This window comes from Pseudomonas sp. LBUM1679 (assembly GCF_059695565.1).
Window position 1 is genome coordinate 5968741 of the sequence record NZ_CP166774.1, and the last position, 57671, is coordinate 6026411.

A 57671-nucleotide genomic window follows, 5' to 3' on the forward strand; every position below is an offset into this window, starting at 1 on the left:
GCTGCTGCGACCTCTCGATGATGGAGACCCGTCTGACCGGTATTGTCTTGTTGGTGCCTGCCATCGACAGCCGCGCCATTGGCCGGCTGATTGCGTATGTCCCCCATGACCCGGAACATCCGCTCAAGGAATACGAATCGCCCGCCGCGTTCATGACCGAGCTGGCGCGCCAATTGCGCGAAAACAAGACCGACGCCTCGTCGAAGCAGACCTATCGACAATTCTTCAGCCAGTTCGTCGATCAGCAGCAAATCGGGCATTTCTTCGCTGATCTCGATCAACGTCTGGTTACCGTCAAGTGGCATGAGCACAGTGATCCGACGGATCAAACGGCAACGTGGCGCGAGGATCCCGTGTCTCCCCCTCACCTGCAGTTCCGGCACCTGCCCCTTTCCGGGGACTACTGGACCTACGCGTACCGGCAAAAGCTCAACAAGGTGCTCAACGACGCGCGTGACATCGCCGTGTCCACCGCCGACACGGATTCCAAGGCGCGCTGGGCCTGGTGGGACAACTTCAAGAAAATCGTCTCGGACATTTTCAACGTCGCCCTGTTGATCGCCACGCCGTTCGTGCCGGGGTTAGGCGAATTGATGATGGCCTATACCGTTTATCAACTGACCCATGATGTCATTGAAGGCCTCGTCGATCTGGCCGAAGGCCTCGGCCTTGAAGCCGCCGAACATGTGGTCGGCGTGGTGACGGATGTCATTCAACTGGCGGCGTTCGGTGCGGGTGCTGAAATAGGCAATGCGTTCAAGCTCAAACTGTCGGCCTTGGTCGAGGGCATGAAACCCGTCAAGTTGCCCGATGGCAAGCAAACGCTATGGCACCCGGACCTCGCCCCTTATGAACAAAAAGACCTGACCCTGTCGCCCGACTCGACCCCCGACGAACACGGCCTGCATCGCCACGCCAACCAGGACATCCTGCCGCTGGAAGACAAGCTCTACCTCGTCGAGAAAGCCTCGCCAGAGCCAACCTCCCGCACGCACCGGATCAAACATCCCTCTCGCCCCAATGCCTACAAGCCCAAGCTGGAGCACAACGGCCATGGCGCCTGGGTGCATGAGGCGGAGACTCCGGCAAACTGGGAAGGTGAAACATTGATGCGCCGCCTCGGCCACCGCGTTGACCGCTTTTCACCCACCGAGCGGGAGCAGATCCGCATCAGCAGCGGCACCGATGACACTGCGCTACGGCGCATGCATGTCGAAAACAACCCGACGCCACCGGTGCTCGCCGACACCATCAAGCGTTTCAGCGCGCATGACGAGGTAGGGATAGAGAGTGCGAACATCCGTAACGGACGCCCGATTGATCCGTCCTCGGTCTGGTTCGAGCCGATGGTGACCGGACTGCCAGGATGGCCTCCCGAGAGGGCGCTGACGGTGTTTGAAGGCGCTGACTTGACCGGCAGTTCGCGCACCTATGGCAACACCAACGCGGCGGACGGCGATACCTTGAGCATCAGTCTCGCCGATCTCACGGCCGGCAAGCTGCCCGAACGCGTCGTCGGCTTTCTGAATGAGACCGAGGTCACGGCCCTGCTCGGTCGCGACGTTCCGAGCGCCGAACGCACTCAGGCCTTGCGTAACCAACTGGCGGACGCCGTCGATGCCCGCAAAGGCGAGTTAGCCAGCCGCGTGTACCAGGCAGGAGAAAGGTCAGACAATGCACAAGTGCGCGTGATCAGGGACACGTTCCCGGACATGCCGCTCTCTCTCACTGACACCGTTTTGAAAGACGCCACGGCAGCCGAGCGGCAGCGAATGACCGATGAAAATCGCCTGCCGCTACGCGTCAAGACCCAGGCCCGGGAATTCAATTTCGAAGCCGATAACGCTCGCGCCTACGACGGTTTTTATCAGGACGAGCGGGTGGTGCCGGACACCGAGCGACTGGCGCTTAATACGCTCAAATTCCACACCGACAGCTTCGCCGATTTGCGCATCGAGGTGCGGGACGGCACCCACGACGGCACACTGCGTTGCAGCGCCGGGCCGGATGACGCCGCGACGGTTCGACGGCTGGTCAGGGATGAACATGGCCAGTACGAGGTGCTCGACCAGGACAACAAGACACTCCACGAAGCCGGCGACTTCTACGAAGCGATCTTGCGCGCCCTGCCAGAAGACAAGCGTGAGGCATTGGGTTATCAGCGAGGACAGGGCCGCCTGGTCAAACTATGGATCATGGAAAAATCCGCGTCCGCTGCCGATCGCCGAACGGTGATGGCAGAACCGCCGATTCGCCCGGTCGCCAGTATTGAAACCGAGAAACTGGTGCGTGGGTGGTCCTGGTTCTTTGGCGAGAAAACCCCGGAACAAAGGGTCAAAGAGCTGTATCCGGAGTTCAGCGAATTGGAAGTGGGTCGATTCATCGAAGCCTTGGGTAATCCCGAGCAGGACCTGGCACGGCTGGAAAATGAACGTGATGACTTTCGCACTGCACTCAACAGCTGGGAGGAAGCCCAACAGCCCTTCGTGGATTCGGACGTAGTGGGTTCTAACAACAATCTGCGTGACTTCCTGCGCAACGGCGGCCATTTTATCAAGGAGCGGCTCCTTCACTGTTTTGAACGCCGACGCGTGGCATACGAGCGACCCAGTAATCATCCCGAAAGTGGCTATACGCTGAATTTGTCTAGCGACTTCATGGGACCGCACCTCGATCGCTGGTGGAACAGTCTTCGTGAGCTCCCGAACATCAACACGTACCTTGATCAGGTCACCGTACTGACCATGGATAACGCGCGCTTTTCGCCCAACGCTCAAGGCTTGCTGAGCGATTTCCCCAATCTTCGTTCATTGCGAATCCTCAACAGCGAGCTGACCGAGGTGCCACCCTCTATCGCCAACATGCACGCGCTCGAATCCTTGAGCCTGACAGATTGCAATATTCGCCTGAGCGCTGACGCTGCCGAACCGTGGAAGGGCCTTAACCAGTTGGAAACCCTGAGGCTGGACGGCAACCCGTTAGGCCAGTCGCCGGATGTCGCGGATTTGCCCCGTTTGAAAGTGCTGCGCGTGGCCAATACCGGCATTAAGGAATGGCCGACAGGCATTTTCCAGGACCGCACTGGCAACAACCGTCCACGCAACTTTTATCTCGATATGCGCGATTGCCCCATAAACACCCTCCCGGCAGTTACTGAAGCCGATCACGTGTTTATCGTGGCAAGCACACGTTTCAACACCGCCGGGCTTTCCGAGATCGACCGAGTCCGACTGGGAGACTACCGCGAGACCATGGGCTTTGCCCGAATGCAAATTTACTCACCGGCCGCGGCAGACGAATTAAGGCACTGGCCACTGCAAGACGAAGACTCGTCGGTGTTCAGTCGCTCGGTAAATTACACAATGGGCCAGGAACAGCATTGGCACGATCTGGAGGCAGAGCCTGGTTCCGACGGGTTTTTCAGGGTCATCAGCCGGCAAAAATTTACCAAGGACTACAGTCATGTTGAATCGCGCAAACAACTGACCAACCGGGTCTGGCAGATGATCGAATCCGCCGCGCTGGATACGGAATTACGCGAAGAACTGTTTAAACAGGCCAAGCAACCCGAGACCTGCGCGGACGCCGGATCGCAACTGTTCAACCACATGGGGATAAAAGTTCTGGTATCCCTGGCGTACAGAGAATCGGCATCCGCTGCTGCGCTTGAAGCCAGACTGGTCAGTCTGGCTCGCAGTAATTCTCGCCTGGAACTCGTGGGCGATGTCGCAAGAGCCGAGATCAGCAGTCAACAGCAGAAGCACCTGATCGACCCTCGAAAAAACCTTGCGCCGGATGATGTCGAAGTGCATCTGGCGTACGAAACAGGTCTGGCGAAACGACTGGACTTGCCGTGGCGGTCCGAGGGCATGCTGTATGAAACGAGATCCGGCGTTGATAAGGCCAGGATCGACATTGCCTACGACACCATCATCCAGCGTGAGCAAGGTGACGGACTGGTCAACGGGATGATCGCTTCATTTGAGAATCCGTTTTGGGAGCAACATTTACGCAAAACCCGGCCCGAGCAATTCGATGAAAACGATCGCCTTTTCGAGATGAAACAGGGGCAGCTCGAAGAACTCCGCGAGACGCAAAACCAGTGGGCCAGTAACCAGGACGTGACGCAGATAAAGGACCTGCAGAAAAAAATGGAAGCTCTGGCCCGCGCACTCAATGCCTCAGAAACAGAAGTGTTCAGTGGTGAAGAAATGAGTACGGCGTTTTACAACCGGATCGTGCGTGACCTGGGTTATCGAAGAAGCCGTTGACCTCTCCCATTTTGCCGGTTTCTGGCTTGAAGCTCATATCCTGATCCTTGTTAACCAGATCAGGATTGGTAGGCACTACGTAGAAACCGTCGGTCGGCACGTGGGCAACGATGCTGATGGCGTGAGCAGCTTCACCTGCGGCAAATGCACCGGTGGAACCCAGCGCCAGAAGAGCCAGCGGAGCTGCGATTACGAATTTCTTGAACATTTTAAATACCTGTTTTCTAGATGGAATCGGTTCATTGAAAGTTAAAAAGTCGCTTCCCGATAACGGGTCGTTTGTTTGAACTTCCAACGCCGGTGCATCTTCGCCTTCCCGTTCCGGAAAGTAAGCAGGCAACTTCCGATGAGCACGTAGTAAAACCACCTTACAACCCGAAGGAAAAAGATACAAAAAATCAGAATGTAAAACAGTGACTGTAAGTTGCGGACTACATACAGATTTACTTAAAAAACCATACAGGGATTTCGCGTAATAGATACTAGACTTATAAGGACTTTAGAATAAAAGCTCAACTATTATTAGAGCAATTGCTTTAAGTCATTCAAAATCCTTGATTTCGAAAAAAATCACCGCCATGCAGAGGTACTTTCTGCGCCATTACACAGTTTCAATGCCCCCACCGCTCGTCGAGAGAGGCCCGCCGCTAGCAAAAAACGTCTTGCTCTTTCGCTAAGATATATCTTAAGTTGTATCTAAACACGACGAGAGCAAGCAAAAATGAGAGACCATCATTCCCAGCACCGTGACCATAACGATGGCCGCGACGGCTTCGAAAAACGCCCGGGACCCGGCCGCGAACGCGGAGGGCGCGGCCCGCGGGTCTTCGCCCCGGGCGATTTGAAATTGCTGCTGCTGGCGCTGATCGCCGAGCAGCCCTGCCACGGCTATGACCTGATCCGCCAGATTGAAAACATGTTCGACGGCGCCTACAGCCCCAGCCCCGGCGTGATCTACCCGACCCTGACCTTTCTGGAAGAAAGCGAAATGATTCAGGGCGACGCCGAGGGCGGGAAAAAACGCTACAGCGTGACCGACGCCGGTCGCGTGTCCTTGAGTGAGCAAGTGATTGCCCTGGACGGCGTGCGCATGCGCATCGAAGTCAGCAAGCGCTCGTTGCGCGGCCATGATCGCCCGGCGGAAATTCACGAAGCCGTGCACAACCTGCGCCATGCCTTGCAAATGCATCATGGTCGCTGGAGTCCGGAGGAAATCCTGCGAGTGCGCGACCTGCTCAACAACACCGCCAAAGCCATCGTCGACGGCCCCGCCGTTCAAGCCGCACAGGAGAAAGCCGAATGACCGATGTTGATACCCAAGCCATTCACCGCGTCATGCACGAAATCAAACGCCGTCGACTGGAAGTCCTGCGAGTGGTCGACCTGACCCCGCGGATGCGCCGGATTACCTTGGGCGGCCCTGAGCTGGCAGGCTTCGTCAGCCTCGGCACGGACGATCACGTCAAACTGCTTTTTCCCCAGAACGCAGCGGAACAAGCGACGCTGGAAACCCTGGTACTGGGTGCCGGCAAAGATAATGGCCCGATGCCAGCGATGCGCGACTACACCCCAAGGCGCTATGACCTCGACACGCTGGAACTGGACATCGACTTCGTGCTGCACGGTGACGGCCCGGCCGCGACTTGGGCCGAACAGGCCACACCCGGCCAGTTCCTGCACATCGGCGGGCCACGGGGTTCGATGATCGTGCCCGACATCTTCGACAGCTACCTGCTGATCGGCGACGAGACCGCCCTGCCCGCCATCGCTCGACGCCTGGAGGGCCTGGCAGCCAACCGCCGGGCGCTGGTAATCGTGGAAGTGGAGAACGGCGCCGAACAGCAAATGCTCGAAAGCCCGGCGCAGGTCAATGTGATCTGGGTATTGCGTGAAGGCGGCAGGAACAACCTGCTGACCACTGTGAAAGAATTGCAGGTGCCCAGTGGCAATCTGTACGCCTGGGTGGCGACCGAAAGCAAAGTGTCACGGCAGATTCGCCGGGTGTTGCTGGATGAGCATGGGCTGGACGAGCAGTTCGTCAAAGCGGTGGGCTATTGGCGGCTGGATGACAGTTCTGACGAATGACAGCCTCTAGGGCCCTATCGCGGGCAAGCCCGCTCCCACAGGTTATCACTGGAGTTCACAGATTCTGTGCACACCTAATAACCCTGTGGGAGCGGGCTTGCCCGCGAAGGCGATTTCAGCATCGCTACAGGTCTGCCCCCCTGCCAAGTCGCCCCTGCCATCGATCCAACGCGATCAACAACAATCCAATCCCCACAAACCCCACCAGCAACCCACCGGCATTGATAAACACCTGTGGATAACCCAGCTTCTCGACATTAACGAACGGATACGGATAAGCCGCCAGCAGATGCCCACGCAGCAGCGCATAAGCGAAGTACACCAGCGGATAGATCAACCACAACGCGATGTGCCGTAGACGCAAGGTGCCTTTGGGCACGCAGCACCACCACCAGCCCAGAAACAGCAGCGGCATCACATCATGCATCAACTCATCAGCCAGGAACTGCCAGCCTTCGGGGTGCCATAAATGGCGCAACAACAGGCTGTAGCCCAGGCCGACCAGGGCGATACTCACCGCAACTGCACTGCTCACCCCCGGCTGCAAAAACCAGCGTCGCGCCGCCGACTCGCGGGACGTCAGCTCACACGTCAGCACAGTGGCCACCAGCGTGTTGGTCAGTACGGTGAAATAGCTGAAGAAACTCACCAACCCGCCGAGCAGGCTGGCTTCGATACTCCAGCGCAGGTAAAGAATCAGGTACAGCTGAATGCTCAATCCCGCCCAGCCGAGGAAGGCAGCCACGGCCACAAAGCGACGCCGCGCGGCAGACGGGCTGACCATGTTCAGACCGGACGCTTGGTGCGCATCAACTTCACATACAATCGTTCGACTTTCTCCCGCGCCCACGGGGTTTTGCGCAGAAAGGTCAGGCTCGACTTAATGCTCGGGTCGCTCTTGAAGCAGCGGATATCGATGCGCTCGGCCAGCCCCGACCATTCGTAGTGCTCAACCAGGGCATTGAGGATCTGCTCGAGCGTCACGCCGTGCAGCGGGTTGTTGTTCTGTTCGGTCATGCCAGGCCTTCGAGCGAAGTAGGAATTGGAAGCCGCGCACCTTAGCCGAGGGCTTCATCCGGGGAAAGCGATCTGTGCGCTATCTCATAAATGTAGGCGAACCTGTAGGAGCTGGCTTGCCAGCGAAAGCGGTGTGTCAGTTGATATATGTGCTGGCTGACATGGCGCTTTCGCTGGCAAGCCAGCTCCTACAGGGTATCTTCGGTGGATATTGGATTTGTGTATCCGCCGACTGTTACCGAATCCGAAAGGATCCATGTCAGTAAAAGCCCTTTCTCTATTTGTAACAGGACATTATCCTTACACCCGCCAAGCTGGAACGCTTCTGCCGCCCGCTTCATCCCTGCTGCTTTCCGTTCATCCCAGAAAAAGATCAAGAATTCCTTCTCTATGCCTTATTTTCAATCTTCGCGAGACAGCGCTGTCTGCACGACTGTTGCCAGTCGAAAAGCCCTGAACATAATGGGCGGTTTCGCCATTTTAAGCCTCGCGACCTGCGTCCATGCGGCCCCGGCTTTCGACAGTGACTCGCCATGGATGCTCGGCGACTGGAATGGCACGCGCACCGAGCTATCGGCAAAAGGCTACGACTTCAAAGTCGATTACACCGGTGAAATGGGCAGCAATCTGCACGGCGGCTATGACCACGATCGCACCGCCCGCTACAGCGATCAGTTCGGCTTCGGCACCCACCTGGACCTGCAGAAGATCCTCGGTTGGGACGATGCCGAATTTCAGCTGACCATCACCGAGCGCAATGGCAACAACATCAGCAACGACCGGCTCAACGACCCACGGGTCGGCGGCTTCACCTCGGCCCAGGAAGTCTGGGGCCGTGGCCAGACCTGGCGCCTGACGCAGATGTGGTATCAGCAGAAATTCTTCGACCAGAAGCTCGACATCAAGGTTGGCCGCTTCGGCGAAGGCGAGGACTTCAACAGCTTTCCCTGCGATTTCCAGAACCTGGCGTTCTGCGGCTCCCAGGTCGGCAACTGGGTCGGGGGCATCTGGTACAACTGGCCGGTCAGCCAGTGGGCGATGCGGGTCAAATATCACCTGACACCGGAGCTCTACGCGCAAGTCGGCGCTTACGAGCAAAACCCGTCGAACCTGGATCGCGATAATGGTTTCAAGCTCAGTGGCAGTGGCACCCAGGGTGCGATCTTGCCCGTGGAGCTGGTGTGGTCGCCAAAGCTCAATGGCCTGCCGGGTGAATACCGCGCCGGTTATTACTACAGCAACGCCAACGCGACCGATGCCTACAAGGACAGCAATGGCCAGCCGGCTGCCCTGAGCGGCGAGGCTTACCGCAGCGCGTCAAGCAAGCATGGCGTGTGGCTCGGCGTGCAACAGCAACTGACCAGCCGCGCCAGCGACCACTCCCGCGGCTTGAGCGTGTTCGCCAACGGCACGATGCATGACAAGAAGACCAATGCCATCGACAACTATGTCCAGGCTGGTGTCGTCTACAAAGGCCTGTTCGATGCCCGCACCAGGGACGACATCGGTTTTGCCGTCGCTCGAGTTCACGTCAACCCGGCCTATCGCAAGAACGCCGAGGCGACCAATCAGGCTCGCGCGGTATCCGATTACGACGACCCGTCGTTCCTGCCGCCGCAAGACACCGAATACAGCGCCGAACTCTATTACGGCGTGCACGTCACGAACTGGCTGACCGTGCGCCCGAACCTGCAATACATCCGCCACCCCGGTGGCGTGGACCAGGTCGATGACGCGCTGATTGGCGGGATCAAGATCCAGTCGTCGTTCTAACCAACACCACCCCCCTGTAGGAGCTGGCTTGCCAGCGAAGGCGGCGTGTCAGCCAGCACAGATTTCAACTGACACACCGCAACCCTGTAGGAGCTGGCTTGCCAGCGAAGGCGGCGTGTCAGCCGGCGCAGATGTCAGCTGATACACCGCTTTCGCTGGCAAGCCAGCTCCTACAGGGGGCCCCATTCAACCGAACCATTTTCATATGAACCCTGCCCGCACAGGATCGTCATCTACAGTGAACTTGCGCGGGATTACTTAAAACGTCACGGAGAACCACACTATGAGCACTGATGGTGCTTTGAGTCGAAGCCGTCTGCTGCCGAGCCTGCTCGGCATCCTGCTTCTGCTAATGGGCCTGGCCATGCTGGCCGGGGGGATCAAGCTGAGCATGCTCGGCGGCTCGCTGTATTACCTGCTGGCCGGTATCGGCCTGGCACTGACCGGCGTGCTGCTGATTGCCGCGCGCCGCGCTGCCCTGGGCCTGTACGCACTGGTGCTGTTCGCCAGCACCCTGTGGGCCTTGTGGGAAGTCGGCCTCGACTGGTGGCAACTGGTGCCGCGCCTGGCCATGCTGTTTGCACTGGGCCTCGTCATGCTGCTGCCGTGGTTCCGTCGTCCGCTGTTGCGCACAGGCGCTGCGCCAATGGGCACCGGCGCGCTGAGCGTGGCCGTGGTGCTGGCGGGCGTTGCGGCACTGGCCAGCCAGTTCACCAACCCCGGTGAAATCAAAGGCCAACTGGACCGCGACAGCGTGCCGGGCATGACCAACACCGCCCCGGCCATGCCCGACGGTGACTGGAACTCCTATGGCCGCAGCGCCCACGGCGATCGTTACTCGCCACTGGCCCAGATCACCCCGCAGAACGTGAACAAACTGGTACCGGCCTGGACCTATCGTACCGGCGACCTGCCAGGGCCGAACGACCCGGGCGAAACCACTGCCGAAAACACCCCGCTGAAAGTCAACGGCATGCTCTACGTGTGCACGCCGCACAGCCAGGTGATCGCCCTGGACCCGGACACCGGCAAGGAAATCTGGCGTTTCGATCCGAAGCTCTCCACGCAAAACGCGCAGAACTTCAAGGGTTGGGCGCACATGACCTGCCGTGGCGTGACCTATCACGATGACGCCGTCTACGCCTCCGAGCAGAGCCCGACCGGCACGGCCAGCACGACGCCCGTCAGCACCGTCTGCCCACGTCGCATCTTCCTGCCAACCGCCGATACCCGCCTGATCGCCCTCGACGCCGACACCGGCAAGATGTGCGAAGACTTCGGCGACAAAGGCCAGGTCGATCTGCGCGCCAACATCGGCGGCTTCACCGCCGGCGGTTACTATTCCACCTCGCCGCCTGCGGTCACCAAGGATCTGGTGGTGATTGGCGGCCACGTCACCGACAACGTCTCCACCGACGAGCCCAGCGGCGTGATCCGCGCGTTCGACGTGCACACCGGCAAGCTGGTGTGGAATTGGGACAGCGGCAACCCGGACGACACCACGCCGATTGCCGCAGATGAGGTCTACACCCGCAACTCGCCGAACATGTGGTCCATGTTCGCCGTCGACGAAAAGCTCGGCATGCTCTACCTGCCGATGGGCAACCAGACCCCGGACCAGTTCGGTGGCGATCGTACGCCTGAATCGGAACTGCACGCCGCGGGCCTGACCGCCCTCGATATCGCGACCGGCCAGGTGCGCTGGCACATGCAGTTCACCCACCATGACCTGTGGGACATGGACGTCGGTGGCCAGCCAACCCTGATGGACCTGAAAACCGCCGAGGGCGTGAAGCCGGCAGTACTGGCGTCCACCAAGCAAGGCAGCATCTACGTGCTGGACCGCAGCACCGGCAAGGCCATCGTGCCGATCAACGAAGTACCGGTGCCACAAGGTGCTGTCGAGGGTGACCATACCTCGCCGACCCAGCCGAAGTCCGAGCTGAACCTGATGCCGCCACCGCTGCAAGAGCGCGACATGTGGGGCGTCACCCCGTTCGACCAACTGATCTGCCGGATCGACTTCAAATCCATGCGCTACGACGGCCCGTTCACCCCGCCATCGCTGCAGGGTTCGATCGTTTACCCAGGCAACTTCGGCGTGTTCGACTGGGGCGGTATCTCGGTTGACCCGGTACGTCAGATCGCCTTTGTGAACCCTAGCTACATGGCGTTCAAATCGACCATGATCCCGGCGACTGAAATCGCCGCCCAAGGCCCGCGTAAAAGCGAAACCGAAGGCGTGCAGCCGAACAAAGGCGCGCCGTATGGCGTGGTCCTGGAAGCACTGCTGTCGCCCATGGGCCTGCCGTGCCAGGCACCGGCCTGGGGTTACGTAGCCGCGATCGACCTGACCACCAGCAAAACCATCTGGAAGCACAAGAACGGCACCGTGCGCGACAGCGCGCCGGTTCCGATCCCCCTGAGCATGGGCGTCCCAAGCCTGGGCGGGACCTTCACCACCGCCGGTGGCGTGGGCTTCCTCAGCGGTACGCTTGACCAGTACCTGCGTGCTTACGACGTGAAAAACGGCAAGCAACTGTGGGAAGGCCGCCTGCCCGCCGGCGCGCAAACCACGCCGATGACCTACACCGGCAAGGACGGCAAGCAATATGTGCTTGTGGTTGCCGGCGGTCACGGGTCGCTGGGCACCAAGCAGGGTGACTATGTGATTGCGTACAAACTGTCCGAGTAAGTTTTAGCGGCAGTCAAATCAAAGGCGACTCCCGTGAGGGGGTCGCCTTTTTTGTGTCTGATGCAATCCCCGCCACACCCCCAAGTCCCTGTGGGAGCGAGCTTGCTCGCGATGACAATCTAACATTCAACAATGATGTCGACTGATACACCGCTATCGCGAGCAAGCTCGCTCCCACATTTTGATCGAGTCGGCCTGAAAAAATTTGCGTACGTCCTACAGAATTAGCGGATGCCAGAGAGGATTCCGACATGCCCTATCGGTTGTCGTGTCGGAAGTCGGGAGGATAGGCTTTGGAAGTCGCTGCACATCAGCGATCGGGCGTCGCGGCCCGAATTAGCTTACTTGGTGCATAATCACCCGCCCCAACCGACAATCCTTCAATGCTTGTCGTTTGGCCTTATGGTGGCTGTGCGTGGGATACCTTCGGGTATGCCGGGTTTTCCAAGTGGCTCGGTCCGCGAACCTGCGCACAGCTGCCACCTTTGATTGCGTCGCGGCGATCAGTGGCAGCTCCATTACCTACTTGGAGTTTCACCATGTTCAAACAAACCGCGAATCCCCCCGAAACCGACGCCGTTTCCCCCTGCGAATCCGCCGACTCAAACAAACCCAACGATGCCGCCGAACACGCCCTCGATGTCCATTTCCCGTCTATGGCCGACATCAAAGCCACCCCGCGCACGCCCAGCACCCTGTTCACAGTGGACCCAGCGGCCACGACCGAAACCCTCGTGGTTTATCTGGTCGAGACGCTGGCCTCGGTCGATGTGATGGTCCATCACCTGGTGGACCACCTGGACGGTGGGTCGCGTAATGCCCTGCTGGGTATTTCAAACAGCATCATGCTCGCGGAGATCACGGCGAACCGCGTTCTCGATCAAATCGATCCTCCCCGGTAAACACCGTGGTCTGTGGCGAGGGAGCTTGCTCCCGCTGGGTTGCGAAGCGACCCAAAAAAACGGGACGGCTACGCCGTCCAGCGGGAGCAAGCTCCCTCGCCACAATTAAGCGCTGCGTATTGCGCAATAATCGGACGCGTCCTGCACACTCCAATACCTTGAATTAACTGCGACCATTGAAACCACCCCCCACCTGCCCCATCTAAGACCCATAGTCCATTGCGCAGGTGCCCCATGAGCGACCAGCAAGAATTCCCTGAAAACCCCAGCGAATACGCCGACCCGGAGAACGTTGAACATCATTCCACCGGCAAAGGCCTCGCCCTGCCAGGGCAGAATCTGCCGGACAAGGTCTACATCATCCCGATCCACAACCGCCCGTTCTTCCCGGCCCAGGTACTGCCGGTCATCGTCAATGAGGAACCCTGGGCTGAAACCCTGGATCTGGTGAGCAAATCCGACCACCACTGCCTGGCCCTGTTCTACATGGACACGCCCCAGGAAGACCCGCGTCACTTCGACACCTCGGCCTTGCCGCTCTACGGCACGCTGGTCAAGGTGCACCACGCCAGCCGCGAAAACGGCAAACTGCAATTCGTCGCCCAGGGCCTGACGCGCGTACGTCTCAAGACCTGGCTCAAGCACCATCGCCCGCCGTACCTGGTGGAAGTCGAATACCCGCACCAGCCCACCGAGCCGACCGACGAGGTCAAGGCCTACGGCATGGCGCTGATCAACGCGATCAAGGAGCTGCTGCCGCTCAACCCGCTGTACAGCGAAGAGCTGAAGAACTACCTCAATCGCTTCAGCCCCAACGACCCGTCGCCGCTGACCGACTTCGCCGCCGCCCTGACCTCGGCCACCGGCAGCGAGCTGCAAGAAGTGCTCGACTGCGTGCCGATGCTCAAGCGCATGGAAAAAGTCCTGCCGATGCTGCGCAAGGAAGTCGAAGTCGCACGCCTGCAGAAAGAGATTTCCGCCGAGGTTAACCGCAAGATCGGCGAACATCAGCGTGAGTTCTTCCTCAAGGAACAGTTGAAGGTCATTCAGCAAGAGCTGGGCCTGACCAAGGACGATCGCAGTGCCGACGTCGAACAGTTCGAGCAACGTCTGGAAGGCAAAGTGTTGCCGGCCCAGGCGCAGAAACGCATCGACGAGGAAATGAACAAGCTGTCGATCCTCGAGACCGGTTCGCCCGAGTATGCCGTCACCCGCAACTACCTCGACTGGGCGACCTCAGTGCCGTGGGGCGTGTACGGCGAAGACAAACTCGACCTCAAGCACGCGCGCAAGGTGCTGGACAAACACCACGCCGGCCTCGACGACATCAAGGATCGCATCCTCGAATTCCTCGCAGTCGGTGCCTATAAGGGCGAGATCAGCGGTTCCATCGTGCTGCTGGTGGGTCCGCCTGGCGTGGGCAAGACCAGCGTCGGCAAATCCATCGCCGAATCCCTGGGCCGGCCGTTCTACCGCTTCAGCCTCGGCGGCATGCGCGACGAGGCCGAAATCAAGGGCCATCGCCGCACCTACATCGGCGCGCAGCCGGGCAAACTCGTCCATGCGTTGAAAGACGTCGAAGTGATGAACCCGGTGATCATGCTCGACGAGATCGACAAGATGGGCCAGAGCTACCAAGGCGACCCGGCCTCGGCACTCCTGGAAACCCTCGACCCGGAACAGAACGTCGAATTCCTCGACCACTACCTGGACCTGCGTCTGGACCTGTCGAAAGTGCTGTTCATCTGCACCGCCAACACCTTGGACTCGATCCCCGGCCCGTTGCTGGACCGGATGGAAGTGATCCGCCTGTCGGGCTATATCACCGAAGAAAAGATCGCCATCGCCAAGCGTCACCTGTGGCCCAAGCAGCTTGAGAAAGCCGGTGTGTCCAAAGGCAGCCTGGCCATCAGCGACAGCGCGTTGAAAGCCTTGATCGACGGCTACGCCCGTGAAGCCGGGGTGCGCCAGTTGGAAAAGCAACTGGGCAAACTGGTGCGCAAGGCGGTAGTGAAGTTGATCGACGAGCCGAAAGCGGTGATCAAAATTGCTCCCAAGGACCTCGAAGCCTCCCTCGGCCATCCGGTGTTCCGCAACGAGCAGGTGCTGTCAGGCACCGGCGTTATCACGGGCCTGGCCTGGACCAGCATGGGCGGCGCGACCTTGCCGATTGAAGCCACGCGCATTCACACGCTCAACCGTGGCTTCAAGCTCACCGGGCAACTGGGCGACGTGATGAAAGAGTCGGCGGAAATCGCCTATAGCTACGTCAGCTCCAACCTGAAGTCGTTTGGCGGTGATCCGAAGTTCTTCGACGAGGCCTTCGTCCACCTGCACGTTCCGGAAGGCGCTACGCCCAAAGATGGCCCGAGTGCCGGCGTGACCATGGCCAGTGCCCTGCTGTCCCTGGCCCGTAATCAACCGCCGAAGAAAGGCGTGGCCATGACCGGCGAGTTGACGCTGACCGGGCATGTCCTGCCGATTGGCGGGGTGCGCGAGAAAGTGATTGCGGCGCGGCGCCAGAAGATTTTTGAGCTGATCCTGCCGGAGCCGAATCGTGGCAGCTTTGAAGAACTGCCGGACTATCTGAAGGAAGGGATTACCGTGCATTTCGCCAAGCGTTTTGCGGATGTGGCGAAGATTCTGTTCTGACAGAGATGTAGCGCCTATACGATCGCCATCGCGGGCAAGCCCGCTCCCACAGGGATCTATGAGAGCCCTTTGGAGCGGGTTTGAACGCAAAACTGTCGCATAATAAAGTGCATGACTCATATGTGCCTATAGAACAGATTTTTTATCGCGACTTCGTATAAAAACCTGACAGAAATGACAGTATGAAAACAGCCGCACCTTTCGTTACAGTCTCATTTCGAGAAATTTTCTATCGTAAGGTGAAACAATATGCCGCCTCGCAACCAAACAAAGTCCGTCGGTTATTTCTTGGCAAAACGCAACAACATCGTAATATTCAACAGCACCCAGGTTATTGCGAAACACGACGGCCGCCACCTGCACTTCGAAAGCATTGTAAACCTAGGACAGCCGGACCAAGAGGTTTTTTACTTGCTTATTGAAAAAACCACTTCGAGTGGAGAAAAACAGTTTAAGCCTGGCGGAGAATTATTCAGCGTTAATTACTTGATGAGCAAAGGAGATATGTCCGCCTATAGCGGAACGTTCAATGCCGACCTCGACCAATCGACTGAAAACTACCGATTAAGTTTCGACTTGAAGTTTGTCGACGACACCGAGAACAGCATTGAAGGGAAATTTCATATTACAGGCACCCACTCAACTCTAAAACACACCCTTCAACAAATGAATCATCTCTCACGACCCTCTATAAAAAAGCCAACATAAAACAACCGTACACACTGGAAATTCCGTTAATTATTGAAGGTGATATCCACTTCACCAGCTAAACGATGTCTATCTTACTACCAGAGCCTCAGACGCCCACACAAGTCGTCTCCAGAGCTCTGGTCACAATTTGTCTCATCTTCAGCTATGCTCGCCGTTCGTCGTGAATGCTGGAGCCGCTGCCCTATGTCCCCCACCCGCCTGTTGGTCCCCCTCGCCCTCGCCTTGCTGACCGCTTGCGCCACGCAACCTGCAAAAAACGTGACCGTGGAAAAACAAGGCGCATGCCCGGCGAAACTGCACAACGGGCAGACCCTGATTCTAAGCCTGCCCAGCAACCCGACCACGGGTTATCGCTGGGCAATCCAGGACTCCGCCGGTGGCGTGTTGCGTGCACTGGGCCCTGAGGTTTACAGCAATCCGGAAGATGCCGGCGTCGTCGGCGCTGCCGGGGTCTCGACCTGGCGCTTCCAGGCCTTTGCCAACGGTACCGGACGCCTGCGCCTGACCTCACAGCAGCCTTGGGCACCGGAAGTGTTGCCGGTGGAAACCTTCGATTGCGCCATCTCGGTTAACTGACCGTGGGCTGGCTGATTCTGGCGCTGATGGGGGCGGTGACCTTCCTCTACGGCCTCAGCGTGCACGCCGCCTTGCTGTGCCTGCTGGTGAAGCCGTTGCCGGTATTGGCTTTGCTCGGCTGGCTGCACGACGCTGTGCCCAGCGAGTATCGACGCTGGATCAGCCTTGGATTGATGTTCTCCCTGCTCGGCGATGTGCTGCTGGCGTGGCCGGGGGATTTGTTTGTGTTCGGTCTCGGGGCGTTTCTGCTGGCCCACCTGACTTATCTGAAAGCTTACTTGAGCGATTGCCGGCGGTTGGCGGCAGTGCCGCTGATCCTGGCCCTGATCGTCGGTGCAGCACTGCTGGGGGTGCTGATTGCTCACGGGCTGGGGGCATTGCTGATCCCGGTGATCATCTATGGCTTGGCCATCACTGCAATGCTCTGGAGGGCGCTGGCTCGACTCGGCAGCGACGTGCCCAAACGCTCGGCGCTGCTGGCGGCGGCGGGCGCGGTAGCGTTTGTGTTCTCGGACAGCGTGATTGGCATCGATCGTTTTGTCGCGCCGTTCCATGCCGCGCCATACGTCATTATCCTCAGCTATTGGCTGGGGCAATGGGCAATCACAGCCTCGGCGTTCACTCACAAACCGCGTTCAACCGTTTAAAAGATCGCAGCCTTCGGCAGCTCCTACAGGGATCAGGTACATCCGCATAATTGTGGTTGTACCCGCAGTGTAGGAGCTGCCGCAGGCTGCGATCTTTTGATTTTGCGGTTTATCAGACAACCCGCGCATCCCCCCGTCAATTTGGCTAAAATGCCGGCCTTTTCCACCCAAGCCGCTGGAACCGCCGTGAGTAAAGACCCCGATCGCCTTTTCGCCCAGCCTTTGGCCCAGGTGCCTGACTTCGCCTTCAATGAGGACGTGGTGCGGGTGTTCCCGGACATGATCAAGCGCTCGGTGCCGGGTTATCCGACCATCGTTGAAAACCTCGGCGTGCTGGCCGCGCAGTTCGCACAGCCCAACAGCGTGCTCTACGACCTGGGCTCGTCCCTCGGTGCCGTGACCCAGGCCTTGCGCCGCCATGTGCGCACCGACGGTTGCCGGGTGATCGCTGTGGATAACTCCGCGGCGATGGTCGAACGCTGCCGCGAGTATCTCAACGGCCAGGACTCGATGTTCCAAGAGCTGCTGCCCGTCGAAGTGATCGAAGGCGACATCCTCGCCCTGCAATTCCAGCCAGCCTCGGTGGTGGCGCTGAATTTCACCCTGCAATTCATCGCCCCGGAGCAGCGCAGCGCGTTGCTGTCGCGCATCCGCCAGGCGCTGCTGCCCGGCGGCGCGCTGATCCTTTCGGAAAAGCTGCGTTTCAACGATCCCGAAGAACACGCGCTGCTCACCGACCTGCATGTGGCCTTCAAACGCGCCAACGGCTACAGCGAACTGGAAATCGCCCAGAAGCGCAGCGCCATCGAAAACGTCATGAAGCCCGACAGCCTCGAAGAACACCGCGAGCGCCTGCTGGCGGCCGGGTTCTCGAAAGTCGTGCCATGGTTCCAGTGTCTTAACTTTGCCTCGTTGATTGCCTTGCCATGATCGATCTGTCCCCCCTCGCCCGCCGACTGGCCGGTACCCCGCTGGCTGACTGGGCCAACACCCTGCAGGCGCAACTCGACAAGAAAATGGAAAAGGGTCATGGCGACCTGGAGCGTTGGCAGAGTGCGCTGGACGCCTTGCCGAAGATCCAGCCGAGCGAAGTCGACTTGTTGAACGGCTTGAAGCTGGACACCGATTGCGACGTTGAGACCCGCGTGCAGATGCGCACTGCGTTGATGGGGTTGTCGCCGTGGCGCAAAGGGCCGTTCGATCTGTTTGGCGTGCACGTCGACACCGAATGGCGTTCGGACTGGAAATGGTCGCGGGTTGCACCACACCTGGACTTGAAGGGCAAACGCATCCTCGATGTCGGCTGCGGCAACGGTTATTACATGTGGCGCATGCTCGGCGCCGGTGCCGCCAGCGTGATTGGCGTCGACCCCAACTGGCTGTTCTTCTGCCAGTTCCAGGCGGTGCAGCGTTACTTGGCCGAGCCGAATGCGTGGCACTTGCCGTTCCCGTTCGAAGATCTGCCGCCGAATCTTGAAGGGTTCGACACGGTGTTTTCCATGGGTGTGTTCTATCACCGCCGCTCGCCGATCGAACACTTGCTGGCGTTGAAGGATTGCCTGGTCAAAGGCGGTGAACTGGTACTGGAGACGCTGGTGATCGAGGGCGATCGGCAGCAGGTGCTGGTACCGGAAGACCGGTACGCGCAGATGCGTAATGTGTGGTTCCTGCCGTCGGTGCCGGCGCTGGAGTTGTGGTTGCGGCGTGCAGGGTTCAGCGATGTTCGCTGTGTGGACGTCAGCACAACCAGCGTTGAGGAACAGCGTGGGACGCAATGGATGAAGTATCAGTCGCTGAGCGACTTCCTGGATCCGCAAGACCACAGCAAGACGATTGAAGGCTTGCCGGCGCCGATGCGGGCTGTAATCGTCGCCCGCAAGTAAAACCCAATTTCCGCCCCACTGGAGATCCCCTGTAGGAGCGAGCTTGCTCGCGATGAACTTGAAGGTGGCGCGGTAAACCAGACAGGACGCGTCATCGTTCACGTCCATCGCGAGCAAGCTCGCTCCTACAAGGGCTCGGTGTTAGTCTGCTGGTTTGGCTCTTCGGGCCTTGAAGAACTCGCTTAGGGCCGCCCCGCACTCCTCCGCCAACACCCCGCCTTCAAACAGAACCCGGTGATTCAAAAAGCCCTGGGTAAAAAACTGCCCCTGGCTCTGCACAATTCCGGCTTTCGGCTCTAAAGCGCCATACACCACCCGTGCAATCCGCGAATGCACGATCAGACCGGCGCACATGCTGCACGGTTCAAGCGTCACGTAGAGCGTGCTGCCCGGCAAACGGTAGTTGCTCGCGGCCTGGGCGGCGGCGCGGATCGCGACCATCTCGGCGTGGGCGCTGGGGTCGTTGCCGCTGATCGGGCAGTTGAAACCGCGACCGATGATCTCGCCGTCCTGTACCAGCACCGCGCCCACCGGCACTTCGCCCAGCGCTGCGCCTTGGGCGGCGAGCGCCAGGGCTTCACGCATAAAATCACGATCACGGCTGCGATCAATGATCGCCACGGGACGAATCTGACGCATCACGCCACCTCTATGGCGGCCATCAGGCCGGTTTCCATATGATCGATCACATGGCAATGGAACATCCACACCCCCGGATTATCCGCCACCAGCGCCACCTGGGCGCGTTCGTTCTTGCCCAGCAGGTAGGTGTCGGTGAAGTACGGAATCACCTTGTGCCGGTTCGAGGCGATGACCTTGAAGCTCATGCCGTGCAGGTGAATCGGATGTTGATACTGAGTCATGTTCTTCAATTCGAAAATGTAGCTCTTGCCCTTTTCAAGCGTGGCAATCGGGCGATCGGCGCAGGTCTTGTCCGTAATGTCCCAGGCCTTGCCGTTGATCTGCCACAGGCTCGGCGGCCTGCCATTGTCGACGTTCACCGACACCGAACCCACCCATTCGAAATTGAAGTTGAGTTTCTCGGCATTGGCCAGGTCCGGCTCGGCCACCGGGTTGGCGGGCAGCGCCGGTGGCCACGCGGTCGGTGCATCGATGTTCGCCACCGAGCGCAACGTGCCCAGGCGTACCGGGCCGTTGCGCAGGGAAAGCTCCTCACCGGCTGGCGGTGCCTTGATCGCCAGGCAAATGCGCATGCCGGGGCCGAGCCAGTATTCCTTGCCCAGTGGCCGCGGCTCGATGGGATTACCGTCCAGCGCGTAGATCTGCGCTTCGACGCCCGGGATGTTGAGGCGGTAAGTCAGGGTGTTATCGAGATTGAGCAGGCGTACCCGGGTGATCTGCCCGGCAGGCAAATCGATCACCGCTTGCGACACGCCATTGATCGTCGACAGGCGCCCTGCCGTGCCGCCACGGGCCGCTTCACGAGGAATGCTGAACGCAACAAAGGCGCCCTCTTCATCGACATGCCAGCTCTTGAGGCTCAAGGTCTTTTCGTATTTGAATCCGGTGGGCTCGCGCTCTTCGATAATCAGTGGGCCGACCAGGCCGCGACCGAGTTCTTCACTGCTGTTCACATGCGGGTGATACCAGTAGCTGCCGGCGTCGGGCACGCGGAATTTATAGTCGAAGTATTCACCCGGCAACACTGGAAGCTGCGACACGTAGGGCACGCCGTCCATTTCCAGCGGCAGGCGGATGCCGTGCCAGTGGATGGTGGTCGCGACCGGCAGGTGGTTGATGAAACGCACCCGCAGCCATTCACCCTGACGCACGCGCAACTCGGTGCCCGGCGCCGACGGACCGAATGCCCAGGCTTGGGTTGTGTGCCCGGCCACCAGCTCGACGTCCAGCGGTGCCGCGATCAGCTCATAGTCGTGGCCCGCGTCGGCGTCGGCCATTTTGCCCAGCCAGTACCGCGACGCGCCCCCCGCTCCGACGCCAACGACAACAAGACCGGCCAGGCCACCGAGGATTTGGCGACGGGTAAAGGACATGAACTCAACTACCTCACGTATCAGCGACAGGCGCGGGGCCTGTAAAAGGCGAATACGATACACCTGCAGATGAGAAACAGTAAGGGTGACCAAGGGCCGCACATCACCCTGTGGCGAGGGAGCTTGCTCCCGCTCGGCTGCGTAGCAGTCGTAAAACGATCCAGCGCGGTGTGTCAGATGGAATGTAGTAGTAGTTTTAGGGCCGCTTCGCGACCCAGCGGGAGCAAGCTCCCTCGCCACAGGAGATTGGTTATGGCTTGAGGCCGGTGATCAGATGCACAACACCGCCGTCCAGCGTCATCAGCCCCGGTATCCCCGCCGCCGTCAAAGCCTGCCGATCCAGCCGCCCCACATCCCGCAATTCCACCCGAACCCGGGTCAGCGCCACGGCCTTCTGCGACTTGAGGTTATCCACTCCGCCCAACGCCGCCACCACGTTTGCCGCCAACCCGGCAACCGGCGGCGCAACCACCTTCGGCTCATCCACCACCAGGTCCGGGGTCAACGCCTTCCAGAACGCCCGCTGCATTTTCTCAAACATTTCCGTTCTCCAGAACCCGTGAAATATCGACCGTCGCCTCGTGGTACAACCGCAGTGCCTCGCGCACCTGCTCGGCGCTGTCCAGTCCCAGCACCTGCTGGGCGATGGCCTGGCAATCCATCAGGTCCACTTCGCGAACCGCGGCCTTGATCGCCGGAATCAACGGCACGCTCACCGACAGTTCATCCACCCCAAGGCCCAGCAATAACGGCACCGCCAGGGTCTCGGACGCCATGGCCCCGCACACACCGACCCATTTGCCGTGGGCATGGGCGGCCTTGACGGTACTGGCGATCAGGCGCAGCACCGACGGATGGAAGCTATCGGCCTGAGCGGCCAGGCGTGGGTGATCGCGGTCCATGGCCAGCGTGTATTGGGTCAGATCATTGGTACCGATCGAGAAGAAGTCCACCTGCGGCGCAAACAGGTCGGCCATCAGTGCCGCAGCCGGCACTTCGATCATGATCCCCAGTTTCGGCAGTTCGTCGAGACCCAATGCCAGTGCCTCTTCCTCCAGCAGCTTGCGGGCCAGTCGTAGCTCCGACAGCTGCGTGACCATCGGCAGCATGATGTGCAGCTGAGCCAACCCGGCGCAGCTCAGAATGGCCTTGAACTGGTCGCGCAACAGCTGCGGGCGCTCCAGGCAAAGGCGAATGCCGCGCATGCCGAGGAACGGGTTGGTTTCGCTGTCCATCGGTACGTAGGCCAGAGGTTTGTCGCCGCCGACATCCAGCGTGCGCACCACCAGACTGCGTGATGGCCCCAGGGCACGCGCGATAGCGCTGTAAGTGCCGGCCTGTTCTTCATGGCTCGGCGCGTGGTTGCGATCCAGATACAGAAACTCCGAACGCAACAGGCCGACGCCCTCGCCGCCCAGGGTCAGGGCCTGCTCGGTCTCGCCCAGCGAAGCGACGTTGGCCGTGACTTCGACGTGATGACCATCACGGGTGCAGGCGGCCAGCGTGGCGTGTGCCAGGACATGCTGATGACGTTGCTCCTGGCGCTGACGATCGACCCGCAGTTGCTCGATGGCCGCCAGTTCCGGGTCCAGGTGCAGCTCGCCCTTGTCGGCGTCGAGCAACACCAGGCTGCCGTTCCTCAACGCCAGTACCTGGGCGGGCAATCCGCAGATCGCCGGCAAACCGGCAGCCCGTGCGAGAATCGCGACGTGACTGGTGGCACCGCCACCGACCGTGGCAAACCCCAGGACCTTGCGGGTATCGAGCCCGGCGGTCTGGGACGGCGTCAGTTGATCGGCGATCAGGATCGCCCCTTCGGGCAGCTCGATCGCTTGATCCTGCACGCCGAGGATCAGCTTCAACACCCGCTGGCCGACATCCGTCAGGTCCGCCGCCCGTTCGGCCAGCAACGCACTGCCCAGGCCCTTGAACAAGGCTGCCGTCGCCTCGGTCGCTGCGCGCCAGGCAAACGCCGCGCTCTTGCCGTCGCTGATCAGCGCATCGGCCTGATCCAGCAGACTCGGGTCTTCGAGCAGTTCCTGATGGGCCTTGAAGATCTCTGCCTGAGCCTCCCCGGTGGCCTGGTCACGCAATTGCTGCAAGGCCCGATTTGCCTCAGCCAAGGCCAGGGAAAGATGCTCGCGCTCAACCTGCGCACCGATGCCGGGCTCGCTGACCTCCAGCGTCTGCTCTGCGACCTGCACCACCTGACCAAAGGCCGAACCCGGTGACGCACACACGCCGCGCAATACCTTCAACGATGAAGGCTCGAGGGTTTCGATTGGCGCTGGCGCCACCACGGTTTCCCCACAGCCCCCGGTCAGCAATGCCGCCAGCGTACTGATCGCCTCTTGCGCATCCCGGCCCGCCGCACTGACTTGAACGATGTCGCCAAAAGCCGTCTGCATCGCCATGATCGCCACCAGGGATTTGGCGTTGGCGCTCTCCTGCTGTTTGTGCAGGTAAATACTCGCCGAAAAACCTTTGGCAGCCTGGGCGAACACGGCGGCGGGACGGGCGTGCAAGCCGTTCGGGTTGGCCAGAGTCACGGGCTCGGAGAACAGCGCCTCGCCTTCTTCCGGCACCGGCTCATCGGCTGTCTGCTCGTCGGGACGCAGGCTCAGCAGCGGCTGGCCACCTTCCACCACACCCGTCTGCGGCGCTAACCAGGTGAAGGGCTCGCCACTGACCACCAGCATCAAGGTCAACAAACTGCGGGCGTTCGAGGCGATGTAATCGGCATCGAACTCGATCAGCGCCTGCCCCGCCTCAATCCGTTGACCTTCCTCCACCAACCGGGTGAAACCCTTGCCGGCCAGGTTCACGGTGTCGAGCCCGATGTGCATCAACACCTGTACGCCATTGTCGTCGGTGATGCCGACGGCGTGCCCGCTGCCCTGCACATTGCTGACCACGCCGGCCATGGGTGCGCACAGGGTCTGCGAGGTCGGATCGATGCACAGACCGTCGCCGATCACGCGGCTCGAGAATACCGGGTCCGGCACTTGGTCCAGCGGCATCAGCACGCCGGACAAAGGTGCCAGCAGCTGCAATTGTTGGGGTGTGGCCATGACGTCACCTGCTGTTTTGTTCTTTATAAAAGGACACTCACGATCTCGCGGCACCCGGGGTAGGAGCTGCCGAAGGCTGCGATCTTTTGATCTTAAGCGCCCCTGATAACGCCAAAAGATCGCAGCCTGCGGCAGCGCCTACACGGTTATTCGGCGTTCAGTCCCACCAGTATTCGACCTGCAACCCGACATTCGCACCGTGTCGCGCCGTGCCAAAGGCGCCGGTGTCCGACAACGCCGACCCCTTTGCCAGCTCATTGGCTGCCCGTTTGGCCGCCTGGTTCCAGCTGGCATAGGTGTAATACACACGCACTTCGGGCCGCGCCCAGAATTCCGGCCCCTTGGGCGACCAGGTCGGGGCGAAGGTGAATTTGCTCAGTTTGCGCGTGCCGCCCGTGGCATCTACCTGATCGTGCCCCAGTTCCGTCACCAGTTTGAACTGCTCGGTGAGCGCATAGGCCGGACGCACACCGAGGGACATCCAGTTCTGATCCCTGCCGTGCGCACGCTTGTCTTTCTGGTAAACCGCCTGGACCTGACCGCCAAACCGCGGCGTCACCTGCCAGTCGAAGAACTCCACCACACGGTAGCTTTTGTTGCTGTCGTCCAGCTTCACGTTACCGGTATAGCCCAACCCGGTGCCCGGGCCTTCACCGTACTGGAAGGCCAGTTTGTTCTTGCCACCCAGAAAACCTTGCTGCACATGCTGGGTGGCGATTGCCCAGCCACGGTGTGCATCGCGACTGTCAGGTTTATCGATGTAGCTCAAGCCAAACTCCAGTGCTCCACCGGGGTTGGTGTCGAAGCCGGCGACATTGAAATCGTGGCGGTTGATGTAGTCCTTCTGGTACAGGTTGTCCTTGCGCGAGAAGGCGTAGCTGTATTTCAGATCGCCGATCAACACGTCCTCGATACCGCCGCCGGTGGCGCTCTGGTTCCAGTAGTAGAAATCGGAAATATGGATATCGTTCCGTTTGTAATAACGCCGACCGGCCCACAGCGAACCACCGTTGAGGCCGGGCATGTTCGACCACTGCGCATATAACTGCGGCATGCGCACCGAACCGGTATCCCCCTTGAATGTCAGGCGGCGGTCGTACTTGTTATACAGAGAGGCCATGCCGTCGACGCTGAGCACCGAACCGTCGTCCAGAGTGAATAGATCCTGACGCAACTCCAGCTCCCCATACTGTTCACATTCGTTGCCCAAACGATATTTGGTTTGGGCACCCGGTAACTGGAAACATGATTGGGAACTGCTGTTGACCGACGTACCGACGCCGCTGCGCAAGTAACCGCCAAACTCCAGGGCCTGCACCGACAGTGGCAATGCCAGGCATACACTCGCGAGCGCAAGACTGCGATTTATTGTTGTTTTCAAGAAGCACCCCATTATTTTTATTGTGTGCAGCCACAAAATCGGCGCGCAAAAATCCCCCGCGCAGCGTTCTGCGTGTTTTTTAAACCGGTGTTTTTTAGTGCTCGGTCAGTCGGTCAAGTGCAAAACCAGCGACTCATAAGGCCGCAAAGAGACCTGCCGGTTTCGCGGCGGACAGTCCGGGTAGTTGCTGATGACCAGACGTTGGGCCATCGCCTCGCTGATCACTTCTTCCGGCAACAGGACTTCGCATGGCGTGCCGTAGAAGTTGTTCAGGACCAGCAAACGTTCGCCTTGGCCTTCACGCACATACACCCAGAGTTGTGTATGTTCAGGCAGCAATTGCCGGTATACACCGTCGGACATCAGCACTTCGGTACGACGCAAGGCGATCAGCTGACGGTAGTGATGCAGCACGGAATCCGGGTCATCGAGTTGGGTGGCGACATTGATCTGTGCCGAGTTGGCCGGCACGCCGATCCAGGGCTCGGCAGCACTGAAGCCCGCGTTCGGCTCGGCGTTCCAGTGCATCGGCGTACGACCGTTGTCCCGGGACTTCTGCATGATCGCCGCCATGTTGTCGGCATCACTGGCGCCCGCCTCGCGCTTGAGCCGGAAGATATTCAGCGTCTCGACATCGCGGTACTGATCGATGTGATCGAAACCCGGATTGGTCATGCCCAATTCCTCACCCTGGTACACGAATGGCGTGCCCTGGAGGAAATGCAGCGCGGTGCCGAGCATTTTCGCCGACATCACCCGATATTCGCCGTCATGGCCAAAGCGCGAGACCACCCGTGGCTGGTCGTGATTGCACCAGAACAGCGCATTCCAGCCACCACCAGCCTGCATGCCGGTCTGCCAGTCGGAGAGGATGCGCTTGAGTTCGAGGAAGTCGTAGTCGGCGCGAATCCATTTCTGCAGGTTCGGGTAATCGACCTTCAGGTGATGGAAGTTGAAGGTCATCGACAGTTCTTTCGACTCCGGCCGCGAGTAACGAATGCAGTGTTCCAGGCTGGTGGACGACATCTCGCCGACGTTGATCAGCTCATGGCCTTCGAACACTTCGCGGTGCATTTGCTGCAGGTATTCATGGACGTTCGGGCCGTCGGTATAGAAACGTCGACCGTCGCTGTCGTCGTCAGGAAAATCCGCCGGTTTCGAGATCAGGTTGATCACGTCCAGACGGAATCCGCCCACGCCCTTGTCCCGCCAGAAACGCATCATCTTGAAGACTTCGGCGCGCACCTTGGGGTTATCCCAGTTCAGGTCGGCCTGGGTGTGGTCGAACAGGTGCAGGAAGTACTGACCGGTCTGCGCCTCGTATTCCCAGGCCGAACCACCGAACTTGGATTCCCACTTGTTCGGCTGGTCGCGCCAGATATAGAAGTCGCGGTACGGGTTGTCTAGGCTGCTGCGGGCCTGCTGGAACCAGCTGTGCTCGATGGAGGTGTGGTTGACCACGATATCGAGCATCAGCTTGATCCCGCGCTTGCCAGCCTCGGCGATCAGCAACTCGCAATCGGCCATGGTCCCGTAGCTCGGATCGATGGCGTAGTAATCACTGATGTCGTAACCGTTGTCGCGCTGGGGCGAACGCAGGAACGGTGTGATCCACAGGCAATCGACGCCCAGCCAGTGCAGGTAGTCGAGCTTGGCCACGACACCGAGCAAATCACCCGTGGGGTTGCCGGCGTGGCTGTGAAAGCTTTTCGGGTAGATCTGGTAGATCACCGAACGTTGCCAGTCTTGCATGGCGCTATTCCTTCTTGAATGTGGCACGAACCGTGGATGCGATCTGTCAGGCGACCCTGTATCCCGGCCGAACGATTTTCATGCTCAACCCGCAGGTCAGAACAAACGGCACGACCACGGCAATCACCATCCCGATCACGAACATCGGAATGAACTGCGGAATGATCGAGATAAAACCCGGCAAGCCCCCAACGCCGATGGCCGAGGCCTGGACCTTGTTCAGCGACAGGAAGATGCACCCAAGGGCCGAGCCGATCAGCGCGGCGTAGAACGGGAACTTGTAGCGCAGGTTGACCCCGAACATGGCCGGCTCGGTGATGCCGAAGTAAGCGGAAATGGCCGAGGTCGAGGCCATGCTCTTGTCCCGCACATTACGGGTCATGTAGAACACCGCCAGTGCCGCGCTGCCCTGGGCGAGGTTGGACATGACGATCATCGGCCAGATGAACGTACCGCCCTGGGTGGAGATAAGTTGCAAGTCGACCGCGAGAAACATGTGATGCATGCCGGTGATCACCAGCGGCGCGTAGAGCAGACCGAAGATCGTCCCGCCGACCATCGGTGCCAGGTCGAACAGCATGACCACGCCTTCGGTGATAAGGATGCCCAGGTGTCGCGTCACCGGGCCGATCACGGCCAGGGCCAGCACGCCGGTGACGACGATGGTGGTGATCGGCACCACCAGCAATTGCACCGCGTTCGGCACCCGCGCCCGCAGCCATTTCTCGATGACGCTCATCACGTAGGCGGCCAGCAGGATCGGCAGGATCTGCCCTTGGTAACCGACCTTCTCGATCTGGAACAGGCCGAGGATGTCGAAGTACGGCAGGCTCTGCCCTTCCAGCCCGGCCACCGCCTTGCCGTAGTTCCAGGCGTTGAGCAGATCCGGGTGAACCAGCATCAGGCCGAGCACGATGCCGAGGATTTCGCTGCCGCCGAACCGCTTGGCCGCCGACCAGCCCACCAGCGCCGGCAGGAACACGAACGAAGTGTTGGCCATCAGGTTGATCAGGCTCCAGAGCCCGTCAAGCTTTGGGTAGGCGTCCAGCAAGGTCTGGCCTTCGATAAACATGCCCCTGGCGCCGATCAGGTTGTTGATGCCCATCAGCAGGCCGGCAATGATCAGCGCCGGCAGAATCGGCATGAACACATCGGAAAACACCCGCACCAGCCGTTGCATGGCGTTGATCTTGTCGGCGCTTTTCTGTTTGACGTCGGCGATGGTTGACGCCGCGAGACCGGTTTGACGGCGTAACTCGGCGTAGACCTTTTCCACCTCGCCGGGACCGATGACCACCTGGAACAGGCCACCGGTGAAGAACGAACCTTTGACCAGGTCAATCTGGTTCAGCGTGGCGCTGTTGACCAGGCTCGGGTCCTTGAGGGCCAGGCGCAGCCGGGTGACACAGTGCGCGGCCTGCTCGAGGTTGTCGCTGCCGCCGAGGCTGTGCAGCAGCTCGGTGACGATGTTCGGATAGTCGTGGCTCATGCTTGATCTTCCGCTGTAGTTTTTTGTTATTGGCAGCACGTCGACCTGAAAAGTACTCGTCTGTACGAGTTAAAGCAACAACTCGTACAGACGAGTTACAATTTGTTTAATCCGAGCGGCAGGTGGAGATATTTCCTACCTTCGCATGGGAAGAAATCCAAACCCGCATGGACAATTCCCTACCCCGCCCTTAAGGTTCAAAACCTTGAGCATTGCGGCACAGAGTCATCCCCATGAGTAAATACAACCAGATCTACAGCGATCTGCTTGCCAGTATCACGACCGAACGTCTGGAACGCGGCGCACGCCTGCCTTCCGAAACCGAACTGATGGACAGCTACCAGGCCAGTCGCGGCACCGTGCGCAAGGCCATCGAACAACTTCAGGAACGCGGTTTCGCCCAGAAGATCCACGGCAAAGGCACCTTCGTGCTGTCGACCAACCCGATCGAATTTCAGCTCGGTGGCATCGTCAGCTTCCAGGAGACCTACCCGCGGTTGGGCAACGACGTCAGCACCGAGGTGGTCGAATTCAGCCAGATTCCCCTCGAAGGCGCTCTGCTGGAACACATCCAGGCAGAAGAAGGCAGCCTGATCACCCGGATCAAGCGCGTGCGACGCATCGACGGCAAACGGGTGATCCTCGACATCAACCATTTCGTCAGCGGCGTGATTCCCGGCCTGTCCCGCGACATCGCCGAGCACTCGATCTACGCCTTCATCGAGCAGACCCTGCAACTGCAAATCGCCTATGCCCAGCGCACCATCGAAGCGGTGCCTCGCAGCAAGGACGACCAGCAACACCTGGACCTGGATGGCCAGAGCCATGTGATCGTGGTCAGCAACCAGACGTTTTTGCAGGATGGCAGACAGTTCGAGTACACCGAATCACGGCATACCCTGGACAAGTTCTACTTTTCGGATGTGGCACGGCGCTGAAAGGGTGAAGTCAAACCAGGGCCTGCCACTCGGCGCCCAGGGCAACAGCCCGGCGCGATTCCTTGACGAGATTGACGCTTTGCGCGATACGGGCGACATCGATTACCGGTTGCTCTAGGAGGTAGCCGCCCTTGGCATCCAGCCAGCTCAGCACCTCAGCCAGGTGCCAGACCGATGCCTTGCCCTCATGCACGGCCAACGGGAAACTGTTGCCATGAGTGAGCATGAGTTTGCGCATGTTCTGCCGCGAAACGCCGACGATGTCGGCAATGTCCGTCAGGCCGACGAAGTCGGGTGCAACCTCCACCAGACGAGCGTCAGGGATGATGCGCTTGACATCCACCAGCGCGCTCAACAACGCCGCTTCGGCAGTCACGGCCTCGCGGGTGAACGCCAGTGCCAGGCGGCCGGGCAATCCGACACCGACCAGCGCGTCATCGCATCCTTCGGCGTACAACCGTTCGATCAATACGTCAGGATCGCTATCGCCCTGTGCTAATTGATACTTGAGGGTAAAAATGTAGTCCATTGAATTACTCCTTGAGTCGAGGTGCCGACGTCCCGTCAATCACCTGCTGCGTCGTACAGTTATCGACCACTCGCCGCAGTGCCCTCGCGTGGTTGAAAGGATTCCTCGGCGTACTGCACACACTGGTGATACAGAATTCGCCACAGCGACACAGGTCATGCCTGAAAGGACAGTAGATCTTCCCCCAGGCGTGACTACCGCCGACTTCTATCCGCCAGCCTCGCTCTTCAGCGTGACGCAGGGCCATTTCGATTTCTTTCTTTGGGTGAGATGCACGAGCCATCCATAGCCTCCAGTCTCCGCAGTATTCCTATGGTTGTCAACTGACAACCACGAACAAAAATCTCCCTGTACCCTTCGAGCGGCAAAAACAGCCCGGACAGGTCTGGAAGATTGTCCCGAAGAGAGTACAGACGAGGCTGAGAATAGGGATGACGCATGTCTTTCAGAGCATTGCCAAGGTATTTTCTCCTTACACATGACCTGGTCTGCCCCCTGATTTTTTGCCTGCCCCGAAAAAACAAAACCCCGGCCTGAGCCGGGGTTTGGTTTATCGATCAACGCTCTGTTTGCCGGAGCGCCAGCGCGGGATTACTCCCACTCAATGGTCGCTGGCGGCTTGCTCGACACGTCGTACGTGACGCGGGAGATGCCTTCGATTTCATTGATGATCCGGCCGCTGACGGTTTCCAGCAGTTCGTAAGGCAGGTGTGCCCAACGCGCGGTCATGAAGTCGATGGTTTCCACGGCACGCAGGGCCACGACCCAGGCGTAACGACGGCCATCGCCGACCACGCCAACCGATTTCACCGGCTGGAACACCACGAAGGCTTGGCTGACCTTGTGGTACCAGTCGGCCTTGCGCAGTTCTTCGATGAAGATGTGGTCGGCGCGACGCAGCAGGTCGGCGTATTCCTTCTTCACTTCACCCAGGATCCGCACGCCCAGGCCCGGGCCCGGGAACGGGTGACGGTAGACCATGTCGTACGGCAGGCCGAGTTCCAGGCCCAGACGACGGACTTCGTCCTTGAACAGCTCGCGCAGGGGTTCAACCAGCTTGAGGTTCATTTCTTCCGGCAGGCCGCCCACGTTGTGGTGCGATTTGATCACGTGCGCCTTGCCGCTTTTGGCGCCAGCCGACTCGATCACGTCCGGGTAGATGGTCCCTTGGGCGAGGTACTTGATGTTGTCCAGTTTGTTGGACTGGGCATCGAAGACGTCGATGAAGGTACGGCCGATGATCTTGCGCTTCTTCTCCGGGTCGCTTTCGCCTGCCAGGTTGTTCAGGAACTGGTCTTCGGCGTTGGCGCGGATCACCTTGACGCCCATGTTCTCGGCGAACATGGCCATCACTTGCTCGCCTTCGTGCAGACGCAGCAGGCCGTTGTCGACGAAGACGCAGGTCAGCTGGTCGCCGATGGCTTTGTGCAGCAACGCGGCAACCACCGAGGAGTCAACGCCGCCGGACAGGCCGAGCAGCACGTTGTCGGTGCCGACCTGGGCGCGAATGTTGGCGATGGCGTCTTCAGCGATTTTCGAAGGCGTCCACAGGGCTTCGCAGCCGCAGATGTCGAGGATGAAGCGCGAGAGGATGCGACCGCCCTGCTTGGTGTGGGTCACTTCCGGGTGGAACTGCACGCCGTAGTAGCCGCGAGCGTCGTCGAACATGCCGGCGATCGGGCAGCTCGGGGTGCTGGCCAGGATGTGGAAGTCCTGTGGCATCTTGGTGACCTTGTCACCGTGGCTCATCCACACGTCGAGGCCGAACAGGCCGTCGGCGTCGATGTGGTCTTCGATGCCGTCCAGCAGGCGGCTCTTGCCGACCACGTCGACACGGGCGTATCCGAATTCACGCAACTCGGAACCTTCGACCTTGCCACCCAGCTGTTCAGCCATGGTTTGCATGCCGTAGCAGATACCGAAGACCGGTACGCCCAGGTCAAACACCGCTTGCGGGCAGCGCGGGCTGTCGGCGACGTGCACGGACTCGGGGCCGCCGGCGAGAATGACGCCTTTTGGAGCGAATTCGCGAATCGCTTCGTCATCCATGTCGAACGGATGCAGTTCGCAGTACACGCCGATTTCACGCACGCGGCGGGCGATCAGCTGGGTGTACTGGGAACCGAAATCGAGGATCAGGATGCGGTGAGCGTGAATGTCGAGGGCCATGATTCAGTCTCGTCTAGAAATTCAGAAACAGTCGTGATTCAGAAACAACTCGGGGCTGAATAAAACAGCCCCGGTTGCTTAACGATTTGCTTGAAGCCTCAACCTACGCGGTAGTTTGGCGCTTCTTTGGTGATTTGTACGTCGTGGACGTGGGACTCGGCCATGCCGGCGCCGGTGATCCGCACGAACTCAGGCTTGGTGCGCATTTCTTCGATGTCGGCACTGCCGGTGTAGCCCATCGAGGAACGCAGGCCGCCCATCAGTTGATGGATAATGGCGCTCAGGGTGCCCTTGTACGGAACACGCCCTTCGATGCCTTCCGGTACCAGCTTCTCGGCGCCTGCCGAGGAGTCCTGGAAGTAGCGGTCGGAGGAACCCTGGGCCTGGGACATGGCGCCCAGCGAACCCATGCCGCGATACGCCTTGTACGAACGACCCTGGAACAGTTCGATCTCGCCCGGGGCTTCTTCAGTACCGGCGAACATCGAGCCCATCATCACGCAGGAAGCACCGGCGACGATGGCCTTGGACAGGTCACCGGAGAAACGGATGCCGCCGTCGGCGATCAACGGCACGCCAGAGCCTTCAAGGGCAGCGGCGACGTTGGCGATGGCACTGATTTGCGGGACGCCGACACCGGCGACGATACGGGTGGTGCAGATCGAGCCTGGGCCGATACCGACCTTGACTGCATCGGCGCCAGCTTCAACCAGGGCTTTTGCCGCAGCGCCGGTGGCAATGTTGCCGCCGATGACCTGCACTTGCGGGAAGTTGTCCTTGACCCAGCGAACGCGATCGATCACGCCTTTGGAGTGACCGTGAGCGGTGTCGACCACCACCACGTCCACGCCGGCATTGACCAGTGCCGTCACACGCTCACCGGTGTCTTTACCGGTACCGACCGCAGCGCCAACGCGCAGACGACCTTGATCGTCCTTGCTGGCCAGCGGGTAGGCCTTGGCTTTTTCGATGTCGTTGACGGTCATCATGCCTTTGAGGGCAAATTTGTCGTCGACGATCAGCACGCGCTCGATGCGGTGCTTGTGCAGCAACTCGCGCACGTCGTTCTTGTCGGCGCCTTCCTTGACCGTGACCAGGCGCTCTTTAGGCGTCATCACTTCGCGGACAGTGGCTTCCAGGCGGTTTTCGAAACGCACGTCACGGGAAGTGACGATGCCGACCAGGTCGCCATTGTGCAGCACCGGAACGCCGGAGATGTTGTGCTGGCGGGTCAGTTCGAACAGTTCACGCACCGTGGCGTCAGCCTCGATGGTGATCGGGTCCTTGACCACGCCGGCTTCATAACGCTTGACCTTGCGCACTTCGGCAGCTTGCTGCTCGATGGTCATGTTCTTGTGGATGATGCCGATGCCACCTTCCTGAGCCATGGCAATTGCCAGACGGGCTTCAGTAACGGTGTCCATGGCGGCAGAAACCAGAGGAATATTCAGCTCGATGCCACGGGTAAGGCGGGTCTTGAGACTGACTTCGTTAGGAAGCACCTCGGAATAACCGGGCACTAGGAGAATGTCGTCGAATGTCAGAGCTTCTTGGCTGATACGCAGCATCGCGGGGGCTCCCGAGCGGGAAAATGGAAGCGCGCCATTATAGTCAGACACCCCCTTGGGTTCAATGTAAAACTCTGTCTATTATCGATGCGGTGATCGGCGGGGTATTGAACGCACAAATCCCGTAGGAGCGAGGCTTGCCCGCGAAGGCGTCTTCACTGGCGCTAAAAGCTTCGCGGGCAAGCCTCGCTCCTACGGGTTTCGGTTTCGGTTACAGCTCTACTTTCACCCAACTCACCGGCTGATCCAGCCAATCGGCAAATTCATCGATAAAGCTCTTCTTGAACCCGGCCTCGGCCCAATTGTTGAAAATGAATCCCAGGTTGGAAAAGCCGCATTCCTGCAGGAACAGAAAGCCGTTGATATCGTCTTCATGCCCGCACTCGGGGCAGGTGAAGTTATCGGTGCGCCCCGGCATCCAGTCTTCCAGGCTGTCGAACAACGCTTCGCCGACTTCCTTGCGGCACTCGGCGCAGCCGGCTTCTTCGAGAAATCCCTTGGCCGGCGTATAGATGCAACGCTTGGTGATGATCTCCAGGCCATTGATCGGCTCGCCGAACGGCAGGGCTTGCGGATGCAGCACCACCGCGCGGGCGCCGTCGGCGATGGCGTGGGCCATGCGGTTGCCGGTGCGGCCGCAAGTGGTCAGCTCTTCCTTGATGATGTTCTTGCGCACCAGCCAACGCACGACCGCCCGGGCCCGGGGTTCGTGTACCGGCAGCGTGGAGATTTTCGGGACGATGATGCTTTGGGAGTTCATGGTGCAAGCCTGCTGCGTCAAATGGATGTTGCTGCGGTGTGTCGGATGACGCCTTCGCGGGCAAGCCCGCTCCCACAAGGATTGGAGGTGTACATAAAAATCATGTCCACCTTGGTCACTGTGGGAGCGGGCTTGCCCGCGATAGCGTCAGAGCGGCCAGCAGCTTAATCCCTGACGAAATCGGGTCAAGTGCTCAAATACCGCCCGATCAAGGCAACCCCGCTGGCCAGCACCAACCAGGTCACCAGCCGCACGAACGCCTCGCGGGACAATCTCATGGTCAACCGCCGACCGATCCACAGCCCCACAGCCATCGCCGGCAATAAACACAGCGCCAATACCAACAAGGGTAGCTCGGCATACACACCCGCGACGGCAAACAGGCTCAAGCGCACCACGGTGCTGCAACTGATCAGCGCACTCTGGGTAGCCCGGGCGGCCTCCTTGGGCAGCCGGCTGTTCAAATAGATCGCATATAAAAAGCCGCCACTGCCAAACAACGCCCCGAACATTCCACCCACCGTGCCCATCGGCACGGCCCAGGCGGCGGACAGTTGCGTCGGACGGGTTTTGACCCACAGGCTGTAAATCGCATAGGCGCTGATAAACAGCCCCATCAACAGCAGCAACACATCGGAATGCAGGTTCAGCAGAAAAATCACCCCCAAGGTGCAGCCCACGGCCATGCAGGGCAACAAGCGGAGCAACTCGGGCCTGGCCACATCCCGCCTCGAAGGCAGCAGATTGCCAAACGCCGCGACAAAATCGAGCAGCACCAGCAGCGGCACGATCTTCGACAGGGGCATGAACAGGATCAGAATCGGCCCCGCCACCAGGGCGGTACCGAATCCGGCGATGCCAAACACGATATAGGCCAGGGCGATGGCCAGGCCGATCACCAGCCAGTCGGTGGCGCCGAAGGGCCATTGATTCAACAGTTCAAACACGTCCATTGCAGATCTTCCTTGAATTCAGCGCCTGACTGTACCCCTTGTGGGAGCGAGCTTGCTCGCGATTGCGATCGACCATTCAACATTAATATCAACTGACACACTGCTATCGTCGGAACGCCGCCCGGAGCAAGCTCGCTCCCACAAGGGATTTGCGTTGACTCATGGAGATTGTTCGCCGAATGCCTTTAAACTGCGCCCCATGATTAAAGATCCCTTTGCAAGACTCGGCCTTGACCGGGAAGTCCTGACTGTCAGCCAGCTCAACGGCCGCGCGCGGGTGTTGCTCGAAGACGTGTTCAGCAATATCTGGGTCGAAGGCGAAATCTCCAACCTCGCCCGCCCGGCGTCCGGCCATGTGTACTTCACCCTCAAGGACAGCGGCGCGCAGGTGCGTTGCGCGCTGTTCCGGCAGAACGCGGCGCGGGTTCGCCAGGCATTGAAGGACGGCCTGGCGGTCAAGGTGCGCGGCAAGGTCTCGCTGTTCGAGGGCCGCGGCGACTATCAGCTGATCCTCGATACCGTGGAGCCCGCCGGCGATGGCGCACTGCGCCTGGCCTTCGATGCACTGAAAGAAAAGCTCAGCGCCGAAGGCCTGTTCAGTGCCGAGCGCAAAGTGCCGCTGCCGGCGCATCCGCAACGCATCGGCATCATCAGTTCGCCCACGGGCGCGGTGATCCGCGACATCATCAGCGTGTTCCGCCGCCGCGCGCCGCAGGTGCAACTGACGCTGATCCCCACCGCCGTTCAGGGTCGCGAAGCCACCGCGCAAATTGTCCGCGCGCTGAAACTGGCGGACGCCCGTGGCTTCGACGCGCTGATCCTGGCCCGTGGCGGCGGCTCCCTGGAAGACCTCTGGTGTTTCAACGAAGAAGCCGTGGCCCGCGCCGTGGACGCTTGTGTGACGCCGATTGTCAGCGCCGTCGGCCATGAAACCGACGTGTCGATCAGCGACTTCGTGGCCGACGTTCGCGCCCCGACGCCTTCCGCTGCCGCCGAACTGCTGGCGCCGGACTCCAGCGACCTGGTGCGTCGGGTCGAGAGCCTGCATCGACGGCTGGTGATGCGTATTCGCGACCGTTTGATGCGTGATCGATTGCGCCTGGAAGGCATGTCCCGCCGCCTGCGTCATCCCGGCGAACGTTTACGTCAGCAGGCGCAGCGCCTGGACGACCTGGACATGCGCCTGCGCCGCGCGTTCGAACGCAACCTCAATACCCGTCGCGAACGCCTGATTCGCCTGGAAACCCGCCTTGCCGGGCAACATCCCGGTCGGCAGCTGGCGATGCTCCGTCAGCGCCTCGACAGCTTTGCCGAACGCCTGCCCCGAGCCATGCGCGAAGGCCTCAAGGGCCGCCGCCTGCAACTGCAAAGCCAGATGCAGACGCTGCATGTGGTCAGCCCGCTGGCGACCCTCAGCCGTGGCTACAGCATTCTGCTGGATGAGCGCGGCAACGCGATCCGCAACGCTGCGCAAACCCACACCGGCCAGCGCCTGAAAGCCAGACTGGGCGAAGGCGAACTGCAAGTGCGGGTCGAAGACAATCACCTGACGCCTGTCACCCTTTCTTTACTGGATTGATCCATGCCGCGCTTTCTCGCTCCGCTGCTATTGCTGTGCCTGACCTTCAACGCCCACGCCGACAGTTACATCACCCGCTTGCTGAACAAACCGGTACCGGGTGGTGTGGCGGTGGTCGACCTGGGCACCTCCGTCCAGGCGCCGAAAGCCAGCTATCAGGGCAAACCGGTGCTGGTGGTCAAGGAACAGAACAATTGGCTGGCGATTGTCGGCGTGCCGTTGGCGGTCAAGCCGGGCACGCAGCAAATCAGCAGCGGCAATCGCAATCTGAGTTTCACCGTTGGCAGCAAGAAATACCCGGAACAGCGCATCACCCTGAAGAACAAGCAGCAGGTCAACCCGGACCCGGAAAATCTCAAGCGCATCGAGGGCGAGTTGGCCGAGCAGATCCAGGCCTACCGCAGTTTCAGTCCGAATACGCCGAGCAACCTGTTACTGGACAAACCGGTCAACGGGCCATTGTCGAGCAAGTTTGGTGTGCGCCGTTTCTTTAATGGTGAAGAGCGCAATCCCCATGCAGGCCTGGACTTCGCGGTGCCAGCGGGCACGCCGATCAAGACCCCGGCGGCGGGCAAAGTGATTCTGGTCGGCAATTACTTCTTTAATGGCAACACGGTGTTTGTCGATCATGGGCAGGGCTTTATCAGCATGTTCTGTCACATGTCGAAGATTGACGTGAAGGTCGGGCAGCAACTGGCCCGTGGCGGGGTGGTGGGGAAAGTCGGGGCTACCGGGCGGGCCACCGGGCCGCATATGCACTGGAATGTCAGCCTGAATGATGCGCGGGTGGATCCGGCGATCTTTATAGGTGCGTTTCAGCCTTGAATCTTCGGTGAGTCTGACGGCCTCTTCGCGGGCAAGCCCGCTCCTACAGGGATCGATGGTGTACATAGAAATCAAGTTCACCACGATCACTGTAGGAGCTGGCTTGCCAGCGAAGGCGGCATCACAGGCGCAATTGTAACCAAAGGAATAACCGCTTATTCAGCCTCCAGATCCTCAATCCCATGAATTTCCCTGTGCGCCAGACACTCCTTGATCCACGCCCGGGTTTCCTCCGAGAAGCCCGCCAGTTCTTCAGATGTGATCAGCTCATGGGTACACAGCCCCAGCAAATGAGCCGGCGCCTCACTGCGTGAGTGACTGAAAACGTCAAACGCCCAATACAACTCCTGCTGACCGGCCTTCAACCTCTCCTCACTGGCTTCAATACGCTCATAAGGCGCCAGGCTTTTATCCAGCACTATCCTTTCGACCTCCGCCATGATCCGGATACACATCCGCTCATGGGCCACCGGGCGCAATGCGCTGTATAGCTTCCAATCCGATTCGTTCATTGTCGACTCCCGCTTCCCAAGTCGCCTGGTTCAGGCTTTAAGCATAGCTGCGCCGAAGGAGACAACCGCTACAACTTTCAATTGCGCATCGCTGGAACCTCGCGCAAACATAAAAACAATCAGCGCCAATCACCGCAATAAAATCTCGATAAACCCGCCGTCACGAGTATTCCTCTCAATTTTTTTCGACCGCTTGCCATCCTTTCTTCTCGCGGTTAGGGTTGAAGACATGAAAACCTCTCACACCCTCATTCAGCGTCGCCAGCACCGCAGCCTGTGCCTTGTCAGTGCACGACTGCCGGGCTGAATCGCAGTGCCTCGCCCCACGCTTTTCCCAAGAACATTTTGATCCACCGGCAGGCCGCCTCTTTTCGGCCCACACAATAAGGATTTCCCATGAGCATGCTCAAAGACCCGTCTTCGAAATACCGCGCGTTCCCGACCATCGACATCCCGGACCGTACCTGGCCGTCGAAGACCATCACCGCCGCGCCGATCTGGTGCAGTTCCGACCTGCGTGACGGTAACCAGTCGCTGATCGAGCCGATGGACGCGACCAAGAAGCTGCGTTTCTGGAAAACCCTGGTGTCGGTGGGCGTGAAAGAAATCGAAGCCTCGTTCCCGGCGGCTTCGCAAACCGACTTCGACTTCGTGCGGAGCCTGATCGAAGGCGGCCACATCCCGGACGACACCACCATCCAGGTGCTGACCCAGGGCCGTGAAGACTTGATCGAGCGCACTTTCGAATCCCTGCGCGGGGCGAAGAAAGCCATCGTTCACCTGTACAACGCGACCTCCCCTTCCTTCCGCCGCATCGTCTTCAACCAGGACAAGGACGGGATCAAGGAAATCGCGGTGAGCGCGGCCAAGCTGTTCGTCAAATACGCCGCCCAGCAGCCAGACACCGAATGGACCTTCGAGTACTCGCCGGAAACCTTCAGCGCGACCGAACTGGAGTTCGCCAAGGAAGTCTGCGACGCGGTGATCGAGGTCTGGAACCCGACGCCCGAGCACAAGATGATCCTCAACCTGCCGGCCACCGTCGAATGCGCGACCCCGAACATCTATGCCGACCAGATCGAATGGTTTGGCCGCCACATCAACCGTCGTGACAGCGTGATCATCAGCCTGCACACCCACAACGACCGTGGCACCGGCGTGGCCGCCACCGAGCTGGGCCTGATGGCCGGCGCTGACCGCGTCGAAGGCTGCCTGTTCGGCAACGGCGAGCGCACCGGTAACGTCGACCTGGTGACCGTGGCCTTGAACCTCTACACCCAGGGCGTGCACCCTGAGCTGGACTTCTCGGACATCGATGGCGTGCGCAAAGTCGTCGAAGAGTGCAACCAGATCCAGGTGCACCCACGTCACCCCTACGTCGGCGACCTGGTGCACACCGCGTTCTCCGGCTCGCACCAGGATGCGATCCGCAAGGGCTTTGCCCAGCAGAAGCCGGACGCCCTGTGGGAAGTGCCGTACTTGCCGATCGACCCGGCCGACATCGGCCGCAGCTACGAGGCGGTGATCCGCGTCAACAGCCAGTCGGGCAAGGGCGGTATCGCTTACCTGCTGGAACAGGAATACGGCATCAGCCTGCCACGCCGCATGCAGATCGAGTTCAGTCAGGTCGTGCAGCGTGAAACCGACCGTCTGGGCCTGGAAATGACCGCCAAGCAGATTCACTCGCTGTTGATCAGCGAATACCTGCAAGCCAACACCCCGTACGCGCTGGTCAGCCATCGCCTGCAGGAAGAAAACGGTCACAGCGCCGTCGAAGTGGAAGTCTCCGGCAAAGGCCAGGGCGAAACCAACCTGCACTGGCGCGGCAAGGGCAACGGCGCCCTGGAAGCGCTGGTGGCCGGCCTGCCGATCCCGGTGGAAATCATGGACTACAACGAACACGCCATCGGCGCGGGCACCAATGCCAAGGCGGCGGCCTACATTGAACTGCGAGTGAACGGTGAACGTGCGGTGCATGGTGTGGGGATCGATGAAAACATCACCACTGCCAGCTTCAAGGCGCTGTTCAGTGCGCTGAACCGTTCGTTGAGCCAGCCGGAGGCGAAAGCGGCGTAAGCCTTCGCTGAAAATGCAAAAGGCCCCTTGGTGAGAACCTTGGGGCCTTTTTTATTTGCCTGAAAATGATGCAGTGGCTGTCATGGCCTCATCGCGAGCAAGCTCGCTCCCACAGTAGATCTTGGGTGTACACAAAATCTGTGTTCACACCAATCAACTGTGGGAGATCTTGGGTGTACACAAAATTTGAGTTCACACCGGTCAACTGTGGGAGCGGGCTTGCCCGCGAAGAGGCCGGGTCAGGCAACCAGGATCTCAAGTGAATTCGAAGGTATCGGCATCCAGATTAGCCGGGAACCGCGTACGGTACGCTTGCAGATCCGCAGCGTTCAGAACGACCTGGAACACCCCATCAGCCTCCCCCGCACTGAGCAAAGTCTCACCCTGAAAATCCAGCACCTGACTGTCACCGGTATACGCAAAGCCCTTGCCATCAGTCCCCACGCGATTCACCGCCGCCACATAGCACAGGTTTTCAATCGCCCGCGCCGGCAGCAACCGGTTCCAGTGCTGACGCCGTGCACCCGGCCAATTGGCGGTGTACAGCAACAGGTCGGTGTCCTGGGCATCACGGCTCCACACCGGGAAACGCAGGTCGTAACATATCAGCGGCCGTACCCGCCACCCCTTGAGCTCGAACTGCACCTGGCGCTCGCCCGGGGTGAAGTGATTGTGCTCGCCGGCCATGCGAAACAGGTGGCGCTTGTCGTAATGCAACACCTCCCCATCCGGCCGCGCCCACAACAGGCGATTGCGGTGGCTGCCGTCGGCGGCCTGGACGATGAGGCTGCCGGTGATCACCGCGTCGAATTTCGCCGCCTGGACGCGCAGCCATTTGCTGGTCGGACCGTTCTCGGGCTCGGCGAGTGTCTCCGATTCCATGGAAAAACCGGTGGTGAACATCTCCGGCAGGATGATCAGGTCAGCACCGCGAGCCTGTTCCAGCAATTGCGCGAAATGCTCCAGGTTGGCCTGGCGGTCGTGCCAGGCCAGGGTGGTCTGGATCAGCGCGATGTTCAGATTGGGCAGTGCACTCAGATCACGCATAATTTTTCCGCTGCTTCACGCAGGGTCTCCTCGCGTTTGGCAAAGCACAGGCGCACCAGGCGCTGGCCGACCGGTGGAGTCTGGTAGAACACCGAAATCGGGATACTTGCAACGCCGTGTTCGCGCGTCATCCACAGCGCCATCTCGACGTCATTGAGGTCCGGACGGATCTGCGAGTAATCGACCAGCTGGAAGTAAGTGCCGGCCACTCGGGAGAAGCTGAAGCGCGATGGCGTCAGCAGGTCGCAGAACAAATCCCGCTTGGCCTGATAGAAGGCCGGCAGCTCTCGCACATGTTCCGGGTGTTCGGCCATGTAATCGGCCAAGGCGTATTGCAACGGCGTCACACCGCAGAAACTGACGTACTGGTGCACCTTGCGCAGCTCGGCGGTGAGGGCTGGGGGGGCGACCACATAGCCGGTTTTCCAGCCGGTGACGTGATAGGTCTTGCCGAAGGAGCTGACCACGAATGCGCGCTGATACAGCTCCTCATGGGCCAGCACGCTGGCGTGCGGCACACCATCGAACACCAGGTGTTCATAGACTTCGTCGCTGACCACATAGATGTCACGGTCGCGGATCAGGGTCGCCAGTTGATCCAGCTCGGCAAGGCTGATCAGTGCCCCGCTGGGGTTGTGTGGGGTATTGAGGATGATCATCCGCGTGCGCGGGCTCAGGGCTTCAGCGAGTGCCTGGAAGTCGATGGCAAAATCATTCAGGCCCAGTGGCACATGCACGCAACGACCACCGGCCAGCGCCACCGAAGGCTCATAGCTGTCGTAGGCCGGATCGAACACGATCACTTCGTCGCCGCTGTGGATAACCGCCTGAATGGCACAGAAAATCGCCTGGGTCGCGCCGGGCGTGACCGTCACTTCATCGTCGGCATCGACGTCGACGCCATAGCTGCGGGCGATCTTCGCCGCAATCTGCTGACGCAACACCGGCAGGCCGGTCATCGGTGAATACTGGTTGTGGCCACTGGCGATATGCCGACCGACCGCATCGCGCAGGGCCTGCGGGCCATCGAAATCGGGAAAACCCTGGGACAGGTTCAGCGCCCCGGTCTGTGCCGCGAGCTGAGACATCTGCGTGAAGATAGTGATGCCGACATTCGGCAGCTTGCTGGTGATCATCGGTGAGTCCCTGCTCTACACCCGGCTCTACGACGGCGCGGGAGAGCCCGAGGATAGCCCATCCGGCGCCCATAAAAAAAGGGCGCCATAAGCACCCTTTTTTAACCCCGATCTTGTGGGAGCGTGGCTTGCCCGCGATGGCCGCACCGCGATGTAACAGATACACCGCGTTTTCGTTCATCGCGGGCAAGCCCGCTCCCACAGGAGCCGGGCAAGCCTCGAATCAGCGCTTGTCGCGGCGCTTTTTGTCGGCCTTTTTGTGGTGCGACATCATGCGGCGCTTCTTGTTGACCTGACGGTCGGTGAGTGAGTTCTTGTTACCTTCGTACGGGTTCTCGCCACCCTTGAACTCGATACGGATCGGCGTACCGACCAGCTTCAAGACACGACGGTAAGTGTTTTCCAGGTAACGGACGTACGACTTCGGCACTTTCTCGATCTGGTTACCGTGGATCACGATGATCGGCGGGTTAGCACCACCCAAGTGGGCATAACGCAGCTTGATCCGACGGTTGTTGACCATCGGTGGCGCGTGCTCACCCACCGCATCTTCCAGAATCGTGGTCAGGCGGTTGGTTGGCCAGCGGGTGACCGCAGACTTGAACGAGTTCTGTACGGAGGCGTAGAGGTTGCCCACGCCCGTGCCGTGCAGGGCCGAGATGAAGTGAATGTCGGCGTAGTCAACGAAGAACAGTCGACGTTGCAGCTCGACCTTCACGAAGTCGCGCTCGCTTGGCGTCATGCCGTCCCACTTGTTGATCGCGATCACCAGCGCACGACCCGACTCAATGGCGAAGCCCAGCAGGTTGAGATCGTGATCGACCACGCCTTCGCGGGCGTCCATCACAAAGATCACCACGTTGGCGTCTTTGATCGCTTGCAGGGTCTTGACCACCGAGAATTTTTCAACTTCTTCGTGGATCTTGCCGCGCTTGCGCACACCGGCGGTGTCGATCAGCGTGTACTTCTCGTCGTTACGCTCGAACGGGATGTAGATACTGTCGCGGGTGGTGCCGGGCTCGTCATAGACGATGACCCGGTCTTCACCGAGCATGCGGTTGACCAGGGTCGACTTGCCGACGTTCGGACGGCCGATGATGGCGATCTTGATCCCGTCTTTTTCGCTCGGGCCAGGAATGCGCTTGGCTTCCTCGCCTTCGGCAACGATCTCTTCCTCGCCTTCTTCCAGTTCGTCATCGTCTTTCGGGAAGTCGCTCAGGGCGATTTCCAGCATCTGGGTGATGCCACGACCATGAGCACCGGCGATCGGGATCGCGTGGCCCATGCCCAACGGAGCGAACTCGGCGCGGGCCATTTCCGGGTCGATGTTGTCGACCTTGTTGGCAACCACGTAGGAACGCTTGTTACGTTTGCGCAAATGCTCGGCGATCATCTGGTCGGCGGCGGTGAAACCGGCCTTGGCATCTACCAGGAATAGAACGACATCCGCTTCTTCAATGGCCAGCAGCGACTGCTCGGCCATTTTTTCGTCCATACCGTGCTCGTCACCGGAGATACCGCCGGTGTCGACCAGAATGTAGGAACGCCCTTGCCACTTGGCCTCACCGTATTGGCGATCACGGGTCAGACCGGACAAGTCGCCGACGATGGCGTCGCGAGTCCTGGTCAGGCGGTTGAACAAGGTGGACTTGCCGACGTTCGGTCGGCCCACCAGGGCGATTACGGGAACCATGCGGCTCTCCACTTCGTTATTTCAGAAAATACAAAAGCCGCTGCGAGGCAGCGGCTGGTGCTCGGGGCAATCACTGTGTGTGTTTTTGCAGGAGCGAGCTTGCTCGCGAAAAACGCCAAGGCACCGCGTTTATCCAGGACGCCAACGTAATCGTTGACGTCCATCGCGAGCAAGCTCGCTCCTACAGTCCTACACAGGTGAAGCCGCTTGGGGGTTAAACCCCAAGCATAGTTGTTACTTAATGGTCAGGGCTTCCAGTTTGCCACTGTTGCCATATACATAAATCGTATCACCTACCACCAGCGGACGAGCGCGCAGGCCGTCGCTGTCGATGCGTTCGCGGCCGACGAAACGACCGTCCACCTGACTCAGCAGGTGCAGGTAACCTTCCAGGTCACCGACTGCCACATAGCTGGAGTACACCTCTGGCGCCGACAGTTGACGGCGAGCCAGCGAATCGTTGCTCCACAAGGCTGTGGTGGAACGTTCGTCGACGCCTTCAACAGTGCCCGAAGCCAGGCTTACATAGACGCTGCCAAATCCCTGGGCGACACCGGCATAGCTGGAAGCATCCCGCTGCCAGAGCTGACGACCGCTATCCAGGTCCAGTGCCGCAACGCGACCCTGGTAGCTGGCGACATACAGCGTACTGCCGGACAACAGCAGGCCACCGTCGATATCGACCACACGCTCCAGTTCCGAACGCCCTTGTGGAATCGCTACACGCTGTTCCCACACCGGCACGCCGTTGGAGATATCGAGCGCGACCACTTTACCAGTCGACAGGCCAGCTACGGCGAGGCGATTGGTGACGATCGGCGCACTGGTGCCGCGCAGGGTCAGGACCGCTGGCGTGCTGTCATACAACCAGCGTTGGGTGCCGGTGGCGGCATCCAGGCCGATCAGACGATCGTCCTGAGTCTGGACCACCACCACGTCACCGTTGTTGGCCGGCGGCGCGAGGACTTCACTGGACACGCGGGCGCGCCATTTCTCTTCGCCGCTGCTGGCGTCGAGAGCAACGATTTCACCCTTGAGCGTGCCGATGGTGAGCAACCCGTAAGCCACGCCGACGGCGCCGGAAACAGGCAGATCCAGATCCTTCTCCCATTTGACGTCGCCAGTGCTGCGATCCAGCGCCATCACCTCACCGGTGACGTCGGCAGCATAGATGGTATCGCCATCGATCGCCGGCACCAGCATGTTGTAGGTTTCGCCCTGACCGTCACCGATCGAACGACTCCACTGCTTTTGCAGAACCACTTCTTCCTTGAAGTCGGTCAACTCGGCCGGCGGCAGTTCTTTCTTGCTGTTGCTGCTGCAACCCGCGGCCAGTACGGCCAGAGCCAGCAATGCTGCATGTTTCCAACGAATCACGTCATGCATCCCCTTTGGCCAGGTCGTCCAGCTTGATTTGTAGGCCGCCGACTGCCGCTTCATCCGACAGTGCCGCCTTGGCTTTCTGATACGCCGCGTTCGCTTCGTCGGTACGACCCAACTGCACCAGCAGGTCGCCCTTGAGTTCCTCGCGAGTGGCCAGGAAAGCGGTATCGGCATCGCCTTCGAGCAGTTTCAGGGCTTCATCGGCCTTGTCCTGCGCGGCCAGCACCTGCGCCAGGCGCTGACGGGCGATTTCGCCCAGTGCCGGGTTGGCCGGTTTGGCGACGATGGCTTTGAGCTCGGTGGCCGCGTCATCCAGCTTGCCGCTGTCGACCGCGACTTTCGCCACGAACAGGCTGCCGTACTGCGCGTAGGCGGTGCCGCCGAACTCGCTGTTGAGCTTGCCGGCCAGGTCCGAAACACGGGCGGCATCGGGCTTGCCGCTTGGCGTCAGGGTGGTTTCCAGCAACTGCTGATAGAGAATCGAGGCGCCTTGCGACTGATTGCTCTGATACTTCTGCCAGGCCTGCCAGCCGAACACGATGACCAGCGCCAACAGGCCGCCAGTCACCAGGGGCTTGCCGTTGCGTGTCCACCAGTCCTTAAAATCCGCCAGCTGTTCGTCTTCGGTACTCGACACCCCAATACTCCTTAATCGCTAAATCGGCTGTTTGACAGCTTCAACCCTGCACGATGCAGGTGGCCAGGTGTGCGGCAAGCGCATCCCAGGCAACGCTTTGTTGTTCGCCCTGGCCACGCAGGGGTTTGAAACCTACCACTTGCTGGGCCATTTCATCGTCGCCGAGGATCAGCGCGTACAACGCACCGCTCTTGTCGGCTTTCTTGAACTGGCTTTTGAAGCTGCCGGCACCGGCATTGACTTGCAGGCGCAGGTTGGGCAATTGGTCACGCACCCGCTCGGCCAGGGCCAACCCGGCCAGCTCGGCTGCTTCACCGAAGGCACAGAGGTAGACGTCGACCTGACGGGAGATCTCTTCCGGGATCTGCTCCAGGGTTTCAAGCAACAGCACCAGACGCTCGATGCCCATGGCGAAACCGACGCCAGGGGTCGGCTTGCCGCCCATCTGCTCGACCAGACCGTCGTAACGACCACCGGCACACACGGTGCCCTGGGCGCCCAACTTGTCGGTGACCCATTCGAAAACGGTCTTGCTGTAATAATCGAGCCCGCGAACCAGCTTCGGGTTGATCACGTAAGGAATGCCGGCGGCATCCAGGCGAGCCCTGAGGCCCTCGAAGTGCACGCGGGATTCTTCGTCGAGGTAGTCGGCCATTTTCGGCGCGTCCACCAGTACCGCTTGAGTGTCGGCGTTCTTGGTGTCCAGCACCCGCAGCGGGTTGGTCTTCAGACGGCGTTGGCTGTCTTCGTCCAGTTTGTCCAGGTGCGCCGAGAGGAATTCGACCAATGCTTCGCGATAACGGCCGCGGGACTCGGCGGTGCCCAGGCTGTTGAGCTCGAGCTTGACCGCATCACGGATGCCCAGCTCGCCCCACAGGCGCCAGGTCAGCACGATCAGCTCGGCGTCGATGTCCGGACCGTCGAGGTTGAACACTTCGCAACCGATCTGGTGGAACTGGCGATAACGGCCTTTTTGCGGACGTTCGTGGCGGAACATCGGGCCGATGTACCAGAGCTTCTGCACCTGGCCACCGCCGGTGATGCCATGTTCCAGCACCGCGCGCACACAGGCCGCCGTGCCTTCAGGGCGCAGGGTCAGGGAGTCGCCGTTGCGGTCGTCGAAGGTGTACATCTCTTTTTCGACGATGTCGGTCACTTCACCGATGGAGCGCTTGAACAGCTCGGTGAACTCGACGATCGGCATGCGGATCTGCTTGTAACCGTAGTTATCCAGCAAACGCGAGACGGTGCCCTCGAAATGACGCCACAGGGGCGTCTGTTCGGGCAGGATATCGTTCATGCCACGGATGGCTTGCAGGGACTTGCTCACTTTAAATCCTTAAATTCGTTCGGCGCTTCAGTCGGGCTTAGCCACGCGCGATAACGGCAGCGTCGGCTTCGACCTTTTCGGCCGCTTTCTGGCGGATCAAGCGTTCCAGCTCATCCACCAGATTATCATTCGTCAGTTTCTGCGACGGCTTGCCGTCGATGTAAATCAGGTTGGGCGTGCCGCCGGTCAAGCCGATATGGGCTTCCTTGGCTTCGCCCGGCCCGTTGACCACGCAGCCGATGACCGCGACATCCAGCGGCACCAGCAGGTCTTCGAGGCGCCCTTCCAGCTCGTTCATGGTCTTGACCACATCGAAGTTCTGCCGCGAGCAGCTCGGGCAGGCGATGAAGTTGATGCCACGGGAACGCAGGTGCAGGGATTTGAGAATGTCGTAGCCGACTTTCACTTCCTCGACCGGGTCGGCCGCCAACGAGATGCGGATAGTATCGCCAATCCCTTCGGCGAGCAGCATACCGAGGCCCACGGCGGATTTCACCGTGCCTGAACGCAAACCACCGGCTTCGGTGATGCCCAGGTGCAGCGGCTGGACGATTTCCTTGGCCAGCAAGCGGTAGGCAGCCACGGCCATGAACACGTCGGACGCTTTCACGCTGACCTTGAAGTCCTGGAAATTCAGGCGCTCGAGGTGCTCGACGTGGCGCAAGGCCGACTCGACCAGCGCGGCCGGGGTCGGCTCGCCGTATTTCTTTTGCAGGTCTTTTTCCAGGGAACCGGCGTTGACGCCGATACGGATCGGAATCCCGCGATCACGGGCCGCATCGACCACGGCGCGCACACGGTCTTCGCGACCGATGTTGCCCGGGTTGATCCGCAGGCAGTCAACGCCCAGTTCGGCGACGCGCAGCGCGATCTTGTAGTCGAAGTGGATGTCGGCCACCAAGGGCACCTTGACCAGCTGCTTGATCTTGCCGAACGCTTCGGCGGCGTCCATATCCGGTACGGAAATCCGCACGATATCGACGCCGGCGGCTTCCAGGCGGTTGATCTGGGCCACGGTGGCGGCCACGTCATTGGTGTCGCTGTTGGTCATGCTCTGCACAGCGATAGGCGCATCGCCGCCCACAGGCACGTTACCGACCCAGATCTTGCGGGATTCGCGACGTTTGATTGGAGATTCGCCGTGCATGACTTATTGACCCAACTTCAGGCGAGCAGTCTCGCCACTGGTGAACGGAGCGACATCAACCACCTGCCCGTTGTAACTGACCTGCGCGCCACGGGCAAAGCCCAGGCGCACGGTGAACGGCGGCTTGCCACTGACGGAAACGTTTTCGCCTTTGCGCTTGAGACCACTCAACAGCACCTTGCCGGTACCGTCGGTGACTTGCGTCCAGCAATCGGCGATGAAACGCAGTTGAACCTGGCCCTGGCCGGCCACCGCAGCCGCCGCGGCTGGCGCCGGAACGGTCGGCGCCACCGGAGCGGTCACCACAGGGGCCGGTACCGCGGGAACAGCGGGCGCTGGCGTTGCCGGCGTGGCGACAACCGGCGCGGTGCTACGTACCGGCGCGGCAGGCGCCTGAGTAGCGGGTGCGGTGGCTTCAGCGGCGGTCGACGCGTCAGCCGAAGCCTCGGCTTGCGGCAAGACGAGCGCGGTGGCTCCGTCGGCCTGGCCCTGCGCGACGGCCTGGTCTTCCGGCTCGTCCAGCGGGTGGATCTGGGTCGTGCCGTCGGCGCCTTCGACTTCAACGTGTTCCGGGCTCAGAGTGACCGGCTCCTTGGTGCGCGACGACGTCTGATCCTGCCACCAGATAAAACCGCCACCGATCACCGCGATCAGCAACAGCAGGCTGACAATCCGCAAAATCGTGTGGGACACCCGAACCGGCTCTTCGATGCGACCCAGGCTGTGGACGGCGCTGCCCTGGGAGTCGGTGCCGGTGGATTGGTCGAACTGTTGCACCAGCACGGTTTGATCCATGCCCAGCAATTTGGCGTAGGTGCGGATGTAACCGCGAGCGAAGGTATGCCCCGGCAGCTTGTCGAACGCGCCGGCTTCCAGATTGCTCAGGGAATTGACGGTGAGGTTGAGCTTGAGGGCCACTTCGGCCAGCGACCAGCCATTGCTTTCGCGAGCCTGGCGCAATGTATCACCGGGATTAACGCGATTCGCTGCTACAACTTCGGGATGCGCCGCTTTCATCATTGCTCCGACAGGTATTGCTGATATTCCGGCGTACCGGGATAGAGTCGTTTTAATTGCAGGCCAAAACTGGCAGCCTTGTCGCGATCTTCAAACACTTTTGCCAGCCGGATGCCGAGCAATAGACTACGTGCATTTTGCTCGGTGAGCTGGCTGAAACGGTCGTAATAGTCACGCGCGGGCACATAATGCCTGTCTTCGTAAGACAACTCAGCCATTTCCAGCAAGGCACGTGGCTGCTGTCGATTCAAGCGCAGGGCTTTTTCCAGTTGTTGCTGGGCCAGGTCACGCTGGCCAAGCCTGGAAGCGGTCATGCCCAGGTTCTCGAAGACTCGCGAACGCTCAGGATACAGGGTATCGGCGGCGGCCTGCTCGAAGCGCTCGTAAGCCTCTTTGTAACGTTTCTGTTCGAAAAGAAAACTGCCGTAGTTATTCAGGATTCGCGCATCGTCGCCACGGGACGACAGCGCCTTGCGAAAATGCTGGTCGGCCAGTTCCGGCTCCATCTCGGCCTGGAACACCAACCCCAGCGCCGCATTGGCGTCGGGGTCCGAGCTATCCAGCTCCAACGCCTTTTTCAGTGGCACCTTGGCGCGTTCGGTCATGCCCTGTTGCAGGTAGCCAAGCCCCAATTGCACATAGGCGACCCGCGCTTCATCACGGCCCTTGCTGGTCTTCATCGGGTTGAAATCGCCCGACAGGACACAACCAGTACACAGACTGGCCGCCAGCAACAGCAGCGCTAAGCGCAGGGACATAGAGATCCTCTCTTAATTATTGTTCGCAGCGTTCTGTGCCATATCGTTTTCGGCGCTCAACTCGCGCACGGCGATATAACGTTCGCTACGACGGGTGCGATCCAGCACCTGCCCTACCAATTGGCCACACGCGGCATCGATGTCTTCGCCGCGGGTGGTGCGCACGGTGACATTGAAGCCGGCATGGTGAAGCTGATCCTGGAAACGACGAATCGCGTTATTGCTCGGACGCTCGTAACCGGAATGCGGGAACGGGTTGAACGGAATCAGGTTGATCTTGCACGGGATGTTCTTGAGCAGCTCGATCATTTCGACCGCGTGCTCGACCTTGTCGTTGATGTCCTTGAGCAAGGTGTACTCAATGGTCAGCACGCGCTTTTCGCCCAGTGACGACATATAGCGCTGGCACGATTCAAGCAGCATCTTCAGCGGATACTTCTTGTTGATCGGTACCAACTGGTTACGCAATGCATCATTCGGCGCGTGCAGGGACAACGCCAGGGACACGTCGATGTGCTTGGACAGCTCATCGATCATCGGCACCACGCCCGACGTGGACAGGGTCACGCGGCGCTTGGAGATGCCATAGCCGAGGTCATCCATCATCAGGTGCATGGCGGCCACGACATTGTCGAAGTTCAGCAGCGGCTCACCCATGCCCATCATCACCACGTTGGTGATGGCACGGTCGGCGGTCGCCGGGATGCTGCCGAACGATTTATTGGCAATCCACACCTGGCCGATGACTTCGGCGGCGGTGAGGTTGCTGTTGAAACCTTGCTTGCCGGTGGAGCAGAAACTGCAATCCAGGGCACAGCCTGCCTGGGACGAAACGCACAACGTGCCGCGTTTGCCCTGGGGAATGTACACGGTCTCGACGCAGCTGCCGGACGCCACGCGCACCACCCACTTACGGGTGCCATCGGTGGAAATGTCCTCGCTGACGACTTCCGGACCGCGAACTTCGGCAATCACCTTGAGCTTGTCGCGCAGGGCCTTGCTCACGTTCGTCATGGCGTCGAAATCATCGACGCCAAGGTGGTGAATCCATTTCATTACCTGACCGGCACGGAAACGCTTCTCCCCGATTGAGTCGAAGAATTTTTCCATTTCCAGCTGAGTCAGACCCAGCAGGTTAGTTTTAACAGTCGATGTAGTCATGGATTCACCTTCACTCTTAAGCCAATGCTTAGCGAGTGGTTACTTCAGTAGCTGCGAAGAAGTACGAGATTTCGCGAGCAGCAGCGGCTTCGGAGTCCGAACCGTGTACAGCGTTGGCGTCGATCGAATCAGCGAAGTCAGCACGGATGGTGCCGGCAGCGGCTTCTTTAGGGTTGGTAGCGCCCATCAGCTCACGGTTCAGAGCGATAGCGTTTTCGCCTTCCAGAACCTGAACGACAACCGGACCGGAGATCATGAAAGCAACCAGGTCGTTGAAGAAACCACGAGCGCTGTGCTCAGCGTAGAAGCCTTCAGCTTCGGCTTTGGACAGTTGCTTCAGTTTCGAAGCTACAACGCGCAGGCCAGCTTTTTCGAAACGAGTGGTGATCTCGCCGATAACGTTTTTTGCAACAGCGTCAGGCTTGATGATGGAGAAAGTACGTTGAACAGCCATGGTGTAACTCCAGAAACGGTAATTTGTGAAAAATTAAACCCGCGAATTATACGCGGGTTCTTGGGTATTGCCTAACTGCGTGCGGTGCAGAATCAATCGGCTTCTTCGATCCAGGCGGCCTGGATGGCTTCAAGCACCTTCTCGCCACCGCGGGTCGGATCATCGCTGAACGCCGGCAATGCCAGCACCCACTTGTGCAGATCGACGAAGTTCACGTAACGCGGGTCCACTTCCGGCTTGGATTCAGCCAGCTGGATCGCGATTTCCAGCACATCAACCCATTTCAGACTCATGTCGGTTCCTTGAATCAGTGCGGCGCTTCGGCCGCATGGTTGAGCGAGTATTTCGGAATTTCGACCGTCAGGTCTTCAGTCCCGACGATCGCCTGACAGCCTAGACGCGATTGCGCCTCCAGACCCCAGGCACGATCAAGAAAGTCTTCTTCCAGCTCATCGGCCTCTTCCAGCGAGTCGAAACCCTCGCGGATGATGCAGTGGCAGGTGGTGCAGGCGCAGACGCCGCCACAGGCGCTTTCCATCTCGATATGGTGTTCGTGGGCCAGCTCGAGGATGGACGTACCGGTCTCGGCCTCCACAACCATGCCCTCAGGGCAAAACTTCTCGTGTGGCAGAAAAATGACCTGCGGCATCAGATATCCTCGATTTCATTCAGATTGCGCCCCGATAGTGCGGCTTTCACCGTCAAATCCATGCGGCGGGCAGCAAAAGCATCGGTCACTTGCGACAGACGCTTGGTCTGCTGCTCGATGGCGTGACCATCGGTGCCCTTCATCAGTTCGGTCAGTTCCTGCATCTGCAACTCGATGACCATGCGCTCTTCGGCGTCGAGCAGGCGCTCGCCGTCAACATCAAGGGCAGCCTGCACCGCTTCGATCAGGCGCTGGGCATCGACCTGCTGTTCACGCAGGACACGGGCGACCTTGTCGTCATTGGCGTGCTGGAACGAATCCTTGAGCATCTTGGCAATTTCGCCGTCGGTCAGGCCGTAGGACGGCTTGACCTGGATGCTCGCCTCGACACCCGAACCCAGCTCACGGGCAGCCACGCTGAGCAGACCGTCGGCATCGACCTGGAAGGTCACGCGAATCTTCGCCGCACCGGCCACCATCGCCGGAATGCCGCGCAATTCGAAGCGCGCCAGGGAGCGGCAGTCGCTGATCAGCTCGCGCTCACCCTGCAATACGTGGATCGCCATGGCCGACTGGCCGTCTTTATAGGTGGTGAAGTCCTGGGCGCGGGCGACGGGGATGGTGGTGTTGCGCGGAATCACCTTCTCCATCAGGCCGCCCATGGTTTCCAGCCCCAGGGACAACGGAATCACGTCAAGCAGCAGCAGTTCGTCACCGTCACGCTTGTTGCCGGCCAGGGTATCGGCCTGGATCGCAGCACCAATGGCCACCACTTGATCCGGATCGATTTCGGTCAGCGGCTGGCGACCGAAGGCTTCGGCCACGGCTTCGCGAACGCGAGGCACGCGGGTCGAGCCGCCGACCATGACCACCGCATGCACTTCGTCCAGCTCGATACCGGAATCGCGCACGGCGCGGCGGCAGGCCTTCAGGCTGCGCGCAACCATCGGCTCGATCAGCGCATTGAAGGCGTCACGGGTCAATTCGGCTTGCCAGTCGCCATAAACCACGGCAACGGACGCGGCGTTGGTCAGGGCTTCCTTGGCCGCACAGGCGGTTTGCAACAGATGGCGCTGCACACCCGGGTCCAGGTCATCCGACAGGCCAGCGCCCTCGATGATCCAGCGAGCGATCGCGTGATCGAAATCATCGCCGCCCAGGGCACTGTCGCCACCGGTGGCCAGCACTTCGAAGACACCACCGGTCAGGCGCAGGATCGAAATATCGAACGTACCGCCGCCCAGGTCATAAATCGCCACCAGGCCTTCGGCATGCTGATCCAGACCATAAGCCACAGCGGCAGCGGTCGGCTCATTGAGCAGCCGCAGCACGTTCAGGCCGGCCAGCTTGGCCGCGTCCTTGGTGGCTTGCCGCTGGGCATCGTCGAAATAGGCCGGAACGGTGATCACCGCCCCCACCAGTTCGCCGCCCAACGCCGCCTCGGCGCGCTGACGCAGCACCTTGAGGATATCGGCGGAGACTTCGACCGGGCTTTTCGGGCCTTGCACAGTGTCGATGAACGGCATGTGCGACTCGCCGCCGACAAAGCGGTACGGCAATTGGTCACCCAGCTGCTTGACGTCGGACAGACCACGACCCATCAAGCGCTTGACCGACAGCACGGTGTTCAAGGGATCGGTGGCGGCAGCCAGCTTGGCCGACTCGCCCACTTCGACGCGGTCGGCGTGGTAGCGCACGGCGGACGGCAGGATGACCTGCCCGTCAGCATCGGCGAGGGGCTCGGAAAGACCACTGCGCAACGCAGCGACCAGCGAATTGGTAGTGCCCAAGTCGATCCCCACAGCCAGACGACGCTGGTGCGGTTGAGGACTTTGGCCGGGTTCGGCGATCTGCAGTAGGGCCATCGTTATCAGGACTTATCTGTATATCAGGCGTGCGACCGGAGCGGCACTGGGTTAATCGTCGAGGCGCTCTTCCAGCTGGCGCACTTCGTAGGTGAGCTTGTCGAGGAACTGCATGCGCCGCATCAGGCGTTCGGCCTGCTCACGTTGCGCTGCATCATCCCAACAGGCTGCGAAGCTTTGGTTCAGTTCATCCTGAGCGGTCTTCAGGCGGCGCTTGAACGTTGCAATACCGGCCATGTCGGCGCTGTCTTGCAGGTCTTCGAGCTCTTCTCGCAGTTCCATCTGCTGCAAAAGGAACGCCGGATCATGCACCGTGACCTCCAGCGGCAGCTCGCGACCGCCCATGGCGAGCAGGTATCGCGCGCGCTTGGGGGAACTCTTGAGCGTCTGGTAAGCCTCGTTGAGACTCGCGGATTGCTCTAGCGCCAGCCGCTGCTCACGCTCGGAAGCGTCGGCAAAGCGGTCCGGATGAACACCGCGCGCCAACTCACGGTAGCGCGTGGCCAGCTGATCGAGGTCCAGATTGAAACTCGGTTGCAGCTCGAATAAAGCGAAATGACAAGGAGTACCCACAAGAAGCCTCAGATATTGAAGCTTTCGCCGCAGCCACATTCACCGCGCACGTTGGGGTTGTTGAACTTGAAGCCTTCGTTCAACCCTTCCTTGACGAAATCGAGTTCGGTGCCGTCCAGGTAGGCCAGGCTTTTCGGGTCGATGATCACTTTTTCGCCGTGACTTTCGAACACCTGGTCCTCGGCGACCACCTCGTCGACGAACTCCAGCACGTAGGCAAGGCCGGAACAGCCTGTGGTGCGAACACCCAGACGAATCCCTTCACCTTTGCCGCGCCCGTTGAGGGAGCGTCGCACGTGTTGAGCTGCCGCTTCTGTCATGCTGATAGCCATCGGTGACTCCTTACTCGTCGCCAAAACTTGAAAGTCAGATCAAGCCTTTCTTCTGCTTGTAGTCGCGAACGGCCGCCTTGATGGCGTCTTCAGCAAGCACGGAGCAGTGAATTTTCACCGGCGGCAAAGCCAGTTCTTCGGCCAGCTGAGTGTTCTTGATGGTCTCTGCTTCATCCAGAGTCTTGCCTTTCATCCACTCGGTCGCCAGGGAGCTGGAGGCGATCGCCGAGCCGCAACCGTAGGTCTTGAACTTGGCGTCTTCGATGATGCCGGCTTCGTTGACCTTGATCTGCAGACGCATCACGTCGCCGCACGCCGGGGCGCCGACCATGCCGGTGCCGACATCAGGATCTTCCGCGTCCATCTTGCCGACGTTGCGCGGGTTTTCGTAGTGGTCGATGACCTTTTCGCTGTAAGCCATGATTCTTAATCCTCACTCATCAGAGAGTCGCTCTTGAAGCCCTGCGCCCGAAGGTTGGCAGGGCTGTTTTGCGGCGACTTGAAATCAGTGTGCCGCCCACTCGATTTTCGAAATGTCGACACCGTCTTTGTACATGTCCCACAGCGGCGACAAGGTGCGCAGCTTGGTAACGGCCTCGCAGACTTTCTGCGCGGCGTAGTCGATTTCTTCTTCGGTGGTGAAACGACCGAAGGTGAAGCGAATCGAGCTGTGTGCCAATTCGTCGTTGCGGCCCAGGGCGCGCAGTACGTACGAAGGCTCAAGGGATGCCGAGGTGCAGGCCGAACCGGACGAAACCGCCAGGTCCTTGAGCGCCATGATCAGCGACTCGCCTTCGACGTAGTTGAAGCTCAGGTTCAGGTTGTGCGGTACGCGGGCGGTCATGCTGCCGTTGATGTACAGCTCTTCCAGGCCTTCGACCTGCTTGAAGAAGCGGTCGCTCAGGGCTTTGATCCGCACGTTCTCGGCAGCCATGTCTTCCTTGGCCACACGGAAGGCTTCGCCCATGCCGACGATCTGGTGGGTCGCCAGGGTGCCGGAACGCATGCCACGCTCGTGACCGCCGCCGTGCATGGTCGCTTCGATGCGAACACGCGGCTTGCGGCTGACGTAGAGTGCGCCGATGCCTTTAGGACCGTAGGTCTTGTGGGCAGAGAACGACATCATGTCGACTTTCAGTTTTTGCAGGTCGATCTCGACCTTGCCAGTGGACTGAGCGGCATCGACGTGGAACAGAATGCCCTTGGAGCGGAGCAGTTCGCCGATGGCCGCGATGTCGTTGATGGTGCCGATTTCGTTGTTCACGTGCATGATCGAAACCAGGATGGTGTCGTCACGCAGGGCTGCTTCAACCATCTCCGGGGTGACCAGGCCATCGGTGCGCGGCTCGAGGTAGGTCACTTCGAAACCTTCACGCTCCAGTTGGCGCATGGTGTCGAGGACAGCCTTGTGCTCGATCTTGGTGGTGATCAGGTGCCTGCCTTTGGTGGCATAGAAATGTGCCGCACCCTTGATTGCCAGGTTGTCGGATTCGGTGGCACCGGAGGTCCAGACGATTTCACGCGGGTCGGCGTTGACCAGGTCAGCGACCTGGAGACGGGCGTTTTCGACGGACTCTTCAGCTTTCCAGCCGAACACGTGGGAACGGGACGCCGGGTTACCGAAGTTTCCGTCGACCAGCAGGCATTCACTCATCTTTTG

Annotated in this window: 50 protein-coding genes and 1 pseudogene (2 of these 51 only partly in view); 16 read left to right on the forward strand and 35 right to left on the reverse strand. The window is 60.0% G+C overall.

From position 1 onward, the window contains the following. On the forward strand, nt 1–4271 hold the 3' portion of the coding sequence (locus ACA062_RS27180) for an NEL-type E3 ubiquitin ligase domain-containing protein (RefSeq protein WP_497453798.1). The gene continues 793 nt to the left of window position 1, outside the view; the window shows 4271 of its 5064 coding nt (coding positions 794–5064); the start codon falls outside the window, past its left edge; it ends in the stop codon at nt 4269–4271. Here the strand turns inward: ACA062_RS27180 and ACA062_RS27185 are convergent. Next, nucleotides 4255–4479 (reverse strand): annotated as a pseudogene (locus ACA062_RS27185) (CS1 type fimbrial major subunit); the annotation flags it as partial. The gene ACA062_RS27180 and the pseudogene ACA062_RS27185 overlap by 17 nt on opposite strands. 513 nt (nt 4480–4992) lie before the next feature. Here ACA062_RS27185 and ACA062_RS27190 point away from each other — a divergent pair. Together ACA062_RS27190 and ACA062_RS27195 are read left to right on the forward strand one after the other, a co-directional pair. Further along, nucleotides 4993–5574 (forward strand): PadR family transcriptional regulator, encoded by a 582-nt coding sequence (locus ACA062_RS27190; RefSeq protein WP_497453799.1) that lies wholly within the window; start codon nt 4993–4995, stop codon nt 5572–5574. Beyond that, the gene (locus ACA062_RS27195; RefSeq protein WP_497453800.1) at nt 5571–6356 is read left to right on the forward strand and encodes a siderophore-interacting protein; all 786 of its coding nucleotides are present in this window, start codon (nt 5571–5573) and stop codon (nt 6354–6356) included. The genes ACA062_RS27190 and ACA062_RS27195 overlap by 4 nt, the downstream gene beginning before the upstream one ends. 124 nt (nt 6357–6480) lie before the next feature. Here ACA062_RS27195 and ACA062_RS27200 read toward each other — a convergent pair whose 3' ends face one another. Both ACA062_RS27200 and ACA062_RS27205 read right to left on the reverse strand, forming a co-directional pair. After that, nucleotides 6481–7140, reverse strand: coding sequence for a Pr6Pr family membrane protein (locus tag ACA062_RS27200; RefSeq protein WP_497453801.1), 660 nt, complete (start codon nt 7138–7140; stop codon nt 6481–6483). Nucleotides 7141–7142: 2 nt separating this feature from the next. After that, nucleotides 7143–7373 (reverse strand): VF530 family protein, encoded by a 231-nt coding sequence (locus tag ACA062_RS27205; protein WP_007944895.1) that lies wholly within the window; start codon nt 7371–7373, stop codon nt 7143–7145. 390 nt (nt 7374–7763) lie between these two features. Here ACA062_RS27205 and ACA062_RS27210 point away from each other — a divergent pair, with 390 nt between their 5' ends. The 9 genes from ACA062_RS27210 (at nt 7764) to cmoB (ending at nt 19212) form a co-directional block, all read left to right on the forward strand. Next, nucleotides 7764–9146 carry a carbohydrate porin gene (locus ACA062_RS27210; RefSeq protein ID WP_497453802.1) on the forward strand — a complete coding sequence of 461 codons (1383 nt, stop codon included), beginning with the start codon at nt 7764–7766 and terminating at the stop codon, nt 9144–9146. Between the two features lie 283 nt (nt 9147–9429). Then, a complete protein-coding gene (locus tag ACA062_RS27215; protein ID WP_497453803.1) occupies nt 9430–11841 on the forward strand; it encodes a glucose/quinate/shikimate family membrane-bound PQQ-dependent dehydrogenase in 2412 nt (803 codons plus the stop codon). 539 nt (nt 11842–12380) lie between these two features. Beyond that, a complete protein-coding gene (locus ACA062_RS27220) occupies nt 12381–12743 on the forward strand; it encodes a DUF6124 family protein (RefSeq protein WP_497453804.1) in 363 nt (120 codons plus the stop codon). Nucleotides 12744–12977: 234 nt separating this feature from the next. After that, entirely contained in the window at nt 12978–15395 is a 2418-nt protein-coding gene (gene lon, locus ACA062_RS27225) for an endopeptidase La (protein WP_497453805.1), read from the forward strand. Between the two features lie 249 nt (nt 15396–15644). Next, nucleotides 15645–16103 (forward strand): hypothetical protein, encoded by a 459-nt coding sequence (locus tag ACA062_RS27230; protein ID WP_497453806.1) that lies wholly within the window; start codon nt 15645–15647, stop codon nt 16101–16103. Between the two features lie 186 nt (nt 16104–16289). After that, on the forward strand, nt 16290–16682 hold the full coding sequence (locus tag ACA062_RS27235; protein ID WP_497453807.1) for a protease inhibitor I42 family protein: 393 nt from the start codon (nt 16290–16292) through the stop codon (nt 16680–16682). Nucleotides 16683–16684: 2 nt separating this feature from the next. Further along, complete coding sequence (locus tag ACA062_RS27240; protein WP_497453808.1) at nt 16685–17329, forward strand: lysoplasmalogenase; 645 nt, start codon at nt 16685–16687, stop codon at nt 17327–17329. Nucleotides 17330–17479: 150 nt separating this feature from the next. Continuing rightward, nucleotides 17480–18259 (forward strand): carboxy-S-adenosyl-L-methionine synthase CmoA, encoded by a 780-nt coding sequence (gene cmoA, locus ACA062_RS27245; RefSeq protein ID WP_497453809.1) that lies wholly within the window; start codon nt 17480–17482, stop codon nt 18257–18259. Next, on the forward strand, nt 18256–19212 hold the full coding sequence (gene cmoB, locus ACA062_RS27250) for a tRNA 5-methoxyuridine(34)/uridine 5-oxyacetic acid(34) synthase CmoB (protein ID WP_497453810.1): 957 nt from the start codon (nt 18256–18258) through the stop codon (nt 19210–19212). Before cmoA ends, cmoB begins: the two co-directional genes overlap by 4 nt. 141 nt (nt 19213–19353) lie before the next feature. Here the strand turns inward: cmoB and tadA are convergent, their stop codons facing one another. The 7 genes from tadA to treP form a co-directional block, all read right to left on the reverse strand. Continuing rightward, nucleotides 19354–19851, reverse strand: coding sequence for a tRNA adenosine(34) deaminase TadA (tadA, locus tag ACA062_RS27255; RefSeq protein WP_154993364.1), 498 nt, complete (start codon nt 19849–19851; stop codon nt 19354–19356). Beyond that, the gene (locus ACA062_RS27260) at nt 19851–21227 is read right to left on the reverse strand and encodes a multicopper oxidase family protein (protein ID WP_497453811.1); all 1377 of its coding nucleotides are present in this window, start codon (nt 21225–21227) and stop codon (nt 19851–19853) included. Before ACA062_RS27260 ends, tadA begins: the two co-directional genes overlap by 1 nt. Before the next feature lie 250 nt (nt 21228–21477). Next, nucleotides 21478–21768, reverse strand: coding sequence for a PTS sugar transporter subunit IIB (locus ACA062_RS27265; RefSeq protein WP_497453812.1), 291 nt, complete (start codon nt 21766–21768; stop codon nt 21478–21480). Next, nucleotides 21761–24298, reverse strand: coding sequence for a phosphoenolpyruvate--protein phosphotransferase (ptsP, locus tag ACA062_RS27270; RefSeq protein ID WP_497453813.1), 2538 nt, complete (start codon nt 24296–24298; stop codon nt 21761–21763). Before ptsP ends, ACA062_RS27265 begins: the two co-directional genes overlap by 8 nt. A 157-nt stretch (nt 24299–24455) precedes the next feature. Next, nucleotides 24456–25679 carry a maltoporin gene (locus ACA062_RS27275; RefSeq protein ID WP_497453814.1) on the reverse strand — a complete coding sequence of 408 codons (1224 nt, stop codon included), beginning with the start codon at nt 25677–25679 and terminating at the stop codon, nt 24456–24458. A 105-nt stretch (nt 25680–25784) separates the two neighbouring features. Further along, nucleotides 25785–27431, reverse strand: a complete 1647-nt coding sequence (treC, locus tag ACA062_RS27280; RefSeq protein WP_497453815.1) for an alpha,alpha-phosphotrehalase — start codon at nt 27429–27431, stop codon at nt 25785–25787. Nucleotides 27432–27477: 46 nt separating this feature from the next. After that, the gene (treP, locus tag ACA062_RS27285; RefSeq protein ID WP_497453816.1) at nt 27478–28920 is read right to left on the reverse strand and encodes a PTS system trehalose-specific EIIBC component; all 1443 of its coding nucleotides are present in this window, start codon (nt 28918–28920) and stop codon (nt 27478–27480) included. A gap of 233 nt (nt 28921–29153) precedes the next feature. Between treP and treR the strand changes: the two genes are divergently transcribed. Continuing rightward, complete coding sequence (treR, locus tag ACA062_RS27290) at nt 29154–29858, forward strand: trehalose operon repressor (protein WP_497453817.1); 705 nt, start codon at nt 29154–29156, stop codon at nt 29856–29858. 10 nt (nt 29859–29868) lie between these two features. Here treR and ACA062_RS27295 read toward each other — a convergent pair whose 3' ends face one another. The 6 genes from ACA062_RS27295 to ACA062_RS27320 form a co-directional block, all read right to left on the reverse strand. Then, complete coding sequence (locus ACA062_RS27295; RefSeq protein ID WP_497453818.1) at nt 29869–30387, reverse strand: helix-turn-helix transcriptional regulator; 519 nt, start codon at nt 30385–30387, stop codon at nt 29869–29871. A 4-nt stretch (nt 30388–30391) separates the two neighbouring features. Beyond that, nucleotides 30392–30670, reverse strand: coding sequence for a hypothetical protein (locus ACA062_RS27300; protein WP_128872684.1), 279 nt, complete (start codon nt 30668–30670; stop codon nt 30392–30394). 308 nt (nt 30671–30978) lie between these two features. Next, entirely contained in the window at nt 30979–32556 is a 1578-nt protein-coding gene (gene guaA, locus ACA062_RS27305) for a glutamine-hydrolyzing GMP synthase (protein WP_123410248.1), read from the reverse strand. Between the two features lie 98 nt (nt 32557–32654). Continuing rightward, nucleotides 32655–34124: an IMP dehydrogenase gene (gene guaB / locus ACA062_RS27310; RefSeq protein WP_497453819.1), complete on the reverse strand. Its 1470-nt coding sequence runs from the start codon at nt 34122–34124 to the stop codon at nt 32655–32657. Nucleotides 34125–34335: 211 nt separating this feature from the next. Next, entirely contained in the window at nt 34336–34884 is a 549-nt protein-coding gene (locus tag ACA062_RS27315; protein WP_497453820.1) for a sugar ABC transporter ATPase, read from the reverse strand. A gap of 185 nt (nt 34885–35069) precedes the next feature. Then, nucleotides 35070–35837 carry a sulfite exporter TauE/SafE family protein gene (locus ACA062_RS27320; RefSeq protein WP_497453821.1) on the reverse strand — a complete coding sequence of 256 codons (768 nt, stop codon included), beginning with the start codon at nt 35835–35837 and terminating at the stop codon, nt 35070–35072. Between the two features lie 199 nt (nt 35838–36036). Here ACA062_RS27320 and xseA point away from each other — a divergent pair, with 199 nt between their 5' ends. Both xseA and ACA062_RS27330 read left to right on the forward strand, forming a co-directional pair. Then, on the forward strand, nt 36037–37416 hold the full coding sequence (gene xseA, locus ACA062_RS27325; protein WP_138969020.1) for an exodeoxyribonuclease VII large subunit: 1380 nt from the start codon (nt 36037–36039) through the stop codon (nt 37414–37416). A 3-nt stretch (nt 37417–37419) separates the two neighbouring features. Next, nucleotides 37420–38241, forward strand: coding sequence for a peptidoglycan DD-metalloendopeptidase family protein (locus ACA062_RS27330; protein WP_497453822.1), 822 nt, complete (start codon nt 37420–37422; stop codon nt 38239–38241). A 155-nt stretch (nt 38242–38396) separates the two neighbouring features. Here the strand turns inward: ACA062_RS27330 and ACA062_RS27335 are convergent, their stop codons facing one another. Beyond that, nucleotides 38397–38753, reverse strand: coding sequence for a hypothetical protein (locus tag ACA062_RS27335; RefSeq protein ID WP_497453823.1), 357 nt, complete (start codon nt 38751–38753; stop codon nt 38397–38399). Nucleotides 38754–39149: 396 nt separating this feature from the next. On the opposite strand from ACA062_RS27335, the gene leuA reads away from it, so the two are divergent. After that, entirely contained in the window at nt 39150–40829 is a 1680-nt protein-coding gene (gene leuA, locus ACA062_RS27340) for a 2-isopropylmalate synthase (RefSeq protein WP_497453824.1), read from the forward strand. Nucleotides 40830–41084: 255 nt separating this feature from the next. On the opposite strand, the gene ACA062_RS27345 is transcribed toward leuA, so the two are convergent. The 18 genes from ACA062_RS27345 to ACA062_RS27430 all read right to left on the reverse strand — a co-directional run. Continuing rightward, nucleotides 41085–41876 carry an amidohydrolase gene (locus ACA062_RS27345; protein ID WP_497453825.1) on the reverse strand — a complete coding sequence of 264 codons (792 nt, stop codon included), beginning with the start codon at nt 41874–41876 and terminating at the stop codon, nt 41085–41087. Next, entirely contained in the window at nt 41864–43012 is a 1149-nt protein-coding gene (locus ACA062_RS27350) for a pyridoxal phosphate-dependent aminotransferase (RefSeq protein WP_497453826.1), read from the reverse strand. The genes ACA062_RS27345 and ACA062_RS27350 overlap by 13 nt, the downstream gene beginning before the upstream one ends. A 223-nt stretch (nt 43013–43235) precedes the next feature. Then, nucleotides 43236–44705 carry a ribosome biogenesis GTPase Der gene (gene der / locus ACA062_RS27355; protein WP_046046039.1) on the reverse strand — a complete coding sequence of 490 codons (1470 nt, stop codon included), beginning with the start codon at nt 44703–44705 and terminating at the stop codon, nt 43236–43238. A gap of 234 nt (nt 44706–44939) precedes the next feature. After that, entirely contained in the window at nt 44940–46091 is a 1152-nt protein-coding gene (bamB, locus tag ACA062_RS27360) for an outer membrane protein assembly factor BamB (protein ID WP_497453827.1), read from the reverse strand. Further along, nucleotides 46084–46725, reverse strand: coding sequence for a tetratricopeptide repeat protein (locus tag ACA062_RS27365; protein ID WP_497453828.1), 642 nt, complete (start codon nt 46723–46725; stop codon nt 46084–46086). The genes bamB and ACA062_RS27365 overlap by 8 nt, the downstream gene beginning before the upstream one ends. A 40-nt stretch (nt 46726–46765) precedes the next feature. Then, on the reverse strand, nt 46766–48055 hold the full coding sequence (gene hisS / locus ACA062_RS27370) for a histidine--tRNA ligase (RefSeq protein ID WP_497453829.1): 1290 nt from the start codon (nt 48053–48055) through the stop codon (nt 46766–46768). A gap of 37 nt (nt 48056–48092) precedes the next feature. Next, nucleotides 48093–49202 carry a flavodoxin-dependent (E)-4-hydroxy-3-methylbut-2-enyl-diphosphate synthase gene (ispG, locus tag ACA062_RS27375; protein ID WP_010457850.1) on the reverse strand — a complete coding sequence of 370 codons (1110 nt, stop codon included), beginning with the start codon at nt 49200–49202 and terminating at the stop codon, nt 48093–48095. Nucleotides 49203–49205: 3 nt separating this feature from the next. Further along, a complete protein-coding gene (locus ACA062_RS27380) occupies nt 49206–50219 on the reverse strand; it encodes a RodZ domain-containing protein (RefSeq protein ID WP_497453830.1) in 1014 nt (337 codons plus the stop codon). Then, entirely contained in the window at nt 50219–50977 is a 759-nt protein-coding gene (pilW, locus tag ACA062_RS27385) for a type IV pilus biogenesis/stability protein PilW (protein ID WP_497453831.1), read from the reverse strand. Before pilW ends, ACA062_RS27380 begins: the two co-directional genes overlap by 1 nt. Nucleotides 50978–50989: 12 nt before the next feature. Continuing rightward, nucleotides 50990–52138 (reverse strand): dual-specificity RNA methyltransferase RlmN, encoded by a 1149-nt coding sequence (rlmN, locus tag ACA062_RS27390; protein WP_128869512.1) that lies wholly within the window; start codon nt 52136–52138, stop codon nt 50990–50992. Nucleotides 52139–52166: 28 nt separating this feature from the next. After that, on the reverse strand, nt 52167–52592 hold the full coding sequence (gene ndk, locus ACA062_RS27395; protein WP_007903599.1) for a nucleoside-diphosphate kinase: 426 nt from the start codon (nt 52590–52592) through the stop codon (nt 52167–52169). A 92-nt stretch (nt 52593–52684) separates the two neighbouring features. Then, nucleotides 52685–52885: a Fe-S cluster assembly protein IscX gene (gene iscX / locus ACA062_RS27400; protein ID WP_497453832.1), complete on the reverse strand. Its 201-nt coding sequence runs from the start codon at nt 52883–52885 to the stop codon at nt 52685–52687. Between the two features lie 14 nt (nt 52886–52899). Further along, nucleotides 52900–53241: an ISC system 2Fe-2S type ferredoxin gene (fdx, locus tag ACA062_RS27405; protein ID WP_461951733.1), complete on the reverse strand. Its 342-nt coding sequence runs from the start codon at nt 53239–53241 to the stop codon at nt 52900–52902. Continuing rightward, the gene (hscA, locus tag ACA062_RS27410) at nt 53241–55106 is read right to left on the reverse strand and encodes a Fe-S protein assembly chaperone HscA (protein WP_497453833.1); all 1866 of its coding nucleotides are present in this window, start codon (nt 55104–55106) and stop codon (nt 53241–53243) included. Before hscA ends, fdx begins: the two co-directional genes overlap by 1 nt. A gap of 51 nt (nt 55107–55157) precedes the next feature. After that, entirely contained in the window at nt 55158–55679 is a 522-nt protein-coding gene (gene hscB / locus ACA062_RS27415) for a co-chaperone HscB (protein ID WP_497453834.1), read from the reverse strand. Nucleotides 55680–55687: 8 nt separating this feature from the next. Next, a complete protein-coding gene (gene iscA / locus ACA062_RS27420; protein ID WP_007903589.1) occupies nt 55688–56011 on the reverse strand; it encodes an iron-sulfur cluster assembly protein IscA in 324 nt (107 codons plus the stop codon). A gap of 34 nt (nt 56012–56045) precedes the next feature. Then, nucleotides 56046–56432 carry a Fe-S cluster assembly scaffold IscU gene (gene iscU, locus ACA062_RS27425; protein WP_028620148.1) on the reverse strand — a complete coding sequence of 129 codons (387 nt, stop codon included), beginning with the start codon at nt 56430–56432 and terminating at the stop codon, nt 56046–56048. 84 nt (nt 56433–56516) lie between these two features. After that, nucleotides 56517–57671, reverse strand: the 3' portion of a protein-coding gene (locus ACA062_RS27430) for an IscS subfamily cysteine desulfurase (protein WP_497453835.1). The gene runs 60 nt beyond the window's last position; only the last 1155 of its 1215 coding nucleotides appear in the window; its start codon lies off the right edge, out of view — the gene reads right to left on this strand; the stop codon is at nt 56517–56519.

Excerpts from the sequence above, each read along its gene's own strand:
- ACA062_RS27190 (WP_497453799.1), top strand. The coding sequence starts at position 4,993 with ATGAGAGACCATCATTCCCAGCACCGTGACCATAACGATGGCCGCGAC.
- ACA062_RS27195 (WP_497453800.1), top strand. The coding sequence starts at position 5,571 with ATGACCGATGTTGATACCCAAGCCATTCACCGCGTCATGCACGAAATC.
- ACA062_RS27200 (WP_497453801.1), bottom strand. The coding sequence starts at position 7,140 with ATGGTCAGCCCGTCTGCCGCGCGGCGTCGCTTTGTGGCCGTGGCTGCC.
- ACA062_RS27205 (WP_007944895.1), bottom strand. The coding sequence starts at position 7,373 with ATGACCGAACAGAACAACAACCCGCTGCACGGCGTGACGCTCGAGCAG.
- ACA062_RS27210 (WP_497453802.1), top strand. The coding sequence starts at position 7,764 with ATGCCTTATTTTCAATCTTCGCGAGACAGCGCTGTCTGCACGACTGTT.
- ACA062_RS27215 (WP_497453803.1), top strand. The coding sequence starts at position 9,430 with ATGAGCACTGATGGTGCTTTGAGTCGAAGCCGTCTGCTGCCGAGCCTG.
- ACA062_RS27220 (WP_497453804.1), top strand. The coding sequence starts at position 12,381 with ATGTTCAAACAAACCGCGAATCCCCCCGAAACCGACGCCGTTTCCCCC.
- lon (WP_497453805.1), top strand. The coding sequence starts at position 12,978 with ATGAGCGACCAGCAAGAATTCCCTGAAAACCCCAGCGAATACGCCGAC.
- ACA062_RS27230 (WP_497453806.1), top strand. The coding sequence starts at position 15,645 with ATGCCGCCTCGCAACCAAACAAAGTCCGTCGGTTATTTCTTGGCAAAA.
- ACA062_RS27235 (WP_497453807.1), top strand. The coding sequence starts at position 16,290 with ATGTCCCCCACCCGCCTGTTGGTCCCCCTCGCCCTCGCCTTGCTGACC.
- cmoA (WP_497453809.1), top strand. The coding sequence starts at position 17,480 with ATGCCGGCCTTTTCCACCCAAGCCGCTGGAACCGCCGTGAGTAAAGAC.
- cmoB (WP_497453810.1), top strand. The coding sequence starts at position 18,256 with ATGATCGATCTGTCCCCCCTCGCCCGCCGACTGGCCGGTACCCCGCTG.
- tadA (WP_154993364.1), bottom strand. The coding sequence starts at position 19,851 with ATGCGTCAGATTCGTCCCGTGGCGATCATTGATCGCAGCCGTGATCGT.
- ACA062_RS27260 (WP_497453811.1), bottom strand. The coding sequence starts at position 21,227 with ATGTCCTTTACCCGTCGCCAAATCCTCGGTGGCCTGGCCGGTCTTGTT.
- ACA062_RS27265 (WP_497453812.1), bottom strand. The coding sequence starts at position 21,768 with ATGTTTGAGAAAATGCAGCGGGCGTTCTGGAAGGCGTTGACCCCGGAC.
- ptsP (WP_497453813.1), bottom strand. The coding sequence starts at position 24,298 with ATGGCCACACCCCAACAATTGCAGCTGCTGGCACCTTTGTCCGGCGTG.
- treC (WP_497453815.1), bottom strand. The coding sequence starts at position 27,431 with ATGCAAGACTGGCAACGTTCGGTGATCTACCAGATCTACCCGAAAAGC.
- treP (WP_497453816.1), bottom strand. The coding sequence starts at position 28,920 with ATGAGCCACGACTATCCGAACATCGTCACCGAGCTGCTGCACAGCCTC.
- treR (WP_497453817.1), top strand. The coding sequence starts at position 29,154 with ATGAGTAAATACAACCAGATCTACAGCGATCTGCTTGCCAGTATCACG.
- ACA062_RS27295 (WP_497453818.1), bottom strand. The coding sequence starts at position 30,387 with ATGGACTACATTTTTACCCTCAAGTATCAATTAGCACAGGGCGATAGC.
- ACA062_RS27300 (WP_128872684.1), bottom strand. The coding sequence starts at position 30,670 with ATGGCTCGTGCATCTCACCCAAAGAAAGAAATCGAAATGGCCCTGCGT.
- guaA (WP_123410248.1), bottom strand. The coding sequence starts at position 32,556 with ATGGCCCTCGACATTCACGCTCACCGCATCCTGATCCTCGATTTCGGT.
- guaB (WP_497453819.1), bottom strand. The coding sequence starts at position 34,124 with ATGCTGCGTATCAGCCAAGAAGCTCTGACATTCGACGACATTCTCCTA.
- ACA062_RS27315 (WP_497453820.1), bottom strand. The coding sequence starts at position 34,884 with ATGAACTCCCAAAGCATCATCGTCCCGAAAATCTCCACGCTGCCGGTA.
- ACA062_RS27320 (WP_497453821.1), bottom strand. The coding sequence starts at position 35,837 with ATGGACGTGTTTGAACTGTTGAATCAATGGCCCTTCGGCGCCACCGAC.
- xseA (WP_138969020.1), top strand. The coding sequence starts at position 36,037 with ATGATTAAAGATCCCTTTGCAAGACTCGGCCTTGACCGGGAAGTCCTG.
- ACA062_RS27330 (WP_497453822.1), top strand. The coding sequence starts at position 37,420 with ATGCCGCGCTTTCTCGCTCCGCTGCTATTGCTGTGCCTGACCTTCAAC.
- ACA062_RS27335 (WP_497453823.1), bottom strand. The coding sequence starts at position 38,753 with ATGAACGAATCGGATTGGAAGCTATACAGCGCATTGCGCCCGGTGGCC.
- leuA (WP_497453824.1), top strand. The coding sequence starts at position 39,150 with ATGAGCATGCTCAAAGACCCGTCTTCGAAATACCGCGCGTTCCCGACC.
- ACA062_RS27345 (WP_497453825.1), bottom strand. The coding sequence starts at position 41,876 with ATGCGTGATCTGAGTGCACTGCCCAATCTGAACATCGCGCTGATCCAG.
- ACA062_RS27350 (WP_497453826.1), bottom strand. The coding sequence starts at position 43,012 with ATGATCACCAGCAAGCTGCCGAATGTCGGCATCACTATCTTCACGCAG.
- der (WP_046046039.1), bottom strand. The coding sequence starts at position 44,705 with ATGGTTCCCGTAATCGCCCTGGTGGGCCGACCGAACGTCGGCAAGTCC.
- bamB (WP_497453827.1), bottom strand. The coding sequence starts at position 46,091 with ATGCATGACGTGATTCGTTGGAAACATGCAGCATTGCTGGCTCTGGCC.
- ispG (WP_010457850.1), bottom strand. The coding sequence starts at position 49,202 with ATGCACGGCGAATCTCCAATCAAACGTCGCGAATCCCGCAAGATCTGG.
- ACA062_RS27380 (WP_497453830.1), bottom strand. The coding sequence starts at position 50,219 with ATGAAAGCGGCGCATCCCGAAGTTGTAGCAGCGAATCGCGTTAATCCC.
- pilW (WP_497453831.1), bottom strand. The coding sequence starts at position 50,977 with ATGTCCCTGCGCTTAGCGCTGCTGTTGCTGGCGGCCAGTCTGTGTACT.
- rlmN (WP_128869512.1), bottom strand. The coding sequence starts at position 52,138 with ATGACTACATCGACTGTTAAAACTAACCTGCTGGGTCTGACTCAGCTG.
- ndk (WP_007903599.1), bottom strand. The coding sequence starts at position 52,592 with ATGGCTGTTCAACGTACTTTCTCCATCATCAAGCCTGACGCTGTTGCA.
- iscX (WP_497453832.1), bottom strand. The coding sequence starts at position 52,885 with ATGAGTCTGAAATGGGTTGATGTGCTGGAAATCGCGATCCAGCTGGCT.
- fdx (WP_461951733.1), bottom strand. The coding sequence starts at position 53,241 with ATGCCGCAGGTCATTTTTCTGCCACACGAGAAGTTTTGCCCTGAGGGC.
- hscA (WP_497453833.1), bottom strand. The coding sequence starts at position 55,106 with ATGGCCCTACTGCAGATCGCCGAACCCGGCCAAAGTCCTCAACCGCAC.
- iscA (WP_007903589.1), bottom strand. The coding sequence starts at position 56,011 with ATGGCTATCAGCATGACAGAAGCGGCAGCTCAACACGTGCGACGCTCC.
- iscU (WP_028620148.1), bottom strand. The coding sequence starts at position 56,432 with ATGGCTTACAGCGAAAAGGTCATCGACCACTACGAAAACCCGCGCAAC.